Source organism: Duganella sp. Root336D2 (genome assembly GCF_001425005.1).
Lineage (GTDB): Bacteria > Pseudomonadota > Gammaproteobacteria > Burkholderiales > Burkholderiaceae_D > Rugamonas.
The window spans coordinates 1-57135 of sequence record NZ_LMDB01000039.1 but is presented as its reverse complement, the minus strand read 5'-3'; the positions used below and the strand labels follow the sequence as shown (position 1 = coordinate 57135).

General features: G+C 61.0%; 52 protein-coding genes and 1 pseudogene (1 of these 53 only partly in view). 37 read left to right on the top strand and 16 right to left on the bottom strand.

Features of this window, described 5'->3' with window-relative positions; translation table 11 throughout:
* From ASD07_RS28355 to ASD07_RS28325, 7 genes are all read left to right on the top strand, one after another.
* On the top strand, positions 1 to 511 hold the final stretch of the coding sequence (locus tag ASD07_RS28355; protein WP_055938754.1) for an SWIM zinc finger family protein. It extends 1523 nt beyond the left edge of the window; 511 of the gene's 2034 nt are visible here — the last part of the coding sequence; its start codon lies off the left edge, out of view; its stop codon occupies positions 509 to 511.
* 15 nt (positions 512 to 526) lie between these two features.
* Positions 527 to 3367 carry a DUF4132 domain-containing protein gene (locus ASD07_RS28350; protein WP_156398216.1) on the top strand — a complete coding sequence of 947 codons (2841 nt, stop codon included), beginning with the start codon at positions 527 to 529 and terminating at the stop codon, positions 3365 to 3367.
* Positions 3364 to 4407, top strand: a complete 1044-nt coding sequence (locus ASD07_RS28345; protein ID WP_055938750.1) for a hypothetical protein — start codon at positions 3364 to 3366, stop codon at positions 4405 to 4407. The genes ASD07_RS28350 and ASD07_RS28345 overlap by 4 nt, the downstream gene beginning before the upstream one ends.
* 74 nt (positions 4408 to 4481) lie before the next feature.
* Positions 4482 to 5243: a hypothetical protein gene (locus tag ASD07_RS28340; RefSeq protein ID WP_055938748.1), complete on the top strand. Its 762-nt coding sequence runs from the start codon at positions 4482 to 4484 to the stop codon at positions 5241 to 5243.
* A gap of 45 nt (positions 5244 to 5288) precedes the next feature.
* The gene (gene nudC, locus ASD07_RS28335; protein WP_055938745.1) at positions 5289 to 6101 is read left to right on the top strand and encodes an NAD(+) diphosphatase; all 813 of its coding nucleotides are present in this window, start codon (positions 5289 to 5291) and stop codon (positions 6099 to 6101) included.
* Positions 6102 to 6150: 49 nt separating this feature from the next.
* A complete protein-coding gene (gene folE / locus ASD07_RS28330; protein ID WP_028102807.1) occupies positions 6151 to 6717 on the top strand; it encodes a GTP cyclohydrolase I FolE in 567 nt (188 codons plus the stop codon).
* A 3-nt stretch (positions 6718 to 6720) separates the two neighbouring features.
* On the top strand, positions 6721 to 8082 hold the full coding sequence (locus ASD07_RS28325) for a thioredoxin family protein (RefSeq protein WP_055938742.1): 1362 nt from the start codon (positions 6721 to 6723) through the stop codon (positions 8080 to 8082).
* On the opposite strand, the gene ASD07_RS28320 is transcribed toward ASD07_RS28325, so the two are convergent.
* On the bottom strand, positions 8079 to 9014 hold the full coding sequence (locus ASD07_RS28320; protein ID WP_055938739.1) for a LysR family transcriptional regulator: 936 nt from the start codon (positions 9012 to 9014) through the stop codon (positions 8079 to 8081). The two genes, ASD07_RS28325 and ASD07_RS28320, sit on opposite strands and share 4 nt — an antisense overlap.
* Before the next feature lie 101 nt (positions 9015 to 9115).
* On the opposite strand from ASD07_RS28320, the gene ASD07_RS28315 reads away from it, so the two are divergent.
* Positions 9116 to 10117: an aldo/keto reductase gene (locus tag ASD07_RS28315; protein ID WP_055938737.1), complete on the top strand. Its 1002-nt coding sequence runs from the start codon at positions 9116 to 9118 to the stop codon at positions 10115 to 10117.
* Here the strand turns inward: ASD07_RS28315 and ASD07_RS28310 are convergent.
* Entirely contained in the window at positions 10114 to 10992 is an 879-nt protein-coding gene (locus ASD07_RS28310) for a LysR family transcriptional regulator (protein WP_055938735.1), read from the bottom strand. The genes ASD07_RS28315 and ASD07_RS28310 overlap by 4 nt on opposite strands.
* A gap of 108 nt (positions 10993 to 11100) precedes the next feature.
* Between ASD07_RS28310 and ASD07_RS28305 the strand changes: the two genes are divergently transcribed.
* Positions 11101 to 12036, top strand: a complete 936-nt coding sequence (locus ASD07_RS28305; RefSeq protein WP_055938732.1) for a zinc-dependent alcohol dehydrogenase family protein — start codon at positions 11101 to 11103, stop codon at positions 12034 to 12036.
* Between the two features lie 3 nt (positions 12037 to 12039).
* Here the strand turns inward: ASD07_RS28305 and ASD07_RS28300 are convergent, their stop codons facing one another.
* Positions 12040 to 12477, bottom strand: coding sequence for a hypothetical protein (locus tag ASD07_RS28300; RefSeq protein WP_055938730.1), 438 nt, complete (start codon positions 12475 to 12477; stop codon positions 12040 to 12042).
* A 115-nt stretch (positions 12478 to 12592) separates the two neighbouring features.
* On the opposite strand from ASD07_RS28300, the gene ASD07_RS28295 reads away from it, so the two are divergent.
* From ASD07_RS28295 to ASD07_RS28275, 5 genes are read left to right on the top strand one after another with little or no spacing between them, the layout of a single operon-like run.
* Positions 12593 to 16081 (top strand): response regulator, encoded by a 3489-nt coding sequence (locus tag ASD07_RS28295; protein WP_055938727.1) that lies wholly within the window; start codon positions 12593 to 12595, stop codon positions 16079 to 16081.
* Positions 16081 to 16911, top strand: a complete 831-nt coding sequence (locus tag ASD07_RS28290; protein WP_055938724.1) for a protein-glutamate O-methyltransferase CheR — start codon at positions 16081 to 16083, stop codon at positions 16909 to 16911. Before ASD07_RS28295 ends, ASD07_RS28290 begins: the two co-directional genes overlap by 1 nt.
* Entirely contained in the window at positions 16911 to 17516 is a 606-nt protein-coding gene (locus ASD07_RS28285; protein WP_055938721.1) for a chemotaxis protein CheB, read from the top strand. The genes ASD07_RS28290 and ASD07_RS28285 overlap by 1 nt, the downstream gene beginning before the upstream one ends.
* Entirely contained in the window at positions 17516 to 18739 is a 1224-nt protein-coding gene (locus ASD07_RS28280) for a hybrid sensor histidine kinase/response regulator (protein ID WP_055938718.1), read from the top strand. The genes ASD07_RS28285 and ASD07_RS28280 overlap by 1 nt, the downstream gene beginning before the upstream one ends.
* Positions 18740 to 18790: 51 nt before the next feature.
* Positions 18791 to 19261, top strand: a complete 471-nt coding sequence (locus tag ASD07_RS28275) for a DUF2244 domain-containing protein (RefSeq protein WP_082507617.1) — start codon at positions 18791 to 18793, stop codon at positions 19259 to 19261.
* Here the strand turns inward: ASD07_RS28275 and ASD07_RS28270 are convergent.
* Positions 19258 to 19860 (bottom strand): OmpW family protein, encoded by a 603-nt coding sequence (locus tag ASD07_RS28270; RefSeq protein ID WP_055938712.1) that lies wholly within the window; start codon positions 19858 to 19860, stop codon positions 19258 to 19260. The genes ASD07_RS28275 and ASD07_RS28270 overlap by 4 nt on opposite strands.
* 169 nt (positions 19861 to 20029) lie before the next feature.
* Between ASD07_RS28270 and ASD07_RS28265 the strand changes: the two genes are divergently transcribed.
* From ASD07_RS28265 to tssF, 11 genes are all read left to right on the top strand, one after another.
* Entirely contained in the window at positions 20030 to 20524 is a 495-nt protein-coding gene (locus ASD07_RS28265; RefSeq protein ID WP_055938709.1) for a (2Fe-2S)-binding protein, read from the top strand.
* A complete protein-coding gene (locus ASD07_RS28260; protein ID WP_055938704.1) occupies positions 20521 to 22707 on the top strand; it encodes a xanthine dehydrogenase family protein molybdopterin-binding subunit in 2187 nt (728 codons plus the stop codon). The genes ASD07_RS28265 and ASD07_RS28260 overlap by 4 nt, the downstream gene beginning before the upstream one ends.
* Positions 22708 to 22727: 20 nt before the next feature.
* Positions 22728 to 23171, top strand: coding sequence for a sulfur oxidation c-type cytochrome SoxX (gene soxX / locus ASD07_RS28255; RefSeq protein ID WP_055938701.1), 444 nt, complete (start codon positions 22728 to 22730; stop codon positions 23169 to 23171).
* Positions 23168 to 23611: a SoxY-related AACIE arm protein gene (locus ASD07_RS28250; RefSeq protein WP_055938698.1), complete on the top strand. Its 444-nt coding sequence runs from the start codon at positions 23168 to 23170 to the stop codon at positions 23609 to 23611. Before soxX ends, ASD07_RS28250 begins: the two co-directional genes overlap by 4 nt.
* Before the next feature lies 1 nt (position 23612).
* Positions 23613 to 23936, top strand: coding sequence for a thiosulfate oxidation carrier complex protein SoxZ (soxZ, locus tag ASD07_RS28245; RefSeq protein ID WP_055938695.1), 324 nt, complete (start codon positions 23613 to 23615; stop codon positions 23934 to 23936).
* 143 nt (positions 23937 to 24079) lie between these two features.
* Complete coding sequence (soxA, locus tag ASD07_RS28240) at positions 24080 to 24736, top strand: sulfur oxidation c-type cytochrome SoxA (protein ID WP_200953872.1); 657 nt, start codon at positions 24080 to 24082, stop codon at positions 24734 to 24736.
* A complete protein-coding gene (locus tag ASD07_RS28235) occupies positions 24733 to 25035 on the top strand; it encodes a c-type cytochrome (RefSeq protein ID WP_055938692.1) in 303 nt (100 codons plus the stop codon). Before soxA ends, ASD07_RS28235 begins: the two co-directional genes overlap by 4 nt.
* A 2-nt stretch (positions 25036 to 25037) precedes the next feature.
* Positions 25038 to 27938, top strand: coding sequence for a ligand-binding sensor domain-containing diguanylate cyclase (locus ASD07_RS28230; protein ID WP_082507615.1), 2901 nt, complete (start codon positions 25038 to 25040; stop codon positions 27936 to 27938).
* Positions 27939 to 27951: 13 nt separating this feature from the next.
* Entirely contained in the window at positions 27952 to 29217 is a 1266-nt protein-coding gene (locus ASD07_RS28225) for an NAD(P)/FAD-dependent oxidoreductase (protein WP_055938686.1), read from the top strand.
* A gap of 139 nt (positions 29218 to 29356) precedes the next feature.
* Entirely contained in the window at positions 29357 to 30112 is a 756-nt protein-coding gene (locus ASD07_RS28220; RefSeq protein ID WP_057246355.1) for a hypothetical protein, read from the top strand.
* 2 nt (positions 30113 to 30114) lie between these two features.
* Complete coding sequence (gene tssF / locus ASD07_RS28215) at positions 30115 to 31791, top strand: type VI secretion system baseplate subunit TssF (RefSeq protein WP_055938681.1); 1677 nt, start codon at positions 30115 to 30117, stop codon at positions 31789 to 31791.
* 1 nt (position 31792) lies between these two features.
* On the opposite strand, the gene ASD07_RS28210 is transcribed toward tssF, so the two are convergent.
* Entirely contained in the window at positions 31793 to 32791 is a 999-nt protein-coding gene (locus ASD07_RS28210) for a tetratricopeptide repeat protein (RefSeq protein ID WP_055938678.1), read from the bottom strand.
* A gap of 133 nt (positions 32792 to 32924) precedes the next feature.
* Here ASD07_RS28210 and ASD07_RS28205 point away from each other — a divergent pair, with 133 nt between their 5' ends.
* Entirely contained in the window at positions 32925 to 33263 is a 339-nt protein-coding gene (locus ASD07_RS28205; protein ID WP_162246607.1) for a hypothetical protein, read from the top strand.
* Here the strand turns inward: ASD07_RS28205 and ASD07_RS28200 are convergent.
* Positions 33250 to 35259 carry a neutral/alkaline ceramidase gene (locus ASD07_RS28200; RefSeq protein WP_055938672.1) on the bottom strand — a complete coding sequence of 670 codons (2010 nt, stop codon included), beginning with the start codon at positions 35257 to 35259 and terminating at the stop codon, positions 33250 to 33252. The two genes, ASD07_RS28205 and ASD07_RS28200, sit on opposite strands and share 14 nt — an antisense overlap.
* Positions 35260 to 35493: 234 nt before the next feature.
* On the opposite strand from ASD07_RS28200, the gene ASD07_RS28195 reads away from it, so the two are divergent.
* Both ASD07_RS28195 and ASD07_RS31945 read left to right on the top strand, forming a co-directional pair.
* The gene (locus ASD07_RS28195) at positions 35494 to 35766 is read left to right on the top strand and encodes a helix-turn-helix domain-containing protein (protein WP_373922109.1); all 273 of its coding nucleotides are present in this window, start codon (positions 35494 to 35496) and stop codon (positions 35764 to 35766) included.
* Between the two features lie 8 nt (positions 35767 to 35774).
* Positions 35775 to 35945 (top strand): annotated as a pseudogene (locus tag ASD07_RS31945) (type II toxin-antitoxin system HipA family toxin); the annotation flags it as partial.
* Positions 35946 to 35994: 49 nt separating this feature from the next.
* Here the strand turns inward: ASD07_RS31945 and ASD07_RS31940 are convergent.
* Positions 35995 to 36147, bottom strand: a complete 153-nt coding sequence (locus ASD07_RS31940; RefSeq protein ID WP_229207321.1) for a hypothetical protein — start codon at positions 36145 to 36147, stop codon at positions 35995 to 35997.
* Between ASD07_RS31940 and ASD07_RS31935 the strand changes: the two genes are divergently transcribed.
* A complete protein-coding gene (locus tag ASD07_RS31935; protein ID WP_057246353.1) occupies positions 36146 to 36580 on the top strand; it encodes a HipA domain-containing protein in 435 nt (144 codons plus the stop codon). The two genes, ASD07_RS31940 and ASD07_RS31935, sit on opposite strands and share 2 nt — an antisense overlap.
* On the opposite strand, the gene ASD07_RS28185 is transcribed toward ASD07_RS31935, so the two are convergent.
* The 6 genes from ASD07_RS28185 to ASD07_RS28160 are packed head-to-tail and all read right to left on the bottom strand — an operon-like array spanning position 36581 to position 43777.
* Positions 36581 to 37741: a DUF3322 domain-containing protein gene (locus ASD07_RS28185; protein ID WP_055938662.1), complete on the bottom strand. Its 1161-nt coding sequence runs from the start codon at positions 37739 to 37741 to the stop codon at positions 36581 to 36583.
* On the bottom strand, positions 37725 to 41072 hold the full coding sequence (locus ASD07_RS28180) for an ATP-binding protein (protein ID WP_055938658.1): 3348 nt from the start codon (positions 41070 to 41072) through the stop codon (positions 37725 to 37727). The genes ASD07_RS28185 and ASD07_RS28180 overlap by 17 nt, the downstream gene beginning before the upstream one ends.
* On the bottom strand, positions 41069 to 41752 hold the full coding sequence (locus ASD07_RS28175) for a DUF4194 domain-containing protein (RefSeq protein WP_055938656.1): 684 nt from the start codon (positions 41750 to 41752) through the stop codon (positions 41069 to 41071). Before ASD07_RS28175 ends, ASD07_RS28180 begins: the two co-directional genes overlap by 4 nt.
* On the bottom strand, positions 41718 to 43199 hold the full coding sequence (locus ASD07_RS28170; RefSeq protein ID WP_055938653.1) for a DUF3375 domain-containing protein: 1482 nt from the start codon (positions 43197 to 43199) through the stop codon (positions 41718 to 41720). Before ASD07_RS28170 ends, ASD07_RS28175 begins: the two co-directional genes overlap by 35 nt.
* 9 nt (positions 43200 to 43208) lie before the next feature.
* The gene (locus ASD07_RS28165; protein WP_200953871.1) at positions 43209 to 43541 is read right to left on the bottom strand and encodes a CcdB family protein; all 333 of its coding nucleotides are present in this window, start codon (positions 43539 to 43541) and stop codon (positions 43209 to 43211) included.
* The gene (locus tag ASD07_RS28160) at positions 43526 to 43777 is read right to left on the bottom strand and encodes a type II toxin-antitoxin system CcdA family antitoxin (RefSeq protein WP_055939555.1); all 252 of its coding nucleotides are present in this window, start codon (positions 43775 to 43777) and stop codon (positions 43526 to 43528) included. Before ASD07_RS28160 ends, ASD07_RS28165 begins: the two co-directional genes overlap by 16 nt.
* Before the next feature lie 200 nt (positions 43778 to 43977).
* Here ASD07_RS28160 and ASD07_RS28155 point away from each other — a divergent pair, with 200 nt between their 5' ends.
* The 8 genes from ASD07_RS28155 to ASD07_RS28120 all read left to right on the top strand — a co-directional run bounded on the left by ASD07_RS28155 (position 43978) and on the right by ASD07_RS28120 (position 53647).
* On the top strand, positions 43978 to 44307 hold the full coding sequence (locus ASD07_RS28155; RefSeq protein WP_055939552.1) for a type II toxin-antitoxin system PrlF family antitoxin: 330 nt from the start codon (positions 43978 to 43980) through the stop codon (positions 44305 to 44307).
* Positions 44304 to 44819 carry a type II toxin-antitoxin system YhaV family toxin gene (locus tag ASD07_RS28150; RefSeq protein ID WP_055938648.1) on the top strand — a complete coding sequence of 172 codons (516 nt, stop codon included), beginning with the start codon at positions 44304 to 44306 and terminating at the stop codon, positions 44817 to 44819. The genes ASD07_RS28155 and ASD07_RS28150 overlap by 4 nt, the downstream gene beginning before the upstream one ends.
* A 120-nt stretch (positions 44820 to 44939) precedes the next feature.
* The gene (locus ASD07_RS28145; RefSeq protein WP_055938645.1) at positions 44940 to 47534 is read left to right on the top strand and encodes a type VI secretion system Vgr family protein; all 2595 of its coding nucleotides are present in this window, start codon (positions 44940 to 44942) and stop codon (positions 47532 to 47534) included.
* A gap of 2 nt (positions 47535 to 47536) precedes the next feature.
* The gene (locus ASD07_RS28140; protein ID WP_055938642.1) at positions 47537 to 48388 is read left to right on the top strand and encodes a hypothetical protein; all 852 of its coding nucleotides are present in this window, start codon (positions 47537 to 47539) and stop codon (positions 48386 to 48388) included.
* A 32-nt stretch (positions 48389 to 48420) separates the two neighbouring features.
* On the top strand, positions 48421 to 50880 hold the full coding sequence (locus tag ASD07_RS28135; protein ID WP_156398215.1) for a T6SS effector BTH_I2691 family protein: 2460 nt from the start codon (positions 48421 to 48423) through the stop codon (positions 50878 to 50880).
* A gap of 1 nt (position 50881) precedes the next feature.
* Positions 50882 to 51991: a DUF6708 domain-containing protein gene (locus ASD07_RS28130; RefSeq protein ID WP_055939550.1), complete on the top strand. Its 1110-nt coding sequence runs from the start codon at positions 50882 to 50884 to the stop codon at positions 51989 to 51991.
* 292 nt (positions 51992 to 52283) lie between these two features.
* Entirely contained in the window at positions 52284 to 53393 is a 1110-nt protein-coding gene (locus ASD07_RS28125) for a DUF6708 domain-containing protein (RefSeq protein WP_082507614.1), read from the top strand.
* Positions 53390 to 53647, top strand: a complete 258-nt coding sequence (locus ASD07_RS28120; protein ID WP_055938633.1) for a PAAR domain-containing protein — start codon at positions 53390 to 53392, stop codon at positions 53645 to 53647. Before ASD07_RS28125 ends, ASD07_RS28120 begins: the two co-directional genes overlap by 4 nt.
* 145 nt (positions 53648 to 53792) lie before the next feature.
* On the opposite strand, the gene ASD07_RS28115 is transcribed toward ASD07_RS28120, so the two are convergent.
* The 3 genes from ASD07_RS28115 to ASD07_RS28105 are packed head-to-tail and all read right to left on the bottom strand — an operon-like array spanning position 53793 to position 56799.
* Positions 53793 to 55082: an alanine racemase gene (locus ASD07_RS28115; RefSeq protein ID WP_229207320.1), complete on the bottom strand. Its 1290-nt coding sequence runs from the start codon at positions 55080 to 55082 to the stop codon at positions 53793 to 53795.
* The gene (locus ASD07_RS28110; RefSeq protein ID WP_055938630.1) at positions 55079 to 56446 is read right to left on the bottom strand and encodes a D-arabinono-1,4-lactone oxidase; all 1368 of its coding nucleotides are present in this window, start codon (positions 56444 to 56446) and stop codon (positions 55079 to 55081) included. The genes ASD07_RS28115 and ASD07_RS28110 overlap by 4 nt, the downstream gene beginning before the upstream one ends.
* The gene (locus ASD07_RS28105; protein WP_200953870.1) at positions 56443 to 56799 is read right to left on the bottom strand and encodes a cytochrome c5 family protein; all 357 of its coding nucleotides are present in this window, start codon (positions 56797 to 56799) and stop codon (positions 56443 to 56445) included. The genes ASD07_RS28110 and ASD07_RS28105 overlap by 4 nt, the downstream gene beginning before the upstream one ends.
* Positions 56800 to 57135 lie beyond the last annotated feature (336 nt).

The following is a 57135-nucleotide window of genomic DNA, read 5'->3' as shown; positions in this document are numbered from 1 at the left end:
CGGCGGGGCAGGCGAGCGCCTGCTGCTGCGAAAGCACCACAATCCGGCTGCGCCGCATGCCATCGATGCGCTGGCCAGTGCATTGTCCGGAGAATCCGGCGCGCCGACTGCGGTATCGGGGACGGTCACGCTGGAAGCTGGACTGGTGGTCATCGAACCGTTTGCCGTCCTGACCGAACAGCGCGCCGTGGTACCGGACGTGGAAACGGCGGCGTCGCGCGGCCTGGCGCCTGTCATGTTGTTGCATGAGCCGCCAGCGCTGGTGGAGCTGGTCAACCAGGGCCACGCGCTGCTTGCCCGCTGGATGCGGCAGGGTTTGCGTCACCAGGCCGCTGGCGCCCTGCAGGAAGCTGCGGAACTTGCGGCCGCCCTCGAGCGCAACGGCCTTGCCGCGGCAGCCGGGCTGCTGCGCGAGACCGTCACCCTGATGCAGGCGCCGGAAAAGCAACCCTTGCCCGGCAAGCTGGCAACGTTATACCTATTACTAGCCGAAGTCGCACGTTCGGCTTGAGAACACGGAGATTTCATGGCAAGACAAGCAAAAGCGGACCCATTGCTGGCCGCACCGGACGGTAAAGTCCACTGGACCAAAGGCATGCAGGAATGGCTTGATCTTTTTGTAGAAGATCCAGGCTTGTTCCTGCCCGGCGCCGGCTTTGACGAACATCATGGGGCGCACAAGGCTTTGCTGGGGAAGGACAACTGGGTGCCCTCCGCCTTCCGCCTGCTGCAGGTGTACGGCGTTGATGCATTGCCGCTGTTCGTCGACTGGATAGCATCGAAGCGCTATAGCCCGCCAGCGGTGCAGACGGCGCTGCTGAATATTCATAGTGAGCAGGCTGTCGACGCGGTAGTCGAACGGCACCGCAGCGCCGAGTTCCGGCCGCTTGTCCTGAAGCTGGCAAAGAAATGGCCCGTCTTCGTCCTGCGCAAGCTGCTGGACGTGAATCCGGCAAAGAAGCAGCCCGCTGCCTTGCTGATCCAGGAAATCCTGAACCAGGATCCTGGCTGCTTGCCGCTGCTGCGGGAGCACGCCAGCGAGGCGCAATCGAATACGCTGGAGCGTCTGCTTGAAGTTGCCGACGCGGCGGAAGAAGCTGAGCCGGCGGAGTTTCCGCCGGTGCTGCGCGAACTGCCCTGGGCGAACCGCGAGCCTTCCCGTGTTCCATCGCTGTCCCTGCAAGCAATCCATGATGTTCCAGGTATCGATTGGTCGAGGTGGAAAGGCTACGAAACCCTGAAGGTGGACGGACCGGATCTATCGGATCTCGCATACTCGGAAGCGGTACTGAAACGTTCGGAAATCGCGTCCGAAATGCCTGCGCACGCCAGCTCGTGGGACCTGGCACGGAAGTCGTTATGGGCCATGGGACTGGATGCCGGGGCGATCGAACGCGCGATCGCCTCTGAATCGGTGCACGAAGATGATTTCGCAGTGCGTTCCGGCAGGTACTGGGATTGCGTCTCGTTCTTGCGTTTCCTGCCCCCGAATCTGGCTCTCTCGGTCTTCAATAATATTCCGGCTGAGGGCTTGCGCAGGGGGTATCGAATGCCGGACAAGTTTGCCTGGTTCGGCGCCGCAAGCCTGCCGCGCTTCATGCATCTCTATCCCACGGCATCCATTCAGTCGATGCTGCTGGCTGCTTGCTTCGACTGGGATGCACTTGCGATGTACGTCGCCAGGGGCTTCTACGCTAACCGTTGGGTCAAGCAGGAAGCCGGCGACTGGCTGCTCGCTTACCCGGCCGCTGCCGCACGCGGTTTGCTTCCAGCAGCATTCGGGGAAGATCCCGCCGAGCGGTTTATCGCGCAGAATGCCTTGCGCCACCTGGCTGCCAACGGCCAGGTGGCAGCCGTGGCGGAGCAGGCGGCACGCTACGGGAGCGCCGCGGAAGAGGCCTTGCGCATCATGCTGTCCGAACCGCAGCGCGAATTGTTGCCTGAAAAGCTCCCGGCGCCGCCAAAAAGCGTGCATGTGCCCGGCCTGCCGCGCCTGTACCTGAAATCGAACGGCAAGGCGCTGCCGATCGGCTCCGTGCCGGATGTCCTGACCATCATGGCGCTGTGCAAGCAGGACGCTCCGTTCAGCGGCCTGCTCGCGCTGCAGGAAGCGCTGACGCCGGAATCGCTCGCCAAATTCGGACAGGCCCTGTTCGAATGGTGGCGCGACAACGATACCCCGCCCAAGGAGCGCTGGATCTTCTGGATGCAGGGTGTCATCGGCAACGATGAAACCGCGCGCCAGTTGAATGTCGCGTTGAAGCAGTGGCGCGCGGCACTGGTCCGCGTGCGCGCCTACGATGCGATGGAAATGCTGGTGCAGATCGGCTCCGATGTCGCCTTGATGTACCTGCACCAGTTGAGCGAGCAAACGCGCTACAACGATTTGCGTGAGCGTGCGGTGGGAATGATGGAGGACCTCGCTGAGCAGCGTGGCCTCAGCATGGAGCAACTGGCCGACCGCACGGTGCCGGACCTGGGCCTGGACCAGAATGGCCGCCTGGCGCTGGATTTCGGCCCGCGTTCCTTCATCGTGCGCTTCGACGAGCACTTGCTGCCGTATGTATGCGACAGCGACGGCAAGCGGATCAAGGACCTGCCCAAGCCAAACAGCAAGGATGATGAAGCGATTGCCAAGGCTGCCTCGCAGCGCTACAAGGACCTCAAGAAGCAGGCCAAGAACGTCGCCAGGGCCCAGGTCAATCGGCTGGAAGACGCCATGTGCGGGCAGCGCCGCTGGTCGGCGGAGGAATTCGAAACCCTGCTGGTGCGGCATCCGCTGCTGCGCCACCTGGTCCTGCGCCTGGTGTGGGGCAGCTACGACGCGAGCGGCAAGCTGCTCACCCTGTTCCGTGTTGCGGAAGACCTGAGCTATGCCGACGCCAGCGACAATGCCTTGCAACTGCCGCTCGATGCGAAGCTCGGCATCCCGCACCGCCTGGAACTGGCGGATGCCGATGCGCAGGCGTTTGCGCAGCTGTTTGCCGACTACGAAGTCCTGCAACCGTTCGAACAGCTGGGCCGAGCCACCTACCGCCTCGACGAAGCGGCGCTCGATGGCAGCACCCTGCCTGAGTGGCAGGACCGCAGAGTGAGCACAGGCGCCCTGCTGGGTCTTGAGAACCGCGGCTGGCAGCGCGAGGTTGGGGACGGCGGCTGCATCGATTCGTTCGTCAAGGCGCTGGACGGCGGGAAGACGGTCTTCATCACCCTGGAAGGGGAGTGGTTTGTCGGTGACCGTGCCGACCCGACGGCGATTCATACGATTACGCGCTGCGGGCTGGGTGGAGCGCAGTGGCGTACCTTGCCTCCGGTACTGGTGAGCGAGATCCAGCGCGACCTGCATCAAATGTACTGGACCAAATGAGCTACGATTTCGAGCTGATCCAGCGGCAGGTAGCCCTGGTGAGCTACGGCAGCAGGTTCCTGCGCAAGAAGCTTGCGCTCGAGGACTGGTACCGGCACGGCATCTTCTTCGGCGCGCGTCTGCAGTTCAGGGACCGTGCGGGGAATGCCTTGCTGGCCGACGACTTCACCCGCTGGCTGGACGTCCTGGCGCAAGCCGGGGCCACTGGGCTGTCGCTGCATCCGGTAGAGCTTGTGGGCATCGAGGTGCCTCAGACCCTGGCCCGATGCACGCAGGTGGTAGCGGTCCACTACCCCGACCGCTACCAGCTTTGGGCGGTCGGCACGGAGCGGGGCGCGTGGGAGGCAGGAGGCTGCGCGGGCAACGTCGATTGCTACCTGTTTGTGGCCGAGCGGCCAGGCGGGCTCGATGTGCCGAATACGGACTGGAAAAAGCTGGCCAAGGCAATCGCCGCCGATCTTGATACCCCGGTTCCTTCGGACGGGGTGCCGGCAGCGCCTTTCTGCGTCGAGGCCAGGGAGAGCGCGCCATGGTCGAAGATGCCGCTGTTCGTTGCCACCGGCGCCGATTCGCTGGCACACCGGGTGCTGGCGACGCTGGACCGGCGGCAGGGGCAATTTGCGAACGACATGAACCCGAAGAATGACAACAGCCATTTCCAGCACCTGGCCGAGACGGGCGCCGCGGCCATGCAGCACTGGGGCGAGCGGCTCGATAGCTGGATAGGCGAAGTCCTGCTGCGCGCCGCCAATATCGATCATGGAAGCGTCGAGTCGCATAAGGAAGAACGTTTGCACGGCGCGCCGACGCCGCTGGATCAAGTGCCGGCTGCGGCCCCGCCCGCGCCATTAAGCCTGCCGCCCGTTGCCGAAATGCCGCCGCCGGCGGAGCGCAAGCGGACGCGCCACATCGGGCTGGCCATCGCGATTGCCATACTCAGCGTGCTGGTCATCGCCTTCGCCCACATCATCGCCCGCTTCCCCTGGCTGGCCGTCGTGCTTGTCCTGCCGTGGGTGCTGTATATGCAACAAAGGAAGTAGTTAAGCTGCGGTTGTAATTGACAGAAAATACACGACAATTCATGATTTGATATTTATTTCCACTGGGAAAAATCATGTTCATTGTTTGGGGGCGCAAGATTACGCGCCGTGCATTGGGGTATGTCGCGGATTTCTGCGGCGTTTGCAGGGTGCCGCGCGCTTTCCGCATGACCCGTCTCGGCTCGGTAGGCCATGTTTATTACATCAGCTTTGGCGAAGGAAAACTGGTCGGGCACCAGCGCACCTGCACCAGTTGCGGTGCATTCAGCGACGCCGACCTGAATGCCTATGCCGGCGTATCGAAGAGCTCCGGTTCACTGGAATCCCTGAAGCGGGAAACTTACCCTGGCCTGGATGCCGCCCTGGAGCAGCGCCTGGCACTTGAAGTGCGCATGCAGGCCGCGCCGCACCTGTTGTCGGCGGAAGAGCGCCTCGGGCTGATTTTCTCACCGATTAACCTGCTGTCGCCCAAAGTGGAAAAGCACTTCGCGACCACGCATATGGACGGCGGTGTGGCGCTGGCAATCGCCGGCGGCATCGGCCTGTGCTTCATCGTTCCTGCCATTGGCGCCGCCATTTCATCGGAATATGGCCCGCCGGGCTTCCTGCTTGGCATGGCGCTGGGCTTCGCCCTGCTCATCTGGCAGCTCATCGCAGCCGGGCCGCGCTTCATGCGCAAGGAAATCCTGCCGCTGCTGGCGAAATCGCTGGCGCCGGTGAAGCCGAGCGAGGCCGAGGTCGACCGCGCCTTGCGTGAATTCAAGCAGGCCGGCCACAAGATCGGCAAAAAGTTGACCGCGTCGCAGGTCATCGAAGCCATTCGCTCGCCGCGCTAGAAGTTCAAGTATCATCGGCCTGTTGCCAGGACTATATTAATTGCCATGCTACAGACCCCTGCCGGTTTCCAGCCCCTGATCCAATCCCTCAACGCCGCCGATATCCAGACGCTGGTCTTCCACAAAGACCGGCTGCTGCTGCGGGAGGAAAGCCTGGCCCTGCCGCCGCATGCGGAACTGGTGGCAGCCGGACTGGAACTGGCCGGAGCCATGCCGCTGGGTACCTGGGAAGGGCGCTACTGGCAGGTCGCGCAAGCGCCGCATGACACGCCGCCGTTGCCCGGCCACTCTTACGTCGGCCTGCGCACCCTGTTCGGCACAGTCGATGACGGATTGCTGGGCGTTGCAGGTCGCGCCTTCCAGATCGCCGAATGGGCGCGCACCCACCGTTTCTGCGGCGCCTGCGGTTCGCCGATGCTGCTGGCGCCCGGCGAGCGTGCCATGCGCTGCACCGCCTGCAGCCATCTCGCTTATCCGCGCATCTCGCCTGCGATGATGGTGTTGATCAAAAAGGGCAAGCAGCGCCTGCTGGCCGCGCATGCCAATTCGCCGTACAAGCGCTATACCGCGCTGGCTGGATTCCTCGAGGCCGGCGAATCGGTGGAGGAGGCGGTGCATCGCGAAGTATTCGAAGAAGTCGGGCTGCGCGTGCACAACCTGAAATACTTCGGCAGCCAGTCCTGGCCCTTCCCGCATTCGCTGATGATTGCCTTCACCGCCGAATACCTGGACGGCGAGATCGTCACCGACCCCAATGAAATCAGCGACGCGCGCTGGTTCGGCCCGGAAGATGAGTGGCCGGTGCTGACGCATACGGTTTCCATCGCCAGCGAGCTGCTGGCAGCGAACCGACCCTGAACGCTGTATACTGGTGGATTAGATTCCACATTTCACGGTCCTTGCAATCATGACTAAAGAAGTATTCACCGAAGACGATTGGCGCCGCCTGCTGGAGCACCTGGGCGAAGACCCGAATCGTCCAGGCCTGATCGAAACCCCGCACCGTGTCCACAAGGCGTGGAAACACTGGGTCTCCGGCTACGGCCAGGATCCGGCGGAAGTGCTGAAGGCTTTCGAAGATGGCGCCGAGCAGTACAACGAACTGATCGTCGTGAAGAACATCCCGGTGTACAGCCATTGCGAGCACCACCTGGCGCCGTTCTTCGGCAAGGCCACCGTGGGGTATGTACCAAATGGCAAGATTGTCGGCCTGTCCAAGCTGACCCGCCTGGTGGACGTGTTCTCCAAGCGCCTGCAGGTGCAGGAACGCATGACCATGCAGATCGCCGAAGCGCTGATGACCGTGCTGGAGCCGAAGGCGGTAGGCGTGGTGGTCAAGTGCCGCCACCTGTGCATGGAATCGCGCGGCATCCGCACCGCCGGTGAAGAAACCGTGACCTCCGCCATGCTGGGCGAACTGCAGCCTAACCTGGCAATGCGTACCGAATTCCTGGCACTGGCTCGCGAGTCCTGATCCATGGCTGACACCATCGAGTGGTTCGAAGGCGGTTTTGATGCCGCACTGGAGGGGGCCCAGGCTGCCGGCCGTCCGCTGTTCCTGTACTGGGGCGCCGCGTGGTGCCCCCCGTGCAACCGGGTCAAGTATGAAATCTTCGGCCGCGAAGAATTCCCGGCCAAGCTGCAAACCATGGTGGCGATGCAACTCGATGGCGACAGCCCGAACGCGCAGGCGATGGCCGCGCGCCTGAAGCTGCGCAGCTATCCGACCATGGTGATGTACCGTCCGGATGGCAGCGAGATCACCCGCCTGCCGTGCGAACTCGATGGCGAACTGTTTGGCGAAGCCCTGATGGCGGCGCGCTTTGCCGGCAATTCGGCGGGCGAGTCGATGGCCGCGGCGCTGGACGGCACGCGTGCCCTGTCGCCGTCTGAATGGACGTTGCTGTCGAACTATTCCTGGGATACCGATGAAGGCGTGCTGCTGCACGGCCGCGACCTGGGCGTGACCTTGACCACCCTGTCGCAACTGGCTGCTGCTGCGGTAACCGGCGAAGCGCCGGCCGCTGCGCGCCAGGTGGAGGATGCCGCCACGCGCCTGCGCCTGCATGCGATGGTGGCGCAGGCTGGCCGTGTGGTGGATGCCGCGTCGCCTGAATTCCTGTTGAAGGTGCTGGGCGATGCGCGTGTAGCGCGCGCCAATATGGACATCTTCGGCAATAGCGGCCACCAGCTGGTACGTGCCGCGCCGGCGCGTCATGCTGAACTGGCGACCGCCATGGCGAACGCCGCGCATGCGTGGGCTGAGGACATGTGGCTGTCGGCGCCGGATCGTCTGACTGCGGTGCGTTTGCAGGTGCGCATGTCGCGCATGGGTTATGCGGCGGAAGGCTTGCCGCAGCTTGTGCGTACGCGCGTGCAGCATGCGCTGGCACTGGTGGATGACAAGCATGGCCGGCATACGCTGGTCAACACGGCGGCCAGTGCGCTGAACGATGCGGGGCTGCATGCGGAAGCTGAAGCTTTGCTGCAGGCGACGCTGACGGAGTCGCATGCGCCGTACTATTTCAAGCTGAGCCTCGCGTCCGCGGCCAAGCGCCGGGCGGATCTTCCGGCAATGCTGGATTGGTATGAGAAGGCCTGGTGCTCGGCGGTGGGTCCTTCGACCCGCATCCAGTGGGGCGCGACTTACCTGTCGGCGCTGATCGATACCACGCCGGGTGATGGCGCGCGGATCGAGGCTGCGGCGGCAGGGCTGGCGCAGGATTTTGTGAATGCGCCGGATGGGTTCAAGCAGCGCAATCTGACGCAGGCGCAGAAGCTGGTGGCGAAGTTGCCGGCGGGCTTGGCGTTGGGTGACGTGCTGCGGGCGGGCATCTAAACCGGTAAACCAGGGTCAGACCCAGATTGACCGGGTTTTGGGCCCAGCCTCAACACCTCCCCCAGCCAATCCACGAACACACGCACGCGCGGCGACAAGTGCCGGTTATGCGAATAAATAATCGACACCGGCATCGGCGCCGGCCGCCACTGCGGCAGCACCTCCACCAACTCCCCTCGCTCGAGCAACGCCTCAATCCCCGGCAGCGGAATCTGCGCCAACCCGATCCCCGCCAGGCAGGCCCCCAGGTAAGCCTCCGAACTCCCCACCGACACCTTGCTGCGCACCGACAGCGTCTTCACCTCCCCATCCGCCACATATTCCCAGGGCAGGTCGCGCCCCGTCTGGCTGGAGAAGTAGTTGACCGCCCAATGCTCGCGCAAATCTTCCAGGGTGACAGGCGTGCCATGCGCCGCCAGGTAGGACGGCGAGGCCACATTCACCTGCACCATCGCCCCCAGCGGCTTGGCCACCAGCGTTGAATCCCGCAGCACCCCCGCCCGCACCGCACAATCAATCCCTTCCCCCACCAGGTCCGCCATGCGGTCGTTGGCCCCCACGCGAATCTTGATGTCCGGGTAGCGCGTGAAGAAATCCGGCAGCGCGGGAATAACGCTCAGGCGCGCAATGCGTTCCGGCAGGTCGACCCGGATCGTGCCGGACGGTTTGCGGCCGTCGGACAGGAACAGGGCATTGATGTCTTCCAGCTCATTGAGCAGGGCACGGCAGCGCTCGACGTAAAGCTGGCCTTCAACAGTCAGGCTGACCTTGCGCGTGGTGCGCTGGAGCAGCCGCACGCCGAGCTGCTGCTCGATGGACTGCACGGCATTGGTGACGGTAGGGCGGGGCAGGTCGAGCTGTTCAGCGGCCTGGGTGAAGCTTTTGCTGTCGGCCACCGCCAGGAAGACCTGCATGGCTTTCAACTGGTCCATTATTATGCATTCCCGAATAAAGATGTAGCAAACGCCGCATTTATTGTTGGAATCGATAATAGCACAATGGTCCCTATCGAAACCCCACCTGGAGATCACACATGGAAACCCGCAAACTTGGCAGCACCGGCCCGCAAACCTCCCAGCTCGGCCTGGGCCTGATGGGCATGTCCGACCTGTACGGCCCGGCCGACCGCGCCGAAAGCCTTGCCACCATCCGCGCCGCGCTGGACGCCGGCGTCACCCTGCTCGACACCGGCGATTTCTACGGCATGGGCCACAATGAAATGCTGCTGGGCGAAGCGCTGCAGGGCCGCAACCGCGAACAGGTGCAAATCAGCGTGAAGTTCGGCGCCCTGCGCGATCCGGATGGCGGTTTTATCGGCTACGACGCGCGCCCGCAGGCCGTGGCCAACTTCCTGGCCTATTCGCTGCGCCGCCTGGGTACCGGCTACATCGACATTTACCGCCCGTCGCGCCTGGATCCTGCCACGCCTATCGAGGAAACCGTCGGCGCCATCGCGGAGCAGGTGCGCAAGGGCCATGTGCGCCATATCGGCCTGTCTGAAGTGAATGCCGAAACCTTGCGCCGCGCCCATGCCGTGCACCCGATCACCGACGTACAGATCGAGTACTCGATGATTTCGCGCGGTATCGAAAACGGCTTGCTGCAGACCGCGCGCGAACTGGGCGTCGGCATCACCGCCTATGGCGTGCTGTCGCGCGGCCTGATCAGCGGCCACTGGACGACGCAGCGCGAAGGCGAGCAGGATTATCGCGGCCTGCACAGCCCGCGGTTCCAGGGCGAGAACCTGAAGCACAACCTGGAGCTGGTCGAGCGCATGCGGGCGGTGGCGCAAGCCAAAGGCATCAGCGTGGCGCAGCTGGCGATTGCATGGGTGATGGCGCAAGGCACGGATATCGTGCCGCTGGTCGGCGCCCGCACCCGCAGCCGCCTGCAGGAAGCGCTGGGCGCGCTCGATGCGGTGCTGTTGCAGTCCGACCTGGAAGCGCTGGAGCTGATCGTGCCGCAAGGCGCAGCAGCCGGTGGCCGCTACAACGATTACCAGCTGTCGCACCTCGACAGTGAGAAGGCAGCCTAGGCGAAGACCTCGCCCAGGAAGTCGATGAACGCCTGCACCTTGGCCGCGCGCTGGTGCCGCTGCTGGTACAGGGCGGTCAGCGTGGGTCCCGGTGCCTGGTACTCAGCAAGCAATGGCACCAGCGCGCCACTGCGCAATTCCTGCTCCACCGACAGCGACAGGAACTGGCCGATGCCGGCGCCGGACTTGCAGGCTTCGACCAGCGAATCCACATGGTCGAACGCGACGCGCGACGGCGGAGTGAACACCGCGCCATCCGCGAATTGCCATTCGCGCAGGCGGCCCGCACGGGGCAGGATGAAGTGCAGGCAATCGAAGCGCACCAGCTCTTCGGGTGCGCCAGGCCTGCCATGGCGCGCCACGAAGCCGGGCGACGCGCAGCAGGTGAAGCGCGTCCGCAGCAAGGGCCGCGCCACCAGGCGCGCATCGCCGATATCCCCCAGCCGCAGCACCACGTCGTAAGCCTCTTCCACCAGGTCCACCATGCGGTCGCTGGCGCTGGCCTGCAGGGTGATGGCCGGATAGCGCTCAACGAAGCGCGGCAGGGCCGGCGCAATATACAGGCGCGATACCAGGCCAGGCATATTGACGCGCAAGGTGCCGCGCGGCTCCCGCGTTGCCTGCTGCAGGTTGGCCTCCAGTTCCTGCATGCCGGCCAGCAGGCGCTGGGCCTGTTCATAGCATTCGCGCCCCTCGCCGGTCAGCGACATGCTGCGCGTGGTGCGGTTCATCAGCTTGACGTGGAAGTGCGATTCCAGCGCGTTCACCTGGGCCGTGACCGAGGACGTGGAGATGACCAGCTTTTCCGCCGCGCGCGAAAAACCTCCCGTTTCCACGACTGCGCAGAAGACGCGCAGGGCATCGAGTTTATCCATGCTGCCATTATCCACAATTCGTGGATCCCGTTTTCAGCCGGGCCCCATTTTTCCCGCGGCTTGCACTGCCTACACTGGCATGCATTGAAACCCACAGGAGTCCTTGAAATGAAAGCCATGATTCTCGAAGCCGCCGGCAAGCCATTGATCCTCGGCGAGATTGCCAAGCCCTCACCGGCGGCGGGGCAGGTGCTGGTGCGCATCCACGCCAGCGGCGTCAACCCGCTCGACCTGAAGATCGCCGCAGGCCAGGCCGGGCATGCGCGCATGCCGCTGCCGGCAGTGCTGGGCATTGATATGGCGGGCGCGGTGGAAGCAGTCGGGCCGGACGTGAGCGGCTTTGCGCCAGGCGACGCGGTCTTTGGCATGACGGGCGGCGTCGGCGGCGTGCAGGGTTCGTTGGCGGAATATGCTGCGGTCGATGCCAGCCTGCTGGCGCTGGCGCCGCGCAGCATCAGCCTGCGCGAGGCAGCGGCGCTGCCCCTGGTCTTCATCACCGCCTGGGAAGGTCTGGTGGACCGCGCTCGCGTGAAGGCCGGCGATTCAGTGCTGGTGCAGGGCGGCGCCGGCGGCGTTGGCCGCATGGCCGTGCAGCTGGCGCTGGCGCACGGGGCGGTCGTATCGGCCACCGGGCGGCCTGCCCAGCGTGAACTGATCGAAGCCATGGGCGCCCGCTTCATCGAGCAGGCGGAAGGGGAAGAATTCGATATCGTGTATGACACGGTAGGCGGCGAAGTGCTGGACGCATCGTTCCGCGCCGCGCGCCAGTATGGCGGGCACGTGGTGAGCAGCCTTGGCTGGGGGACGCATGCCCTGGCGCCCTTATCGTTCCGGGCGGCAACTTATTCGGGCGTCTTTACCTTGCTGCCGCTGTTGTCCGGCAAAGGCCGGGCTGCACACGGCGCCATCCTGCGCGAAGCGGCGCGGCTGGTCGATGCCGGCAAGCTGAAAGTGCAGCTGAATCCTGGACGCTTCGCGCTCGCAGAAGTGAACCAGGCGCATGCCGCGGCGGGAGGCGGCAAGGTGGTGGTGGATATCGGCTGATGCCTATTGCGGCGGAGGCGCCGCAGGGGCCGGGGTGGCCTCCGCATCGAAGCGCATCTTCGACTTCTTGCTCTCCGCTGTGTAGGTCCCGAGCCTGGTGCCGGTGGCGGCGGTATTGCCGCCTTCGGCGACCAGGGTGCAGCCCTGTGTCTCCACCTGCCACACATACTTCCCGGCGCGCAGGCTCCAGACGTTATCGCCACTGGCGAACAGTTCGAACTCCAACCCTTCCAGCGGCATCTCGCCCAAGGAAATCGCACGCTGGCATTCCGGCAGGCGCGCCGCCATCAGCGTGTACTGCGCATCTTCCTTCCAGAAAAACTCCTGCTGCCGCCGCACGGTCAGCGTGTGTTCGCGCGTGCCGTCCGCATAGAAGGTTGCGGAATCATTAACGCAGCCAGCCAGCAAAAACAGCGGCACTACAATCAGGATCTTGCGCATTGGGCGATAGGGAGTGATTGGTTTGAAAGCAATTATAGCCCCCGCGCACGATTGCCGCGCAAGCTCCGCCGTAGGGGTACACTGGGATATTCCCGATGCCTGTCCGACCAATTCAATGCAAAGAAGTTCGACCATCGACGACCAGGGTTTTCGCCGCATCCTTAACCGCAACGTGAAGATCCCGCTGCTTGGCGGGATTGTTGCTGCCGGCATTTTCGTCGTGCTGTTCGCCTACCTGATGAGTACCTGGAGCGCAGTGGAATCCACCGAACGCGCGATCGGCAATGCGCAGGAATTGCGCAAACTGGCGGTCGATATGGAAAGCGGCATGCGCGGCTACCTGCTGACCGGGGATGACGCATTCCTCACGCCCTACGTCGCGGCCCGGCCGCGCTTTGAAGCGGCGACCGATTTCCTGTCCAATATCGTGTCGGATGACTCGACGCAGGTGGAACGCCTGAAGCACATCCGCGCCCAGCACCAGGCATGGCTGCGCGCCGCGGAGCAGATGATCGCCGCCCGCCGCCAGCAGGGCGATTACCTCGGCATGGTGCGCGCCGGAATGGGAAAGATACCGTTCGACGGGTTGCGAGAACAATTCCGGGCCTTCATAGAGCACGAGGAGCGCCAGAGGGCCACGCGCGGTGAAGCGGTACGCGTGGTGGGCTTCTGGACGGTGGCGATCTTCCTGGCAGTGAGCCTGACGGTCAGCTGCCTGCTGGCCTGGCTCGGGCGGCGCGATCTGCTGCGGCTGTCGGCGGTGTACCGCGACGCATTGCAGGAGCAGCACACGCATGCCTACCAGCTGCAGCACCAGGCCTGGCTGCGCGAAGGCCAGAGCCAGTTGGCCGAGCAGGGCATCGGGCAGATGACGCTGCCGCTGCTGTCGTCAACGCTGCTGCAGTTCATGGCGCGCTACCTGGATGTGGCGGTCGCCTCGTTCTATGTGGTGAAGCCGGACGGCTCGCTGGAACGCACGGCGGCGTATGGCTTCAGCCAGGAAGACGAAGCGAGGGGGCGCCAACTGCTGCCCGGCGAAGGATTGGTGGGGCAGGCGGCGCGCAGCCGGCGCGCGGTGCACCTGGGACAACTGCCGGAAGGGTACATCAAGGTGACCTCCTCGCTGGGCGATGGCATGCCCCATCAACTGGTGCTGGTGCCGGTGCACAGCGATGGCCGCGTGAACGGCGTGGTGGAGCTGGGCTTCATGCGCGAAGCGGGGCGGCGTGAGCTGGACTTCCTCGAACTGGTAGCGGCGAATATCGGCATGGCGATCGAGGCCACGGTCGCGCGCCAGCGCCTGGGCGAGGTGCTGGTGGAAACCCAGTCGCTGAACGAGGAGATGCAGGTACAGCAGGAGGAGCTGCGCACCGCCAACGAGGAACTGGAAGAGCAATCGCGCGTACTGGAGCGATCGCGGACCAGCCTGGAAATGCAGAAGCTGGAGCTGGAGCAGAGCAACGAAAAACTGGCAACCCAGGCGGAGATGCTGGACCAGCGCAATGCCGCGCTGGCGGCAGCGCGGGTCGATGTGGAAGCACGCGCGCGCGACCTGGAACGGGCCAGCGAATACAAATCGCAATTCCTGGCGAATATGTCGCACGAGCTGCGCACGCCCTTGAACAGTTCCCTGATCCTGGCCAAGCTGCTGGCCGATAACGCGCAGGGCAACCTGGACGAGGAGCAGGTGCGGTTTGCGCAAACCATCTACAACGCCGGCAATGACCTGCTGGCGCTGATCAACGATATCCTCGACATCTCCAAGGTGGAGGCGGGCAAGCTGGAACTGGCGCCGGAAGATGTGGTGCTGCAGCTGATGATCGATAACCTGCAGGCAGTATTTGCACCGTTGGCGCAGGAAAAGCACCTTGAGTTCGTCATTGATCTTTTGCCAGGCTTGCCGGAGAAGATCTATACCGACCGGCAGCGGCTGGAGCAGATCCTCAAGAACCTGTTGTCCAATGCGGTCAAATTCACTGATCGCGGCAAGGTAATCCTGCGCGTGTCGCCGGGCGAAGCAGGCTTGCTGCGCTTTGCAGTGATTGATACCGGCGTTGGCGTTCGGGCGGAGCAGCAGGGTGCGATCTTCGACGCCTTCCAGCAGGGCGATGGCACGCCAAGCCGGCGCTTCGGCGGGACCGGCCTGGGACTGTCGATTTCGCGCGACCTGGCCCGGCTGCTGGGCGGTGAGGTCGAGCTGTCCAGCGTTGAAGGGCAGGGCAGCACGTTCACCCTGCTGCTGCCGACGCAATGGGCGGTCGCCGCGCCGCAGGACGAGCTGCCGTCCAGCACGGTATTTTCCGTCCCGTCCGCCATGCCGGCGGACCCGCCGCCCGCGAGCGATCCATTGCCGGCCGCCGATGGCGCCGGCAATGCACTGCGCCCTTTCGAAGACGACCGCAGCGCCGCCGCCCCGCCGGAACGCAAAGTCCTGATCATCGAGGACGACCCCGCCTTCGCCCGCATCCTGTACGACCTAGCGCATGAAGCCAGCTACCGCGCCCTGGCCGCATTCACCGCCGAAGAAGGCCTGCAACTCGCCCAGGAGCAGCAGCCGCAGGCCGTGATGCTCGACATCCGCCTGCCCGACCGCTCCGGCCTGTCGGTGCTGCAGATGTTGAAGGACAACCCGCAGACCCGCCACATCCCGGTGCACGTGATCAGCGGCACCGACAACGGCGAGGCAGCCCTGCACCTGGGCGCCGTCGGCTACGTCCGCAAACCCGCCGGGCGCGAGGAACTGCTGGCCGCCTTCGACCGCCTGGAACGCCGCTTCACGCAAAAGATCAAGCACATCCTGCTGGTGGAAGACGACGAACGCCAGCGCGAAAGCATGGTCAAGCTGATCGAAGACGAAGACATCGACATTACCGCAGTCGCCAGCGGCGCCGAAGCGCTGGAACAGCTGCGCGCTACCGTCTTCGACTGCATGGTGATGGACCTGAAATTGCCCGACATGCAGGGCAGCGAACTGCTGCAACAGATGTCCCAGCAGGAAATCGCCAGCTTCCCGCCAGTGATTGTCTATACTGGACGCAACATGACGCGCGCCGAAGAAACCGAGCTGTCGAAATACTCGCGCTCCATCATCATCAAGGGCGCCCGTTCGCCCGAGCGCCTGCTGGACGAAGTGACGCTGTTCCTGCACAAGGTCGAGTCCCAGCTCTCCAGCGAGCGGCAAACCATGCTGAAGGCGGTACGCAGCCGCGACCGCGTGTTCGAAGGCCGCCGCATCCTGCTGGTGGATGACGACGTGCGCAACATCTTCTCCCTGACCAGCGCCATCGAGCAAAAGGGAGCCCTGGTGGAAATCGCCCGCAATGGCCACGAAGCCCTCGACAAGCTCGACACCGTGCCCGACATCGACCTGGTGCTGATGGACATCATGATGCCCGGCATGGACGGCCTGGAAGCCACGCGCCGCCTGCGCGCCGACCCGCGCTTCGTCCGCATGCCGGTGATTGCCATCACCGCCAAGGCCATGAAGGACGACCAGGAGCAATGCCTGGCCGCCGGCGCCAACGATTACCTGGCCAAGCCGATCGACCTGTCCCGCCTGTACTCGTTGCTGCGGGTGTGGATGCCAGCCATGGACACGGTGTGATGAGCGACGGGGCGCCTATCAGCAGCGTCGAAATCGAGCTGCGCATGTTGATGGAAGCGATCTTCCTGCGCTACAGCTACGACTTCCGCGACTACACCAGCGCCTCGCAAAAACGCCGCGTGCTGCACGCCATGAGCGAAATGGGCTGCGCCACCGTTTCGCAATTGCAGTCGCGTGTATTGCATGAAGCCAGCGCCTTCAGCCAGCTGCTGCAATACCTGACGATACCCGTCACGGAAATGTTCCGCGACCCAACCTACTACATCGGCCTGCGCGAGCACGTGATGCCCGTACTGGGCACCTACCCCTCGCTGAAGATCTGGGTGGCCGGCTGCAGCACCGGCGAAGAAGTGTTCTCACTCGCCATCCTGCTGAAGGAAGAAGGCCTGCTGGAGCGCAGCATCATCTACGCCACCGACATCAACCCGCAATCGCTGGAGAAGGCCAAGAAGGGCGTTTTTCCGCTGGAGAACATGCGCACCTACACCGCCAACTACCAGGCGGCAGGCGGCAAGCGCGCCTTCTCCGACTATTACACGGCCGCTTACAACGCCGCCCTGTTCGACCGCTCGCTGTGCGAGAACGTCACGTTCGCCGACCATAGCCTGGCCACCGATTCGGTGTTCGCCGAAACCCAATTCATCAGCTGTCGCAACGTGATGATCTACTTCAACAAGAAGTTGCAGGAGAGGGCGCTCGGGCTGTTCCACGAGTCGCTATGCCACCGCGGCTTCCTGGGTTTGGGGAGCAAGGAGAGCATCGACTTCTCCGCCTATGGACCGAGGTTTGAAGTGCTCGCCAGGCGCGATCGCCTGTTCAGGAAAAAATAATGCAAACCGACCCTTCGCTGGAACTGGCTGTGCAAGGCCGCACCACGGAGGCGGTCGTGATCGGCGCGTCGGCCGGCGGTGTGAATGCGTTGTTGCAGATGCTGCCGGCGCTGCCGCGCGGTTATCGCTTACCGATAGTCGTCGTGCTTCACGTAAAGAGTGGTAGGCAAAACCAGCTGGTGGAGGTATTCCAGCAAAAGGTCGCGCTACCCGTACGCGAAGCGGGCGACAAGGAGGACGTAATTCCAGGTACTCTCTATTTTGCACCGGCTGGTTACCACCTGCTGCTCGAGAACGACCGCAGCTTCTCGCTGAGTTGCGACGCCCCCCTGCATTTCACCCGGCCCGCCATCGACATCACCATGGAGACGGCGGCCGACGCCTACGGCGCCGGCCTGGCAGGCGTATTGCTGACGGGCGCCAATGAAGACGGCGCAGCGGGCATGGCGGCCATTGGCAGGGCCGGCGGCCTGACGGTCGTACAGGACCCGAACGAAGCAGAAATTGCAACCATGCCGCAGGAGGCGATCAACGCCCGCGCTCCCGACCTGGTGCTGCCGCTTGAGCAGATCAAGCAATTGTTGTTGATGCTGGAGACGCACTGATGGAACCGACCAATGTACTGCTGGTGGACGACCTGCCGGAAAACCTGCGCGCCCTGAATGCCCTGGTGCGCGCCGATGACCGCGTCATCTACCAGGCCCGCAACGGCGAAGAAGCGCTGGCCCTGCTGCTGGAACACGAATTCGCCCTCGCCATCGTGGACGTGCAGATGCCCGGCATGGACGGCTTTGAACTGGCGGAGCTGATGCGCGGCACCGGCAAGACCCGCCACATCCCCATCGTCTTCGTCAGCGCCGCCGGCAGGGAGTTGAACTACGCCTTCAAAGGCTATGAAGCAGGCGCGGTCGACTTCCTCTACAAGCCGCTGGATTCGGATGCGGTGAAAAGCAAGGTGAATGTCTTCGTCGACCTGTACCGGCAAAAGCAGGAAGTTCGGCAGATCGTTGAACAGCGCGAAGCCACGGTGCGTGAACTGAACGCCGTACAGCAGGAGCTGCAGCGCGCGCTGGAAATGCGCGACCAGTTCATGTCGATGGTGGCGCACGAACTGCGCACGCCGCTGAACACCCTCTACCTGGAAGCGCAGATGCGCAAGCTGCAGCTCGAGCGCGGCAACATGGACCACTTCGCGCCGGAGCAGCTGGAACGCATGGTGGCGCGCGACATGCGCCAGATCCACGCCATGGTGCGCCTGATCGACGACATGCTCGATGTATCGCGCATCCGCGCCGGCAAGCTCTCGATCCGCCCCGCACGCGTCGACCTGGAAGCGCTCTTGCAGCGCATCGTCGGCGACCTGTCGCACCACGCCGCCGACATGCAGAGCGAACTACGACTGTCGATCGTGCAGCCGGTAGCCGGGTGCTGGGATGAATTCCGCGTGGAGCAGGTAATCGTCAACCTGATCAACAACGCCCTGCGCTACGGCGGCGGCAAGCCGGTCGACGTACGCCTGCATGCCGACAGCGAGAATGCCCGCATCGAAGTGATCGACCAGGGCGTCGGCATCCCCGAAGAGGTGCTGCCGAAAATCTTCGAACCCTTCGAGCGCGGCAAAATGGAAGGCATGCCCGCGGGCTTAGGCCTGGGCCTCTACATCTCGCGCCAGCTCGCCGAGGCCCACGGCGGCACCCTCGTGGTCCGCAGCAAGTCCAACGAAGGCGCCACCTTCATCTTCACCTTGCCCCGCGCCGACGAAATGTCCAACCGGGGGTCAGGAACGAATGTGGACATTCTTAGCGAAAATGTCCACATTCTTTCCTGACCCCGAAGTGGACATTTTGCTTTTGGCAGCGAGTTGTGCCTAGAATGTCTCATGAACCGGGACTTGCTCAGCGAACGCAGGGAATGGCTTCTGCGGCGCAATTGCTCATTGTCGCCCCAGCAGATGGGGATGGCTTATGCCTTGATGTGCCTGTTCTCGTTTGCGGTCGCAACGGGCTTTGTGTTGATCGGCATGTGGCAGGTGCTTTTCTTCACCGTGCTGGAGATGACGGCCGTGGCGGCCGCTTTCCTTTACTTCGCTCGCCATGCCACGGACTATGAACACATCGTGCTCGCCAACGGCAAGCTGCTGGTGGAACAGGTCTCCGCCGGCAAGATGAGCGTGACGCAGCTCGAACTTTACTTCCTGCGGCTGCAAATGCCGGCCCGCTATGGCGACCTGATTCACCTTGAATCGAAAGGCGTGGCGGTCGATATCGGCTACTTCGCCACCGACCCGCGCCGCCGCGCGCTGGCCCAGGAGCTGCGCGCGGAAGTGCAGGGCGGACTGTTCAGCAATTAGAAGCGGTAGCCTACGCCCACGCCCAGCATTACAGGATCAACCTTTACCTTGCTGACCTTCACGCCCGCCAGCAGCACGTCGCTGCGGATCTGCACTTTCTTGATGTCCAGGTTGAGCGACCAGTTCTTGTCCAGCTTGTAATCCACGCCAGCCTGCAGGGCCAGGCCGAAGCTGTCATGCTCCAGGCTGCCCAGGCCGCCCAGCATCTTGTTCTTGGAGAAGGTGGTCCAGTTCACACCCACGCCAACGTACGGGCTGAACTGGGCGGACGGCATGAAGTGGTACTGCGCCAGCAGGGTCGGCGGCAGGTGCTTGAAGGTACCGATGGACTCGCCATCAATGTACACGTCATGCTTCTGCGGATAGGTCAGCACCAGCTCGGCGGAAATATTTGGGGTGAAGAAGTATGAAATATCCACTTCCGGAATGGTCTTGTTGCTGACGCTGATGAGGTCGGATGGTCCCACGCCGAGGATCGGATCGGACTTGTCCGCAGGGTTGATGTGCACGGCACGTGCGCGCACCTGCCAAGGGGTTTCCTGTGCCATTGCACCAAGCGCCACGCTACCCAGGACAACTGCCAAAATCGCTTTCTTCATTTCACTGCCTCTTTCGTTTGGTCATTGAGATTTGCTGACTGAAAGTGTATTGATGCGACGCAGCAAAATCTTTGACCTAAGTCAAAATTGCCCGAACGAACACAAGTTAGCTAAAACGGGAGTAATATTTCGCGGATTCACATCCCACCTATTCCCCCGGAGGCAGGACATGAAATTGCACGTCAATGGCCAGGTACGCGAGTTCGAGGCCGAAGAAGATACCCCGCTGTTGTGGGTGATCCGCGAACAGCTGGGACTCACCGGCACCAAATACGGCTGCGGCGTAGCGCAGTGCGGCGCCTGCACCGTGCACATTGACGGCGAACCGACGCGCAGCTGCGTGCGCCCTGTCTCCACCGTGACGGCCGGGCAGAAGATCGTCACCATCGAAGGCCTGGGCCTGGACGGCAGCCACCCGGTGCAAAAAGCCTGGGCCGCGCTGGATGTGCCGCAATGCGGCTTCTGCCAGTCCGGCATGATCATGGCCGCCGCCGCGCTGCTGAAACAGAAGAAGAACCCGACCGACGCCGATATCGACGCCGCCATGACCAACATCTGCCGCTGCGGCACCTATAACCGCGTGCGCAAGGCGATCCACGTGATTGCCAAAGGCGGCGACGTGAAGACCGCAGGCCTGGACATCGTGGAAGGGAGCAAAGCATGAGCGGCATGACCCGTCGTGGTTTCATCGGCCGCTCGCTGGGCGCCACCGCAGGCCTGATGTTCGGCTTCCACATCCCGTTCGCAGAAGCGCAGCAGGCGCCAACCGCTGCCGCTCCCGACGCGCCTGAAATCAACGCCTGGGTCGTCGTCAAACCGGACGACACCATCGTGGTCCGCATCGCCCGCTCCGAAATGGGCCAGGGCACGCTGACCGGCCTGGCGCAGCTGGTGGTGGAAGAACTGGACGGCGACTGGAGCAAGGTCACCACCGAATACCCCTCGCCCGGCCGCCAGCTGGCGCGCAACCGGGTGTGGGGCAGCTTCTCCACCGGCGGCAGCCGCGGCGTGCGCGAATCGCACGAATACGTGCGCAAGGGCGGCGCCGCAGCCCGCACGATGCTGGTGCAGGCCGCAGCTACCCAATGGGGCGTGCCCGCGAATGAATGCGTGGCCGCGAAAAGCGTGATCACCCACACGCCAACCGGCCGCGCGCTCACCTACGGAAAAGTCGCCGACGCCGCCGGCAAGCTGCAGGCACCCGCCGCCGCCGACATCAAGCTGAAAGACCCGAAAGACTGGAAGCTGGCCGGCAAGCGCCTGGCGCGCCTGGACACGGTCGACAAGACCACCGGCAAGCAGATCTACGGCATGGACTTCAAGCTGCCGGGCATGCTGAACGCCGCTATCAAGGACTGCCCGGTCTTCGGCGGCAAGGTGAAGAGCTTTGACGCTGCAGCTATCGCCAGCAAGCCCGGCGTGAAAAAAGTACTGCAGGTAGGCGACAGCGCAGTGGCTGTGGTGGCCGACACCTGGTGGCGCGCCCGCAGCGCCCTCGATGCCTTGCCGATCGAATGGGACAAAGGCCCCAACGCCGGCATGAACAGCAAGGACACCGCCGCCTGGATCAAGGCAGGCCTGGACGCACCCGAAGCCGCAGTCGGCAACAGCAACGGCGACGCCAAAGCCGCCCTGGCCAGCGCCCACCGCAAAATCGAAGCCGTCTACAGCTACCCGCACCAGAACCACGCCACGATGGAGGTGATGAACGCCACCGCCGTGTGGACGCCCGAGCGCTGCGACGTCTGGACACCAACGCAGAACGGCGAAGCCGCCTTGGCCGCCACCAGCGAGGCCGCCGGCCTGCCGCTGGCCAAATGCGACGTGACGAAATTGCACCTCGGCGGCGGCTTTGGCCGCCGCGGCGCCACGCACGACTGGGTGACGCAGGTCGTGAAGATCGCCAAGGAAATGCCCGGCACACCGATCAAGTTGATCTGGACCCGCGAAGAAGACATGCAGCACGGCCGCTACCACCCGGTCAGCCAATGCAAACTGACCGCAGGCCTGGACGCAAAAGGCGAGGTGACCGCACTGCACATGCGCATTGCCGGCCAGTCGATCCTGGCCGCGCTGTTCCCGCAGAACGTCAAGGACGGCAAGGATCCCGCAGTCTTCCAGGGCCTTAACCCGCCCGGCCCGGAAGCTTCGTTCGGCTACACCATCCCGAACCTGCTGATCGACCACGCCATGCGCAACCCCGCCGTGCCGCCAGGCTTCTGGCGCGGCGTGAACCTGAACCAGAACGCGATCTACGTCGAATGCTTCATCGACGAAATCGCCCACGCCACGAAGCAGGACCCGCTTGCCCTGCGCCGCAAGCTGATGAAAGACAGCCCGAAACACCTGGCGGTCCTCAACGCAGCGGCCGAGAAAGCCGGCTGGAGCAAGCCACCGAAGAAAGGCATCTACCGCGGCATCGCCCAGACCATGGGCTTCGGCAGCTACGTCGCCGCCGTGGCCGAAGTCTCGGTCAGCAAAGACGGCAAGCTGAAGATCCACCGCATCGTCGCCGCCACCGATCCCGGCCACGCAGTGAACCCGCAACAGATCGAAGCGCAAGTGGAAGGCAGCTTCGTCTACGGCCTGAGCGCCGCCTTGTACGGCGAGATCACCATCAAGGACGGCCAGGCCGAGCAAACCAACTTCGACACCTACAACGTGCTGAAGATGGACGAAATGCCGAAAGTCGAAACGGTCGTCATGCCAAGCGGCGGCTTCTGGGGCGGAGTAGGCGAGCCAACAATCGCCGTAGCCGCCCCCGCAGTGCTGAACGCCATCTTCGCCGCCACCGGAAAACGCATCCGCGACCTCCCGCTAAAAAACCACAGCCTGAAAAAGGCATAGAAAGAGGCGAGGCGCCCCAAATGCCGCCAGTCCGCGCCCTTCGCTCAGACGGTGTCAGACCCTTGGGTCTGACACCGGTTTACCGGTTTCTGCTAGCGTCAGCCATAACAATAGCCCCCGCCCACGCCCAACCAGGCAACCCCGACACCGGCCGCGCCATAGTCGCCAACCGCCAGCTAGGCCTCTGCCTCCTCTGCCACCCCGCCCCCATCCCCGAGGAGCGCTTCCAAGGCAACCTGGCCCCCGACCTGGCAGGCGTAGGCGACCGCTACACCCCCGCCCAGCTCCGCCAGCGGATAGCCGACAGCAGCGCAATCAACCCCGGCACCATCATGCCCGCGTACCGCAAAACCACCGGCCTGACACGCGTAGCGCCATCGCACCGCGACAAACCCATCCTCACCGAGCAGCAAGTGGAAGACGTAGTCGCCTACCTCGCCACCCTGCGCGAAGAAAACAAATGACCACCCGCCGCCAACTCCTAGCCGCGCTCCCCCTGCTGGCCCTGGTTCGCCCAGCCCAGGCCACGCCCGCCGAGATGACAGCCGCCATCGGCGCCTACACCAACAACGCCAGGATCCAGCGCGCCCGCGTACAGATCGACATCGCAACCTTGATCGACAACGGCAACGCAGTCCCCGTCACCGTGCGCGTCGACAGCCCCATGACCGAGCAATCCCACGTCACCGACATCGCCATCTTCAACGAAAAGAACCCTTTGCCCGACGTGGTCCGCTTCAAGCTGACACCCTTGGCCGGCAAGCCAGAAATCAGCACCCGCATCCGCCTCGCCACCAGCCAGACGCTCACCGCAATCGCCCGCACCAGCGACGGCCAATGGTGGCAGCAGACAGTCGACGTGATCGTGGCGTTGGCCGCCTGCGTCGAAGGCGAGGCAATCTGACATGGCCAGCGCCCTGATCCACATGCCCGCCACCGCCAAGCCCGGCGAAGTGATCGAAGTGCGTGCCCTGATCGCCCACACAATGGAAACAGGCTTCCGCCCCGGCCCCGACGGCAAGCTCCTCCCGCGCGACATCATCCGCAAATTCGAATGTCGCTACAACGGCAAAACGGTCATCAGCACCGAGCTGCACCCCGCGATGAGCGCCAACCCCTACATCGCCTTCTTCATCAAGGCCACGGCCAGCGGCCCCCTGGAATTCACCTGGACCGGCGACAACGCCTTCACCCAGACCGAAAAAAAGCAGCTGACAGTGCAACAATGAGAACCGCCGTCCTCCTGCTAGCGCTAATAAGCACCACCACCCTCGCCGCAGACAGGGTCAGACCCTATGGGTCTGACCCAGGTTTACCGGTTTTAAACGAGCGCAAATCCGGCGCCGAATACATGTCCCCCGCCACGCAAGTAATGCAACGCGACGACACCCAAAACCCCGCCATGCTCTGGGTCGCCAACGGAGAGGTACTCTGGCGCACCGCGCCAACCGATGGCAACGGCAAATCCTGCGCCACCTGCCACACCAACGCCCAAACCACCATGCGCGGCAAAGCCACAGGTTTCCCCCGCTTCAGCAAGTCGGCCGGCAAAGTCATCACCCTCTCCGGCCAGATCAACCAATGCCGCACCGGCGCCCAGCAAGCAAGCCCACTGAAGCCCGAATCCCAAGACCTGCTAGCCCTCGAAACCTACATCGCCCTGCAAAGCCGCGGCATGCCCCTAAGCCCCGCAACCGACAAGGAAACAAAACAGTCCGCAGCAAGAGGCCAGCAACTCTTCACCACCCGCATCGGCCAGCTGAACCTCAGCTGCGCCCAATGCCACGACAACAACGCAGGCAAGCGCCTGGCCGGCGCCCTGATCCCCCAAGGCCACGCCAACGCCTACCCCATCTACCGCCTTGAATGGCAAGGCGTAGGAAGCCTGCAACGCCGCCTGCGCAACTGCATGAGCGGCGTACGAGCCGAAGTCCCACCCTACGGTGCCCCCGACCTGGTAGACCTGGAAGCCTACCTCGCCCACCGCGCCCAAGGCATGCCCCTAGAAACCCCAGGAGTACGACCATGAAGACAATCGCCGCCCTGGCGCTCGCGCTGTCCACCACGCTCCCCGCCGCATCCGCAGACGCCATCCAGCCCGGCGCACGCCTTGCCGCAAGCTGCACCGGCTGCCACGGTACCAACGGCGCCACCCAAGGCAAAGCGCTACCTCCCTTGGCCGGACAGCCCAAAGACCAACTCCTGGCCGCGCTAAAAGACTTCAAGACCGGCAAACGCCCCGCCACCATCATGACCCAGCTAACCAAAGGTTACACTGACGACCAATTGGAAATAGTGGCAGCGTACTTCGCCGCCCAGAAAAAATAGAAATGCGATTGAAACTGCTCCAAAGCTTGCTTGCGGCCGTATTGGGTATGGCGACGCTTGACGCCAGCCCCCAGCACATCCCTTTACAACACTTTGGACAGAGCGAAGGCCTCGGCAACCTCTCCGTCACGGCACTGAGCCAGGACGCCAGCGGCTACCTCTGGGCAGGCAGCGAAAATGGCCTGTTCCGCTACAACGGCGCCCACTTCCGCCGCTACGGCATCACGCAAGGAATGACGGACCCCTTCGTCACCGCCCTGCACAGCAGCAGTACCGGCGCGCTATGGATCGGCAACCACGAAAACCTGTACCGCCTGAACCAGGGCCGCCTGACGCCCGTGTTGTGGAACGGCGAGAAGATCCCCGTCTGGCCCTACCAGCCCATGGCTGAAGGCACCGGCGGCGACCTGCTGCTGGCAAGCGAAGGCCGCCTGCTCGTCATCACCGCAAAAGGCGACAGCACCAGCGTCCGCCATTACTTCGACCAGGCCACGCTCAGGGCCCACCCGGAACTGCAAGCCGTGCGCAGTGTTTACGCCGACAGCAAAGGCACCCTGTGGCTGGCCTGCGAAGCATCCCTGTGCCAGGCCAGCGAAGGCCGCATCCGCGTGCTGGGCGAAGCAGAAGGGCTGCCGCACGACGAATGGAGCAGTATCGCCATCGACAAGGACGGTAACCTGTGGACCCGCAGCGCCCAGCGCATCTTCACGCTGCCCAAAGGCGCCAACCGCTTCGAAGACCGCACACCCCCGCAAGACATGATGCGCAAGCACATGCTGCGCAGCGAGCTGCATATCGACGACAACGGCAACGTGCTCACCAACGCCGACCCCGGCCTGCTGCGCTGGCGCCAGGGCCGCTGGGAAGCTTACGGCAAAGAGAACGGCCTGGCCGCCGGCGGCGGCATCACCGCCGTCCTGCACGACCAGGGCCACGGCACCTGGCTGGCAACGCGCGGCCGCGGCCTGCAGCACTGGCTAGGCTACGGCAACTGGGAAAACTGGACCGCCCAGCACGGCCTGCCCGACGACGTGATCATCTCGGCCCTGCGCGACCGCCGGGGCGCCATGCACATCGGCACCCGCAACGGCCACGCCATGATGGCGCCCGGCGCCAACAAGTTCACCACCCCAAGCACGCCGCCGGCATTGGCCAGCCAGCAATGGGCCAGCATGGACATGGACCGCAGCGGCAGGCTATGGGCCGGCAGCTACTCCGGCATGCTGATGCGTTACCTGCCGGACAGCGGCAAGACGGAACTGGTCGCCAAGCTGCCCTTCATCACGCAAGTACTGGCCGACCGCAACGACCAGATGTGGCTGACAACCTGGAAAGGCGTCTACGTCCTCCCCGCCAGCGCGCCCACCGGCACGCAGCCGCAACTGGTGAAGATGCCCGAAACAGCAGGCCGCCACCCAGAAAACCCGGTCGGCGCAGGCTGCATGGACCAGCAAGGCCACCTGTGGCTGCCCAGCGTAACCGACGTGCTGCACTACGACGGCAAGGCATGGCAAGTACTGCCCCTGGGGGACACGGTAGGCAAAGCCACCTTCGACGGCATCGCCTGTTCGCGCGACGGCAAGCTATGGGCCGCCGCCGGTGGAGCCCTGTGGCAGATGACTACGCAAGGCAAGCCACGCGCCACCCGCATCGAAGCGCCAGTACTGCGCGAGCGCAGCGTCTACGCCATGGTTGAAGACAGCCGCGGCTGGCTCTGGGTCGCCACCGGCGCCGGCATGGCGGTCTGGAACCGCGAGCGCTGGCGCATGCTGAACCAGACCCACGGCCTGGCATGGAACGACTTGAACGGCATTGGCTTCTACGAAGACCAGGACGGCTCGATGTGGGTCACCACCAGCAACGGCCTATCGCACCTGCTGCACCCCGAAACCCTGTTCGACACCGGCGCGCCGCCCGTCGTGATTGAAGAAGCCAGGCGTGGCAGCACCGAGCTCGCGCCAGGCGCAGCGCGCCTGCCATGGTCACGCGAACCGCTGGTCTTCCGCCTGGCCAGCCTGCAATTCGAAGGCCGCCAGGGCCTGCACTACCGCTACCGCCTGGCCGGCCTGGAAGACCAATGGAACGACTCCGCCCAGCCGGAAATGCGCTACGCAGCCCTGCCGGGCGGCGATTACCGCTTCCAGGCCGTGGCAGTGGATGCCGACAGCGGCATCCAGTCCAAGCCCGCCGAACTCGCATTCTCCATCGCACCGCCATGGTGGCGCAGCTATCCCTTCTACGTGCTGTGCGCCGCCGGTATTACGCTTGGCTTCCTGCTATTCCACCGCATGCGCCTGCTGGTCCACAAACGCCGCGAAGCGGAACTGGAAGTGATGGTGCAGGAACGCACCCGCGCCCTTGAAGAAGCGCAGGAAGCCCTGAAAGTACGCGCCTTGAAGGACGCCCTCACACGCACCTGGAACCGCGGCGCAATGATGGAAATCCTCGAGCGCGAAATCGGCAAGAGCCAGCGCACCGGCGAAAGCTTCGTGCTGGTCCTGCTCGACCTGGACAAATTCAAGAACATCAACGACACGCACGGCCACCTGGCCGGCGACGCCGTGCTGGTGGAAACCTCCCGCCGCCTGATCGCCACCGTGCGCACCTACGACTCCGTTGGCCGCTACGGCGGCGAAGAATTCCTCGTACTGCTGCCAGGCCTGTCGCTGCCGGCCGGCGCCAACCGCATCGAAGCCCTGCGCCATGCCATCCGCAGCGAGCCGGTAGACATTGGCGCCGACGCCGGCCTGCCGGTCACCGCCAGTTTCGGCGCAGTCGTCTTCAAGCCGCATAGCCAAGCCACCGCCACCGACCTGCTGCACCAGGCAGACCTGGCCCTGTATCGATCGAAGAACGAAGGCCGCGATCGCATCAGCTACGCGGACGAGACAATGCAAACCTGACCAAGGAGGCACCATGGAGCGTCGAACATTCGTGCAAGCAGCCGCAATCCTCGCAGCTACCACCGGCTGCGCCAGCATCGGCGGCCGCGCCCAGGCCCATGTGGTCGTGGTCGGCGGCGGCTACGGCGGCGCCACCGCCGCCAAGTACGTACGCCTGTGGAGCCAGGGCAGCATCGACGTCACCCTGATCGAACCGAGTGCCAACTTCGTCAGCTGCCCGCTCTCCAACCTCGTGCTGGGCGGCTCACGCCAGCTGCAAGACCTGACCCGCAGCTATGACGACCTGCAACGCAAGCACGGCGTAAAGATCCTGCACGACAGCGCCTCCAGCATCGACCCCGAAAAGCGCACGATCAAGCTGTTAAGCGGCGAAGTACTCAGCTACGACCGCCTGATCCTCAGTCCCGGCATTGAATTCCTGTGGAGCGAACTGCCCGGCATGAGCGTAGAAGGTGCACAAGACAAGATCCTGCACGCCTGGAAAGCCGGCCCGCAGACCACAGCCCTGCGCGCCCAGCTCGAAGCCATGCACGACGGCGGCGTATTCGCCATGACTGTACCGCCCGCGCCATACCGCTGCCCACCGGGCCCGTACGAACGCGTATGCCAGGTAGCCCACTACTTCAGCCAGCACAAGCCGAAATCCAAAGTCCTCCTGCTCGACGCCAACGAAGACGTGGTCAGCAAAGGCCCGCTGTTCAAGAAAGTCTGGAAAGAGCGCTACGCCAGCATCATCGAATACCGTCCCAGCTTCAAGACTGTCGACGTAGACGTAGCCGCCCGCACCGCCGTCTCCGAACTGGGCGACAAAGTAAAAGCCGACGTGCTGAACGTAGTACCACCCCAGCGCGCCGGCGCCATCGCCGCACAGACCGGCCTGGCCAACATGAACAAACGCTGGTGCGAAGTCGACTTCATCACCTTCGAATCCACGCAAGCGAAAAACATCCACGTGATCGGCGACGCCATCCAGGGCTCCCCCCTGATGCCCAAGTCCGGCCACATGGCCAACCAACACGCCAAGGTCTGCGCCGCCGCCGTAGTCGACCTGCTAAGCGGCCGCGCGCCCGAACAATCACCGCTGCTCACCAACACCTGCTACAGCTACGTAAGCGACAAAGACGTCATCCACGTCGCCAGCGTGCACGCCTACAACGCCGAAAAGAAAACGCTGCTCGTCGTCCCGGGCAGCGGCGGCGTCAGTCCCGGCCCCACCGAGCTCGAAGGCCACTACGCCAACAGCTGGGCCCAAAACATCTGGAACGACATCCTTTCCTGAAAAAATGTCCACCTCGGGGTCAAGAACCGAAGTGGACATTTTCCGCAACGCAGCTCGCTGGACCTTTGTCTCATCTCAAAGAGTGCCGAACTCTTGAGTGCCACCATGAGCAGGCTTATCCCTGCCTAATGGTGACCCCATGCCACAATCCGCTGCGTCGCAAAGCCCGAACCTCTGGCACATGTCAGCCCTGGTCTGGGGCACCTCCCTCTTGCTTATATCGCTGTTCGCGATGCCGATCAGCCTTAACCCGCTGGGCATACGCCTGCAACTCTGCCTGACAGCTGCCCATATCGGCGGCGTGTTCTACCTGTGGCGGCTTGCCGCAAAGCGTGGCAACCCCGAACGCCTGATCGACATCGCCATCATCACGCTGGTGTTTATCTACTTCGTACCATTGTGCATGTTCATCGCGCCCGTGATCGTGTTAGCGGCATACGCCATGCCGGAGAATAACTGGGTACCCGTCGTCGCCATGATGATGCTTTGTTCAGCCATCCTCACCATCGTGCGTCTCTGGACCACTGCAACCGACAAGCACACCGGCCACCGCTTCGAAATATGGCTGGCAGAGGAACTGAAGGGCGACACGATCAGGACCAATTCAATCAGTGTGTTGTTAAGCCATGTGGGGCGCCACACCACGGAGCCAAGCCGCATCGATGGATGGTCAATGGTCGCCGCCATAGCGACCGGCCTGCCGATCCTCACCGCCGATATCGCCTACGATAGCTGCAGCGGCAGCCTTGCCATTTGTGCGTTGGCCGCCACACCATTGGCCATGCATGCTTTCTCCCGACTGGTGGTGCGCGCCTATTTGTGGATATTCCGCCTGCACCGGTTCGAGCGTGAAACAGGCCTCAAGATTGTCGTCAACCTGCGCAATGAAAAATAGCCATGGACAAGCTCCTGCATTTCTACGAACAAGAGCTGGGCCGCCTGCGCCAGGCAACGCGAAAGTACGCTGAAGCCCACGCCAGCACCGCCGCTGCGCTGGAGCTTGGGCCGGACGCCAGCACTGATCCGGAAGTCGAGCGCCTGCTGCAATCAGTAGCGCTGCTCAACGCAGCCACCCAGCAACTGATCGAAGACGGACGCAGCGACTTCCACAAAGCGCTGCTGCAAACTCTCCAGCCGCACTGCCTGCGCAAGATGCCCGCATGCGGCATCGTCCAGGTCGACACATCGGCCGCGCGTCCCAATGAAATCAGCGCGGTAAGCAGCCTGCCGCGCGGCACGATCCTGCGCTCGGGCTCAAGCAGGTTCGTCACCACCGGAGATATCTGCATCGCTCCACTCGTCATTTCCGAAGCTAAATTCCAGCCAACACTCGACGTGCCAGCGACATTGCGCCTTCCACGCGAATCCACTTCGTCGCTTTGCATCAGCCTTGAGTCGACCGCCAGCAACACCTCGTTCGACAAGCCCCCCACATCAAGGTTCAGAATATGGGTGGATGGCGAATCTGGGCTGCGCGCAGCACTGCTCGACGCCATCCTGCTGCAAAGCCAATGCGTTTGCATCGAAGCGGGTGCCAGCTGGAACGTATTGGAGAATTCGCCCTTCACCCCAGCGGGGGCCAGCATCGAAGATTGGCTTCTGCCGTACCACGCCGGCCAGCAAAGCCCGCGGCTGCTGACGGAATTTTTCCACATGCCGCAAAAATTCGACTTCCTCCACCTCGACCTGCAAGCGCTATCCGCACACTGCCCGCCCGGGTGCAAACGCATCACGCTGCACATCATCCTGCCGGCCTTCGATCAGCGGCTTCGCCACGCCGACGCGACAAACTTCCGGCTGTCCTGCGCACCGGTCATCAACCTTTTCCCGCAAGCCGCCGCACCAATCCGTATGGATGGCCGAAGCGAAGCCTACCCGGTCACGCCAAGCCAGCCCGGCCTGGTCATCCACCGCATAGACAAGGTCTCGCTCATGAACCGCAGTGGTGACCGCCTTCTGCCCCCGTTTCACGGCACAGAACACACGGGCTTCGGCCCCTACTGGCAACTGGACGAAAGCGAGGGATTCGCCCTGAACTTCGTAGACCGTGAGCAGCGACCCGCCAGGCTCGAAACAGGAACGATCTCCGTGCAGCTCACTTGTACAAATGCGGAACCGCCGCAAGCCGGCTCCAGGCTGACGACAGAAGCAATTACCGGCGGCTTCCCCATCCGCTTCATGCACGGCCCAGCCGCTGGACGCAGTCTCTCCAACCCGCGCGCCCAATGCGAAAGTCTCTACGCGGACGGTACTACACTGCCAGCTTTGCGCGAGCTTTTGCAGCTCCACGGTTGCCCATATGCCGAAAGCATGAAAGCCCTGGCCACCAAACCCACCACCGCCTGGCTGAATCACCCCATGGGACGGATCCATATGCACGGCACAGAATTCACTTTGCTGGTCGACCAAGGCGCCTTGAGCGGGCATAGCATCCGCATGTTCGCCGAAATACTGCTTGCCACACTGGCGGACAAGCTGCGCGAAAACCGCTTCGCCAAGCTCCGTATCGCCACCGAGACTGGCCACGTGCTTTGCCAGGCAGGCCCGCAAGCGGGAACGCGCCCGCTCGCATGAATCAGCTATAGACCTGCCACGGCCACTCCATGCCGCCGTCTCCATTGGCCCTGCGCCGCATAATCTCGCTCGATAGCTTGTCATCAATGGCTGTAAGCAGTTCCCGATACTGCGCAACCTGCCAATCCGGCTGCGGCACGCGGAGATCAATGGAGCGCTGCTCCCTGCACGCCATCATCTTTGCCCGCTCCGCCAGGACAGCTGACTGGTTAAAGAGCCAGTAAAGGAAGCGCTGCGCCTCCACACCGTCCTCCCAGATCGCGCCATAAGAACCGAGGTACAGCTTGGCCAGCGGAGGCTTTTCATTTGGCCAGAAATGTGTGACCGGATAAGGATTCGGCTGATACCCGTAGAAGATCATCTCTGCGATATACGGATTGATCGCAATGCCGCGCCGGAAAGCAGTCGCCGCCTCAACCAGCCTTTCCTGCTGAAACAGGCTTATCCCAAGCTCGTAGAAGTAGGGCGCGTATTCTTCTCCATGCTCGTTAAAGCAGGCATGCGCCTTATCATGCTCGCCGGCCCGCAGCAAAGCATGCCCGATCACGAAACGCACGCCGCAACTATCGTCGGGATCCGCGCGCTGAACCAACTTGCACCAGTCCGTAGCCTTGTCATACTTTTTGTCGGCAACGTAGCAAAGCAGGACAGTCTTCAACAATGCCAGGTAAGGCCGGTTCCCATCGTGATGCCACGGGAACGGCCCCGCGAAGTCGTCCGGAATCATGCCGTGCACGGCCGCCATCCCTCGCACCGCAGTATCAAGAGCCTTTGCGTGCTTGCCTTTTGAAAAATGGATCGTGGCGAGGATATGGTAGGGCCGCAGCAGCGGACGAAAGTCGCGGATCATGGATTCGCAGAGGGCGGCCATGCGTTTCTGCTGGATCCGCCCATCTTCGAAGGCCTCTACCAGCCGGTCGAATTCATCGGATGTTTCTTGCGAGCCTGGCGCGGTAAAGACAAACGCCCCGGACTTGTCTGCAAATACCTTGAATTCCATGGCTGGCTCCCCTGATCGGATGTGAACCCGATTGTAGGCAGCGGCCGCAGTCGCAGGCTTTGAGAACGATCAACGGTGTGGCAGGAAAGCACAAGCCCTGCTACCGTTTGCGGTTTTGACAACTTTACTTTCAGTGACCGAATTCACCTGGGCATACCTCCAGATCCTGGAGATCGTAAGAGCACCGCTAACCGTGATGGCAGCGGGCATCTTCGCTGTGATGCTGCAGAAGCAGCTGGTTCAGCGTCAGCCACCCAAGCGGTGGCTGGTGATGCTGAACCACGCAATACTCCTGCAGTTTGCAGCCGTGCTGCTGGCATGGCTCCTGATAGCTTCGCAATCCGACCGGGCTTACTACTACTTGGTCCTCAACTTCTTCCTCATCACCTGGACGTCGCTGCCATTCTTCGTGCTGGCAGCCCTGCTGCCACCGGCCATGCGGCTACGCCAACGCAAACTCAGTTTACAGTGAAAGTCCTGCTGGTCCCCGACAAACCATAGATGGCGCCATTCCAGCCGTTCTTGTAATCGCCGTAATGCCGAATGCGATACTGTCCGGTCGCCGCATCGGCAGGAATGCTCCATCCAATAACCGCCTGCGAAGTACCCCACACCGGATCGATCCGCACCCAGCGATAAGTCGTATTCCAGTCCCCATCCACGGCCACTGCGCGCCATGCCGCACCATCCCAGCGCTGCACTTCCAGGAAGGTGCCGTTAAGCCGCAGGTTATTCTTGGGATGCCCGGTCCAGAACGAAACCTCAACACGCTGGCCCCGTGAATAGCTTGCATTCGCCTGCTGCACCACATCGCCGAAGCTCTTGAAGATCGGCGTGTTATCCAGCACCACACCGGTCTGGAACGACATCTGGTTGCCGCTCAAATCCCGCACCGGCGCGCTGCCGCCAACCGCCGTTCCCTGCCTGAGCGCAGTCGCCAGCTCATGGAAGCTTTGCTGGTACGCCCCCAGCGTCCACTTGCCGAAGTGTGTGGAAGCGCCTTCGTAATGCTGCGCATCGTATTCCTCCGGCGTGGTGACATAGCCCGAGTAGGCATTCGAATATCCGGCAAACACCAGGTGCCGCACATCGCTCCCCAACGCCGCCCGGACGGTGTCCCGCACGCGGCGCCCCGACATGATGGTGAATTCCGCCGGCGCCGCAATGATCGCCAGCTGCCCGATGCGCACGATGGAAACCGGCAGCACCTCCGGCGACCAGGGGAAGGGCGTCTGCGTACCCGTCGACAGCAACACCGGCTTGACGCCCTGGCAGTCGCGCACCCACTGCGGCGCCGGCGCGATAATGCCGCCCAGCGCCTGGAAGAATGGATTGCCAGTCAGGTCGCCCTCATTGAAGCCATCGAGCCCGCGCCCATCTTCCGTTCCCGCCGCGAACGCACTGCCGATGGCGGCCGGGCAAGTGCTGCGCGCCACACCGTCCGCAAAAGGCGCCGCCACCGTCACGCGCGAAAAATCGACGTAGCGCTGCCGGTAATCCACCGGCCCTGCCAGCGGCTCCAGCGCGCCGTTGTAGATGGAAAGCGCCTTCTGCAACTGCCGCTCGCCGATGATGCGCGTGTTATCCAGTTCATTGGCGGTGGGCCCGGTGCCATCCAGGTTCAGGTTCGGCGTCATGTCGCCCGCGTTCGACTGAGCAAAGGCCGCCACGAAATCGCCATCCGAGTTGTAGCGCACGCCCTTCAAGTCGTGCTCCCAGCGCCACTCCGCATAGCCCTTGTTATCCGGTGTGATCAGCCGGTTCAGCGGCGTCATCGACACGCCATGCGTTGAGAACCAGCTGATCACGCCCACATCATTGCTGCCTTGGCGGAAGCGCAGCACCGTCATCTCCGGATCGATATTGCGCCCCCAGCGATCGCGTTCCGCCTGCGGATTACGCAGGTAGGCAGGATTCGAACGGTTATTGCTGGCATCCGTCAGCTCGCCCTTGCCGATAGCGATGCTGCCCGGCTTCAGGTCGCGATGCGCCTTGTCTATCGCCGCTACAATGCCGCTGACAATCGCATCGAAGGTGCGCGAGTTGAAGCCGTAGGTAGTGAAGTTGTACAGCGCGTAGTGGGAAAAGCCACCCGGCCCGCCATGCGTATGGGTCGCAGAGAGGATCACATTCTCCGCCGAGTACAGGTTGCCGTAGCGCGCCTGCAACTGCCGCAGCACCGCTTGCTGCACACCCTGGAACACCATGCCCAAGTCATTGTTGACGAAGACCACGCGCTTGCCGCTGGCCTGGTCCACCACAATGAAAGCCCGCGCCCGCTGCCGCATGTGGATGCCCGCCGACACCTGCGAGGTCGAGCAGTATCCCATCATGCCTACTTCCGCCGCCTCGCCTGTGATGTCGGACATGCCGCGCCCGACGAGGAAAGGATCTGCATATGCCGCACTACAAACCACGCTTGCGCCCAACAGAGAAACCAGGCGCGCGAACCGAATGAGCTTCGTCATGACCGTCTCCTATGCCGCTGCTGTTTGAAAAACGACGAACTGGGAGAATAACAGTGTTTTTATTTTGGCCGATGATTTTGATCAAAACGCTACAGTAGCAAGCGAGAAGCCGCTAGTTTCGGAATATCAGAAATTTGTGGAATATACTGAGCGCTCACATTGGATTTTCTGAAATTCCGAAATATGAGCCGAAAATACCCCACAGCGTTACCAACAGTGCAGGTCGTAAGCGAGATGGCCGACATTGGCGGACAAGTGCGAGCGCACCGCAAGCTACAAGGATTACGCATTGATGATGCTGCGGCGCTGATCGGTGTCTCGGTGGACCTGCTATCACGGCTCGAAAACGGTGCAGGCGGCATTCGCACCGACAAGCTCCTGGCAGTTCTGGACGGTCTTGGCCTGGCCCTTGTCATCACACCAAAAGACCACGAGCTTCTTCAACACCTACCTCAAGGCCGGCTTGGCGGCGAAGAGGCTACAGGAACCAGCCCAATCACCAGCTAAGCTTATGGCTGCATAAGCGCCATGTTGCCGATATTGGCTACCAGCCGCTCAACGAATCATGGTCCTTGCGTTATGCGGATGAATGGTCGGCGGACCGGCAGGCGTTTGCACTTTCGCCGGCACTGCCGCTGGATGCGGAATGCGGTTCGGCTTCGATCCGCCGGTTCATCGAAAACCTCCTGCCGGAGGGGCGGGCGCTGGACATCGTGGCATCAGCCCAAGGGGTCGCTAAGAGCCAGCGACCTGCCAGCCGCGTACAAATACAAACGCAATATCGGCAACGTTGGCGAGGCCGCGCTGTATCGTGATGGCGTCAGCCTGCCCAAGCTCTTCGGCTTGCTTGAACATGCCACCCCGCAAAGCGGTTGACAGGCTTGCCATGCTGCGCTGGACGCTCTTCCAGCTTGTGATTGGGAATAGCGACGCCCATGGGAAGAATTTTTCCTTCCTCGTGCACCGGTCAGGCCTGCAAGCAGCGCCTTGGTATGACCTGGTGGGCGTCGTGCAATACCCGCAGTTCTCGCACGACCTGGCCATGGCGTTCGGCGACGAGTTCAACCTCGATCAGATCAAAGCGTTCTCATTGGCCGACTTTGCCCAGCGCTGCGCAATTGACCGGCAACTGCTGGTGCGTGAGTGCCGCCGTATGCGGGAAGGCGTGCGGAAGCATGCTATGGCCGCGACGAGCAGCCAGTCTTATCTGCCGGGGGAGCAGGTGCTGGTGGATAAGATTGCGGAGTTTGCCCTGTCCCAGTCAGATCGGTTAGCAACATTGGCTGAGGAGGCAAGCCGTATTTCGCCGGACATGCTGTGATCAGCGCGGAATACCCAGTGCCAGAAGGACCAGCTGCCACGAGATGCGTTCCTGCTCCAGCCTTAGGCAGTGCCCCCAGCGATGATCCCGCAATCCCTGGTAGACAATGCGTTCCGCAGGCTGCAAGAGCGGCAAGTCTTCCGCGGCGCATTGATCTGCCTCCTTGGTCCACAGCGAAGAAAACTGCAGCAAGGTCGCTTCGTCCATCAACAGCGATTGCAGTTGCGGCAGGTGACAGCGTGCGCGATGAAGGATCGCGTAGCCGTGCGTGTCGATGTCGCCCCAGTAGATGCCCCTGCAGCCGCTGATCCATGGAATGCGCGATAGTACGTCAACGTTATATCCCAGCGCGATCAAGGCGATGGTGCCTGGCATGTCGGGCAAAGCCAATCCCGACTGCAGGTTTTCCACAACCAGCACGGTTGTTGGTTCCAGTGACATGCCGGCCAACTGTTCAACGGGCGCGCTGAAATCACGCAAGCCGCCGCACCTGGCACGCAAAACAGGGTCGAGAAGCCGCACCTGCACGACGGCAGGCAGAGACTCCAATCCGCTCAGGCTATGGAAATCCTCCCCGTTGCCGTCCAGCTTACGTATGCCAGCCAATAACTTTGCAAGCAGGCCTTTGCGCGGCTCGATCCATTTGGTATCCAGGCCCGCTATCGGCAGCTGCCGAGGATAGAGGCCGGAGCGAGGATTCGCCTCCAGCCAATCCAGCGCAAGCAGCAGGCGCTGAAAGTCGGCATCTTCAAAATCGGCCAGCACATTGAACAGGCGGGAGGCAGTCAGCGCCAGTTGCGGCCAGCGCTGGCACAAGTCCTGGAAACGGCGTTCGGCAATGCGCCAGCGATCAAGCTCGCCAATCCACGCGCAAACCGCACGTGGGCCGTCCAGATGCAAGGCCTCTGGCAGGCGTTGAGTGCCGAGCAGGCGCCAGCGGCGCTCCACCCACTTAACATCGCCTTCGCCGCTCCAATTGCGCCAGACGGAGGCCCAGTCGCGCACAGCGTCGACCTGCTTCAAAGCCTCAGCCTCGCTTGGAGGCCCAAGTGGAATCACCAGCGGCCACTGCTGCGAAGGATCACCGGCAACCAGCCATTCGCGGTGTTTGCCTGCGAAGCGTTTTTTCAGCAGCGTGCGAACATCATCCGGCTGCTTCAAGGGAGGCCTCTGCGCGTACGTCGGAGGCCAGTTTCAGCCTCCGTTGTTCTTCATCGTATTCAATCAGCAGTATTCCGGACTCACGCCGGTCGCGAATCGCGACAAAACAGGCGCCGCCAATGAAGGGTTCCAGGGTCATTACAGACTTTAACGGCGTGGCAACGATCATCTGGAATCCAAAATTGGCAAAGATATTCATGGCCAGCGCGGTGAACTCGTTGTCTGCCTTGTCAAAGGCTTCATCCAGCACCACCGGCGCGTAGACTGGCACGCCGCTTTCACTGCCGCCAAGCTGGTAGCGCAGCGCAGCTGCGAGAACAGTAGTCGCCAGCTTCTGGCGCTGGCCGCCGGATTTGCCAGCGCCGCTCTCGAGCACATCCTGTTCGACGCCATGTTCGTCGTACTCCCTGCCGATGAATTCGACGTGCAGGCGAACATCCAGGACGGATTCGCGCCAGCGCCGCTGTTCGGCATCCTGGCTGGAGAGGCGGTCCACCAGGCGGCGCAGTTCGATGAACCTTGCTTCCGCCGCTTCCGGATCGTCATGCCACGCGTGGCTGAGCGCATCGAGAATGTCCTGCTTGAACTGGCGCACGTCCGGCAGTTGCCGGTCTTTCGGCTGTATCTGCAGGTAGGTTGTACGTTCCTCGTTGCGGTTGAACGGCACCTGCCGCAAGCTCTCGTTCACCACCTCCATGCGTGCCAGAATCGCCTTGCGCGCATCACTCAGGTAGGTGTTCAAGGCTGCCAGGTTCTGGTGACTCTGGTTGCGCAACAAGTCGAAGAAGCGCTGTTCGTGGGCCGGCAAGCCATCGGTCTCAAGCCGCGTCAGTTTGGTGAAGAAGTCCGGTGCAGCTGCCAGCGCGGCATCCAGGCCATCGGAATCGGCACGCCAGTTGCTGATGAACGCTGAGAACTGGGCTTCGATAAACTTGCCGCAATCGCCGATATGCTCGCTAAGCTTCAGGATGTCGTCTGAAATGCCCTTGCGAACTACCCGGTCCGCATGGTCGACGTCCTTCAATACCAGCGGTTGCGGCAGGCGAAGATAGCGCTCGTCCAGGCCCTGTTGCTGGTAGGGCGTCGGGCGGACGATGGAAGGATCCTGCTGTGCCGCGGCAAGCTGCTTTTCATGCAGATCGATCTCGCGCTGCCGCGCCAGCAGCGACACCTTCTCTTCCTCCAGTGCCGCCGCCGCCTGCTTCACCAGCTCGCGCTGCTGGCGCAGGCGATCGTCGATCGCCTGCAGGTTGGCGTTGCCGTCGCGGATGGCCGCAAGCTGGCGTTCGATTGCGCCGATGCGCAGGACTAGGGGCTCGACTTCGATCTCATGCCATTGGAGGTTGGCGAGGGTATGGCATTGCAGCACGCGTGCGCCGGCCTCGCGCCGCTGCTTGCCAAGGGCTGACAGCTGGATTTCCAGCGACTCATGTTGCTGGCGGAGTTCCTGGTCCTGCTGTTCGTACAGGCTTAGCTTCTCGCGGTTATCGAAACCAAGGACCCAATACCGCCTGTCGTTGACGCTATTCCTGTCGTCCTTCTCATGGCGTGCACGATTGTGCTTGACCTGTCCTTCGCGCGTCAGCGCCCGTTCCGGCGCGGCGCGGAAAGCGCGCATCGACTCCACGCACTCGTAGTCAAATCGTTGCCGCAAATCGGCCTGCAGCCAGTCTGCAAAGCGGCCGCTTTTTACATTCAGTTTGGTGACCAGCGAACTTGCCCGCAGCGCCCGCGCCTGTGACTGTTCGGCGCGGCCGGTACGGAAATACACCAGCTTCTGGCCCAGGCTGGCCTCGTTGACGTGGTTGGCCAAGGCTGCGTAATGTTCCTCGTCGACGAGGATGGACAGCGCGAAGCCGTGCAACACGCGTTCGATGGCGCCACGCCACTGTGCCTCCTCCGGCTTGACCTCCATCAGCTCACCGGCAAAGGGCAGGGCGTCGTGACCCAAGCCCAGCGCGGCTGCCAGCTGCCGGCGCATTTCAAGCATATGTGCCGGGATGCTGCTTGGCTGGCGCCGCAATGACTGGAGTTCCTGAAGTACTTCCTCACGCTTGCGCTTCACGTCATCGCGGGCGCGTCCCAGCTCCAGCAACTGGTCTTCACCGGTGGCGCTCTGCTGCCATTCCTCGAGTTCCCGCCGGGCCTGGCCGGCCAGCAGCGCGAAGCCATCCGGCGAGCCCGCAAAAGTCCATTCGAGTGCAGTGCAGGCATCGACGGCCTGCTTTCTCTTGGCCATCCGCCCGATGCGTTGCTCTTCCACCAGGCGGCGTTCGATTTCCAGCTGCTCGATGCGGTCGCCGCCGGCGGCACTGCGTTGCAGCTCCAGGTCGCGCAAGGCGAGTTCGCGGTTGTCCTGGGAATTGCGCAACTGCTGGACACGGCCGGACATGCCTTCAACGTCGATGCGCAATGCCTCGATATGCCCGGCCAGCAGCTTCATTCGCATCTGTTCGCGGTAGCCATTCAGTCCAGCTTCCAGCTCCTTCAGACCGTTGCGCTCCAGTTGCAGTGACTCCATCTCCTGGTGCCGCGCGCGGGCTGGCGCCAGGGTTTGTACCTGCCGGCGTGCCGTAACGACAGACTGGTGCGCGGCGTTCAGCTCGCCGAACTCGTTGACCAGGCGGTCCGCCACCTCGAAGGTTTCCGGCTTGTCCAGCATGAAATCGCGCAGGAAGGTATTCAAGTCACCCACGTTCTTGGCCGACTGCGTCTTGTGCAGCAGGCGCAGCGTCATTTCACTCTCGATGCCAAGCAAGCGGCAGAAGCGCTCGCAGTAGGGCCGGAATTCATCCTTGATGTGGGCGTCCGGGAGGGTTTGCTTCAGCTTGCGGATATCGAAATTGGTGCTGCCAAAGTCCTGCAGTTCCCGCAGGTCGAACGGGCGCTCCAGGACGAGGAAGATGCGCTTGACATCGGTGTTGGCATTGCTGTTCCCACGCAGCCAGAACAGCTGGAGCAACACTACATCCTGCCCGTTGCTGTTGTGGTAGTGCAGGGCAATCGCGGACCAGGTGGTGGTGCCGCCGCGCAGGTAGCGCGTGGACGTAACGCCGGAGGCGCTATCGCTCTGCGCAGACCAGGCGCCGCGGATGTAGCTGACCAGGTTGCGATCGCGCCCAGTGCGGTCGGCCTCGCGCGCCGCGGCGTTGAAATCGATCCAGCGCGGCGGCACCAGCAGTGCGGAAAACGCATCCAGCAAGGTCGATTTGCCTGCGCCGGACGGGCCGACGATCAGGAAACCGCGCTCGCTGATCGGAATATCGTGCAAACCACTGAAGGTGCCCCAGTTGAATACCTGCAGGCGCGCCATGCGGAACTGGTCGTTCATTCCTCGTCCTCGCCATCATCCAGCGGCTGGCGCTCCAGTTCAGGTGATTCGCCAGCGGCCATCGCATCATACAGGGCCGTCAGCGCTACAATCTCCTCAGCGGTGAACAGGAGCTTCAACGTAGGTGAGATCTCAAAGCGGTCCTCGCTGGCGCGGATCTTCTGCAGGATATTGTGCTTCTTCATCTTCTCGATGGAGGCGGAGATACGTTTGGTGAAGCCGGCACGGTCGGTGCTGGCTGCGCGTTCGTAAAGCACCAGGTTCTCCACCATCTCATCACGCGCTACTACGGCGCGGTCGCCGTGCGCTTCGGCCTGGGTCAGTCGCTGGCGCAGGAACAACACCAGCACGGAGTCGATGAACGTCAATTGGGCGCGGCGCAACAGGATTGGTATATCCAGGTCGCCGGCATCCACTTGGCGTGTAAAGGCCACCTGCAGGTCGCGGTCGATCACCAGGTCCAGGAACAGGTCGTGCAAGCGGCGTTGCACCACTGTCTCGTCGCGCAGCAGCACAGGCCACAGCTTGGGATGGCGGCGCCCTTCAAGCGAAGGTCCTGATAGCAGCTGCACCAGCACCCGGCGCGTATCCAGCGGCAGCTCACCGGTATCGTTCATGAAGAGAACGGTCGGCGCCGGCGCAACGTCAGCCTGCGCTGCCGCCTGTTCGGGCAAGTCCATCCTGTTGATCCTTGAAGAAGTAGATAGCCGGTATTGTAGCTTTGCGTTGCACGTTGTCGTTGCCAAGCCAGGTAACGGTCTCGCTGGACTGGGCCACCATGCCATAGCGGCTGCCCAGCGACATCAGGCCGATCACGCTGCCCAGCCCCTGGGCGGCGGGGAACGCGTACAGCACGTCGGCGACGGAACACTGGGAATGCGTTGCCAGCACCGCCTGGACATTGACTGCCAGCGAGCGGAAGTCGATTTCCGACTGGGCGACCAGTTCGCCGATAGCGGCAAGGTCGATCGGGACTGCGGCAGCCTCGCCCATCCGGTCCGGCAGTGCCTGCAGTGCGGGATCGTGCAGCAGCCACTGCGACAATGAGGACAGCTTGCTGCTGGTCAGCTCCAGCGTGTAGTTGAGGGTATCCGTCGCCTTGACCTCTTCCTTCAATGCCAGGGCCGAACGCTGGGCGGAGCGAAGTAACTGGGTCAGGCGGCGCTGCTCCATGAATTCCCGGCTTTGTACGAAGTGCTTCAGGCTGCGGGCGAAGGATTGCAGCACTTCGTGGACGATGCCGCCTTGCTCCAGTAGCGTACGCGTGAGGCGCAGCAAGAATTGACGCTCGGCTGGATTCAGCGCAGCGACAAATTCGCGCGACATTAACTGGTCCAATGCATCCTCCAGGGTGGAGGACTGCACGGGATCGGTCAACAGGCGCCAGAAGGCCGAGAAGGTGCGGCCCGCTTCGCTCTCGCTGATCAGGTCAATGCCGGCAAACAGCGAATCCAGTACTTCGCCCCGGCTGCCTTCATTGTCCATGATGCGTTCGCGCAGGTCGCGGTTCAATTGCTCGAACTGGTCTCGCACCCGGCGGAAGTCGCCCGCCAGGTTATCTGCCAGCGCAATGATCTCGCGCGTGCGTTCCAGCGCCGCCGCTTCCGGAAGGATGATTGCCTTGCCTTGTTCGATATCGGCAATTTCGCGCTCGATGCGTGCCTGCTCAGCGCGCAGGCGTGCAATTCGACGGCCCTTGTCGGTGTCGGTATCGTCGGACAGCTTGGAGAGCGCGTCTATCACCAGCCCTAGCCGGCTCTCCGTGGCGGCGCTATGTGGTTTTGCCAGGCTTGAAATGAAGCGGATTGCTTCGACGGTAGACGTCGCAAGCTCGTACTCTTCTTCTTTCGAGCCGGGCGGGAAACGACGTTCGAGGTAGCCATCCCCCAACCAGGAAGCGGCATATTGCTGCGCGGTTTGCGGCCACTCCTCACCAAGATTGCGCAGGCGTTCAAGTTCGCGCTCAATGCGCTCGTGGAAGATGGATGCAGGCAGGCTGCGTTCACTTTCGTATAAATGTGCTTGCAGCAGGGCGATGACAGTCGGCCCGTTGGCGGCCGCCAAAAGCCGCCATAAAGGCTGCTGGCGCATTTGCCGATAGGCGGCTAATGGTTTGTCCGGTTTCATTTTGTCTCTTCAGTACGCGCCGAAGACCCTGTCCAGCGCGGCCTGGATAACAAACTGACTGTCACGTGCTGACGCCACCCTGCTCTTAAGCTCTGCCAAGGGAATGGCGCCCAATTGCGGAGTGTCCAGCACGTAGTCTCCGCCATCGATCTGGATGATAGGGAACAGGTCTGGCGGCAGCGCAGATGAAGAAAATCCAGCCAATGGACGCAATGGCACCACGATCCTTGTCGCCAATCCGCTAATGACATTGCTCTGCACATCGACCAGGTATGGGATATTGCGATGGTTCCGCCCCGGATTGACGTAGATGTCAAAGCGCGCCATCAGAATGCTCGCCATTCCTGCAGGGCGACCCCTTCCTCGATTACCCGGTTGTTATAGGCGTCGAGAAAGCTGGCATGCTCCTCATTCCATTGCTGTTCCCTGCGGGCCTGGATCTCTTCCCGCAAGCGCTGTTCACAGACTTGCGAAATGTTGATACCCAGACTCTTGGCTGCCTGATAGACGTCCATGGACAGGGTGATGTTAGTCGCCTTTTTGCTTGGCAGCTTGGGAAGGGATTGTGCTGGCTTCATACGGCTCCAATGCGTATCAGGCATGAGGATGTTAATGCGCATTATACGCCCACGGTCTGTTGACGCATTTGCCGGTTTCTTTTTAACAATTGCCAAGATGTTGACATTTGTGCATACGTTTCATCTGACGAATGCCTCGTAAATTGACTTGGTAATGCAATCGCATTACCATGGATGTTCATCATCAGGCGCCACGAATCATGCCTACCTTCCTTAAAGCCGAATCTACACTGACTGACCGGTATCAGACCACCGTTCCGGAAACGGTACGCCGCGCGTTGCGACTGGGGAAAAAAGACAAGATCCGGTACACGATTACTGCCAATGGCGAAGTGCTGCTCACCCGCGTGGAAGGCCCAGAGGCCGAAGACCCTGTTTTGAGCCATTTCCTGCGCTTTCTGGCTCAGGACATTGCGAACTCTCCGGAGCAACTAAAGGCGATCGATGCGCAGCTTGTCGAGCGCCTGAAGGAACTTACCGAAGGTGTTGAATTTGACATGGACACGCCGCTGCCGGAAGAAGATGAATGAGCGGAACAACGCCCATTCCACTGCGGCGTCATGGTTGGACAATCTATGCCCATCCGCTATTTCTTGCCCAACTCGAGGCACTGGTCCAGCAGGTTGAAGCGCTTAAGCAGAAGGATCCAAAAGGGTACGTAACAAAGAACCCAAGCAAACGGCTTGCGGCAATCACCAAGCTTGCGTTTGACGTTATCCCTCAAGATCCGACTCGCCCTGAATATCGGCAGGGAAGTACGCTCGGCGAAGAACACAAGCACTGGTTCCGCGTCAAATTCTTCCAGCAGTATCGCCTCTTCTTCCGGTTCCATGCTTCCAGCAAAGTGATCGTTTTTGCGTGGGTGAATGACGAGCACTCAAAGCGCGCCTATGAAGGCGGTGACGATGCGTATCGGGTCTTCCGGAAGATGCTTCAGGGCGGTCATCCTCCGGGCGATTGGGCCGAGCTACTGGCTGAAGCGACTCGCGAAGCGCAGCGATTGCAAAAGTTCGCTATCTCGAAAAGAACTTGGCAAGATTGAGCCATATCAAAGCCAGCGATATTTAGCTTCGCCCGCATTCGATTTGCTGAAGATCAACGTCGACAAATTTTACGCGTGTAACCATAGGCACCTGCGTCAACCAGACGATGGGAGCCTAAAGTGGACAATGCACTACTCAGCTTCTTCCAGCAAGACAAGGACCTGGTCACAGAAAACCGACCCTTGCGCCTGCGTCTGGCTCACCCGACGCAAATGCTGGAAGACGTGCTGCTGCCACAACGCGTCCAGGGCAACGAGTCAATCTGCGGCAGCATTGAGTACCGCATCCTGTGTGTCTCCCTCGACGCCTTCATCCCGCTGAAAGAACTGATCGCCCTTCCTGTTGCAGTCGACATCGTGACTGACCGCGGCGACCTGCGCAGCGTATGCGGCATTGTCACCGAGGCCAGCGCCGGCGACAGCGATGGCGGCCTGGCCAGCTACCAGTTGGTGCTGCGCGATGCGCTATCCATCATGGAAAAGCGCAACAACACCCGCGTCTTCCGCAACAAGAACGAAGTGGAGATCGTGCGGGTGATCCTGGACGAATGGCTGCAGACTAATCCCATCATCGGAACCTGCTTCCGCTATGAGATGGATGAATCGTTCCGCATTGACGCCTATCCGCAGCGCGAGTTCACCATGCAGTACAACGAATCCGATGCCGCCTTCATTCGCCGCCTGCTCAAACGACGTGGCATCGCATGGTACTTCCGCGCCGACCAATCGGATTGCCCATCGCACACGATGGTCTTGTTCGACAACGCTGATACGCTGCCGCCAAACGCCGCAGGCATTGTGCGCTACCACCGCGACGCCGCAACCGAAGAGCGCGACACGATTACATCGTGGTGCGCTGTTCGCACCCTGCAGCCGGGAAGCGTGTCGCGCTTCAGCTGGAACTACAAGAATCCGCAAGATTCGGAATTCATGACCACGAGGCTCGACGGCCGGGTGGACCAAGGACCAAACGGCAACGAGATGTCCGCAACGCTGGATGACTACCTCGTTCTTTCGCCGCATGCGGGCGATGACCATGATGACCTTTGCCAGCTTGGCCAGCTGGCCATGAACCGCCATGACCTTGAATCAAAATGCTTTCACGGTGAAGGCAGCGTGCGTGACTTCTGTGTTGGCGAACACTTTGAACTCGAGGGACATCCAGAAATTGACGTACACGCTATCGGAGAACGCGAGTTCGTCATCAGCGCGCTGCAAGTGGACGTATCAAACAACCTTTCCAAAGACCTTGCTGCGCGGGTCGAACATTTGTTTTTTCGTAGCCGATGGATGCCAGGCGCAAACATCGAGTTATCGCCAATGCGCGTGAAAGTGGGCTTCACTGCTGTTCGCCGCGGTATTCCTATTGTCCCCGCCTACGACGCGCAAGTGGACATGCCCAACGTCCCTATGCAAAGCGGTATTGTCGTTGGACCAGATGGCGAGGAAGTGCATTGCGACGAGTTGGGCCGCGTGAAAGTCCACTTTCGTACTACGCGAACGAAAGACCACGAGCACGCACAAGGTGCTGGTGCAGCCGAAAGAGACTACGACTCTGCCTGGGTGCGGGTTGCCAGTAGCTGGGCAGGTAATGGGCCGGGAAGCACAAATCAATGCGGCAGCTTGCAGCTTCCACGTGTAGGCAGCGAAGTGCTGGTTGCATTCCTTGGGGGCGACCCAGATAAGCCTGTTCTCGTCGCCCAAACTTACAACCAGGTAGGGCAACCTCCTGCACTAAGCCGAGGAGGCGGACTGCCGGGGAGCCGCTATCTGTCCGGTATTCGAAGCCGGGAAATCGGGGCCGGTCGATCGAACCAGCTTCGATTCGACGATACGACGGGCGAAATAGGTGTGCAACTGGCGAGCGACCATGGACAAGCGCAACTCAACCTGGGGTACCTGACCACGGATCGTGAAAGCGGCGCAGGCAGGCCGCGTGGCGAGGGAGCCGAGCTTCGGAGTGAACTAAGTACTGTAATCCGAGGAATGGAAGGTGTGCTGATCACAAGCGAAGTCAATGGAGGTGACGAGAGCAAGATGCTGCAACGTTCTGGATTCATGGAACTCGTAACCGGGACCAGGCGCATAGCGGAGCAGCTATCTAAGCTGGCCAAGCAGTACGCGAATGAAGAAGATGCATGCAGCGAATTGCAGCAGTTGGAAGACTCGCTTGCCCAGTGGGATAGACAAGGATCACAACTCACAGCCATCCATGGCCCGTCTGGCGTGGCGACGACCAGCGGCGGACCAATGGTGATCGGTGCAGCGACAGATGTGGACATATGCAGCAACACCACAACGCGACTTTCATCGGCAGGAACCACCTATCTTCGGTCTGCCCAAGGTATTCGGCTTTTTTCCAATCGGGGCGGAGCCAAGGTGGTCGCCGCGATGGGAAAGGTTGAATTGAGATCCAATCTCGACGAGGTCGAAATTGTCGCAAGAAAGGTCGTCGAGATAATCAGCACTGCTGACTGGATCAATTTGAAGGCAAAGCAAGGAATCAGATTGCACGGGGGCGGAAGTGAGCTTGTATTGAATTCGGATGGGATCAAAGGTTACACGTCGGGGAAAAGCGAAATGCATGCCGCCGACCATCAAACGATGAACGGAGAGTCTATGACGGCTGACTTTCCTGGCGCGAGTGCTTGCGAGCAGCAGGCGGGAAGCGCCGCACAATCCGGGCATGCATCCTATTCTTTGAGTGGGGGCTAACGATGAAACTTTATGAAGGGGAATGGCCGAAGCTTCCGACGCAGGGATTTGTACTGCTCGAGCCATCCAACCGGCCACACTTCATTGATGATGGGTGCCTCATTGGAAAGCCCTGTGTCCCCTTCGGCATGGAAAAGATCGAACACTTGATGCCCCGGCTGATTGACCTTCAGACGATCTCAGAGGCCGATGGAGAATTGCTACTGGATCTCTGCGCTACCGAACTTGCGCAAACCAGGCCCCCTTACGTTAACGCTTGGATATCGAGCGAACGGAGCGGGGAGGATCTTGCTGCGCTGGTGGCCGCACCTCTTGTCGGGTCTTCTGGAGGTCTTCGGATGATCTGGCGATACTACGATCCGCGGGTGCTGTCTTTAGCATTCAACGTTTTGGCATCCACACAGTACGAAGCACTTTTTCATGGCATTCAACGTTGGGTAATGCCGTGGTCTGGGCACTGGTGGAAAACCGATGGAACTCAAGATCGTTCACGCAGTTTTGACAGAGCAGATCAGGCGTGGCCAACACCTGACCAGTGGGCGACGTTCTCAAGCAGCGAGCTCATACGTCGCGTCCATCGGGAGATTTGCGCGAGGAGAGTTCTTGAGCCAAAAGACCTTCCAGCCATGCAGCAAGCCATTGTCATCGGCATGAGAGAAGCAGCAACAAGGTTCAGGTTGGGCGAGCCAGTACAGCAAGCTGAATATGCTCGATTGCTGGTTCTGTTCGGGGAAGCGTTCAAGCATCACCGCTTGCTCGATGGTCCGCGCGAGAAGCTGGCCAATGGACAGATGAACTGGCCGGAGTTTCGAGCGCTGGTTGATGAGGATGAGCTGAAGCGCCTGACGCACTAGGTCCACTACTCACTGCCTATACGAGGTAACCCATGGCCAAAAAGACTTGTAGCTATTGTGACCGCAAGGGCATATTGATTTACCCCGTGCGCTACGCCGTCGCCTGTCCGGCTGGCGCATCGGGCGTACCAGGGTTATCAGGAACGTTTCGGGTCGAAGGCGGCCCTCAAGACATCAGTCCAGCCAAATACACACTGCGAAGCCTCCGATCAGGATATTTCTACGTCTATGATGAGAAGAGGGGGCGGTTAAAAATGTATGTGGTCCTGCCGAATGGCTCGCTGTCGCCGGTCGACGAAGACTTTGACCCCGTGCTGCAACCTACGGATGGTTCTCAAGCATGCCTCCCCTCGATACGAACGGTAGTTTCTGCGTGCTGCTCGATTGATCATTCCGAGTCCGAACCCGCAGGCCGCATCTGGTTGGGCTGGTCCAATATCTTCTGGCCGGGGCGGCTAAAAGCCATCGCCGGGGACGCTTCCTGGCGCAAGGGACACATGAAATGTGTCGACGTTCCTTCAATGTTAAAGGGGGATGTTGCACACGCGGGCAAGTTCCCTGCAGCGGCAAACAGCATTCCGCACTTTGCCGTAAATGCCAAGAGATTGAAGGGCGCTTTCGGATTCAGCGGCGCGCCGACCAATGCAGAGGAGACCCGGCATGTTATGCGCAAGCACTTCGAAAAAATTCTTGGCGAGAGCAGCTTCGCCGGGGACGCATTCGTAGTTGCGCTGGACGACCCAGTAGGCATGGCGAACGATTTTAGTGAGCTGACTTTACCAATCGCGTCGGCCGGCTTCGATGAAACTGCCCACCGTGGTGCTATCTGCTTGAATTTGCTCGACTCGCTGGAGTCGGGTGTGCGTAGTGACGCGCGGAGCAAGGCCGAGGAAAAGCATGTCACAGGTGTGCAGCCGAAGGTGGAAATGATGGTTGTTCGTGGCGGTGCCCTGCCTAAGCCTGAGCGGCGTGTTTTCCACCCCAATGATGCTGAGCGCGAGAAAGCCATCCAAGTGGAAGAAGATGGCGCGTGGGAGGGGCTGATCGTAGATGGAAAGCCTTTACTGGATTCGGCTCGAATGAAGGAGTTCTCTTCAAAATACGCCACTGCACTGAAGAACTTCGAATCAAGGGCCGCGCGGATGGCCGAGTTGCATTGCGCATGGCTGGTGTCTGACCAGTTGCTTAACTGGATGCAGGCTGTGCACGACGACGAAGATATTCGAAGCGGCTTTGCGTATCGCGAATCCCTTGCCCAATGCATCGGGCACGGCGCCAATACCACGCAGTGCAAGAAACTCTTGCACGCATGGCTCAGTGCAGAAAGCGTCAAGGACAGCAAGAACTTGCTAGGGAAAGCATTGCTGTTTAATCAGGCCGAGCTGATAAATGCCGCCACGCCTCATCTTAAGAGCAGCGACTTCCCGACAGAGGGAATTCTTAATCTCTATAAGAGGGCAATTGAAAAGGTATCGAAGACCGAAGAGGGAAAACTGGTCGAGAGCCTTATTCTGACAGTTGCCAATGTGTTGATAGAGGCGGTGCAAACCTCAACCTCCTATGTGGCTCGAAATCTGGTGATGGCAGGACTTAGTCTTACCGGTCGCGTAGTTATTGTGGCGACGAAAAAAACCAAGCGAGAATTATGGGACTGGATCACTCTGTCTGTGCGCAATGCCTCAAAGCCCTTGTGGCAAACCAGGCAGCAAGCAAGAGCGGCAGCGTTCGATGCAGCAAAGACCGGAGTCAAGCTTCGAAATGAAGCATCAACGCTTTGCATACTTGAACTTGATATGAAGTCTATTGCCCAAGACGGAGCGATTTACGCCGATAGCGTTCGCCAGGTGAAAATCCCCGGACTAGAGCAAGGAAAGAAGTGGCTTGGATCTTCCGCACCACGTGAGTTCAGGCTTGGAATAGTGACGTCTATAGTCCAACTGATTGCGCTCGGCTTCGCTTTCAAAGATCTGAATGACAACAACCGCTACAACGAGTTCGAAACAAGAGTCAAGGCCGGGAGCGCCACTGTCAGCATAATTGCGACGGTAACTGAATCTGTCGCAATGACTGCGCAGAAATCTGCGACACACCCACTCTCGCTGTACCTGCTTGAGCATTGGAAGATCACTCAGGCTACGTGGGGAAAAATCGGTGGCGTTGCTCGAGTAATAGGGGGAATCGCAGGGTTAGTTGGAGCCCTTTTCGATTTTCAAAAAGCGTGGATTGCTTGGCAAAGCAAGCGCACTGGAACAACCGCCACTTATGTTTCGTCCGGTGTCGCTGGTTTGGCCCTTACCTGGGCGGCTTGCGGTGCAGTTCCGGCGCTGTGGTTTCCACTGTTGGCAGCGGTGGTATTTGCTCTCTTCTTGCCATATCTAAATCGTGCAGAGCTACAAACGTGGGTAAGTCGATGCTTCTTTGGTACGGAGAGTGATAGGTATCTTTCGGGTGAGGAAGAAGTGAAATCGTTCAATGAAGCGGTCGGAGGCTAGGATGGATGAGCGGATTTTCTCCAACAAGTGCGAGCAGCCAGTTCCTGAATGGGATAGCAAACATCGACTGCCTATTGATGGGAAGGTTGGGCCGATGATTGCTGACGATGGGACGATTTTCCGTATCAATTCGACTTATATGGATGTAAGCGACCAGCCATTTTGTTCGAGGCAGTGGATAGGTGCAGCTACGCTCGTGGCCTTGTTTGGCTGTATAGTTGGGTTATTCTTCTCGATGCTTCCGTACTTGGATGACCGGCTTGGGCCGCAGCATATAGGCGGTTCGCTTACTCTTCTTTCCGTGTCTGTGCCAATGATGCTCGGGTTCGGTTATCTCACATTTTATACCGGACGTGACGAGTTCTTTTCGCTTACACGTCGCACGATTCGCTTCCATAGAAGAGAGAAAAAGATTTTTCTCATTCGCCGCCGCCGCTTCTTTGAAAAGCCCGGCGAGGGTGATATTTGTTGGGAAGTTCCTTGGTCTGACAGAACCGTCTTTTGTGTTAACAAAGGAAAGAAGATGGGGTTAAATAATTACCAGATCGTAGGCTATGTACTCGATGAAACAGGTTTAATTAAACGTAATTTCGCCATAGGCAAAGAATGGCTTGAATCCACCGGTCTGGAGTACTTACTGGCGCAGTGGAACTACTACTGCGCATACATGAATGATGGTCCGGGCTCCTTGCCTTCCCCAATGCTCTATTTGTCCGAGAAAGAGGACATTCGCGAGTCCTTTTTGCATTGCGTTTACGAGATCGATCATTCAGCCGGGATTGTCTTTCGAGTCCTCTTCATGCCCGCATTCTTGGGGCTAACGTTCTTCCGCCTACTTTCATTGTCAACGTGCCGTCCGCCAATCTGGCCGGATGAAGTGGAACGTCTTTGTTCTTTGGACGCTAAAGACATTTACGCGCAACCAACGGGATCCACTCCGATAGGATGGGCAGCGACTGTGCATGCCAAGCATAGAAATGAGTACCCGCACTTTCCCCGGCTGGAGATCGCCGATTGGTGCGGACAAGGCGAATCAAGAAATGCAGAACTTTGGGCGGGAAATGAATCGCCATTGAACATTGAGGCACCCTATCCGGCGAGGGCAGTATGAAAGACAGTAAAGGCTGCGGCATCATTCGCTTGGACGATCAGACGCCACAGGCATAGGGTGTCCCAGGATTATCGGGAACGTTTCGGGTGGAAGGCGGCCCTCAAGACCTCAGTCCAACCGAATACACACTGCGAAGTTTTGGCTGCAGTTGCGTTTGCCGTGCTATTGCCCTATTTGAGCCAAGCAGAAATTCATACATGGCTGAGCTGTTGTCACTTTGGAGCTGACCAGGACAGGTACATATCAAATGAAGAAGAGTTGAAAGCATTTAACGACTCAGTCGGGGGCTGAAATGGATGAACGAGTTTTTCCGCAAAAGCGTGGTTACCCGATTCCCGAGTGGAATATGAATCATCGGCTTCCGCTTGATATTAAAGTCGGCCCGTTATGTGCGGATGACGGAACAGTGTTTCGAATTAACTCGAAATATATGGATGTCTGTGATCAGCCATTCTGTTCCAGGCAATGGGCTGTTGGCGGCTTCTTCATCGCACTGATGGGTACGGGAGCTGCTTTCTTCTTCTCGATGACTCCCGTCCTACAGAACTGGCTCGCATCCGGTGACATCTCCGGTTCGATCCAGATATTTGCAATTTTTCTACCAGCGGCACTTGGATTCGGATATCTGACATTTCATGTTGGGCGAGATGAGTTCTTTTCACTCACACGTCGCACGATTCGCTTCCATCGACAGGAGAAAAAGTTGTTCCTGATTCGCCGTCGCCGCTTCTTAGCAAAGCCTGGTGCAGGTGACATCTGTTGGGAAGTTCCTTGGTCTGACAGGACGATTTTTTGCGTTCACAAGGGGAAGATGAACGGCTTCAACAATTATCAGATCATGGGTTACGTACTCGACGAAGCAGGTTTGGTAGAACGCGCGTTTGCCATTGGTAAGGACTGGCTTGGCGATTTGGGACTGGAGTACCTATTAGCACAGTGGAACTACTACTGCACCTATATGAACGATGGTCCTGAAAACCTGCCTTCGCCAATGCTCTACTTGTCAGAGAAGGAAGACATCCGCGAGTCTTTTCTGCATTGCGTATATGAGATCGATCACTCCGCTGGCATTGTTTTCCGAACCATTTTTATGCCAGCCTTCCTGGGGCTAACATTTTTTCGCATACTTTCACTGTCAACGTGCCGTGCGCCAATCTGGCCGGCCAATGTGGAGCGCCTCTGTTCCCTGGACGCTGGCGAAATTCATGCGCAGCCAACAGGAACAACGCCAATCGGATGGGCTGCAACGGTGCATGCCAAACGTCGAAACGAATACCCCCATTTCCCGAGAATGGAAATCATTGGTTGGTCTGGAAAAAGCGAATCAAGAAATGCAGAACTCTGGGCCGAGGATACTTCTCCGCTGAACTATGAAGCATCCTATCGTTGTGGGGCGATATGAAAGACAGCAAAGGCCGCGGCATCATTCGCTTGGGCGATCAGACTTCACACGGTGGAAAAGTCATTAGTGCCACAAGCGATTTCAAGGTGCTGGGGAAACCAGTAGCCGTTGACGGCGACATGACGTTCTGCCCTCAGTGTAAGGGTACCTTCCCCATCAAGGTAAGCCACAGCGAGCGAACCCATAATGGCAAGGAAGTTGCCTATGATGGGCACCGGACAGGCTGTGGCGCAAAGCTTGTCTCGTCAATTTGAATGGGGCTCTGATGCCGACCATGTTCATTGCGCGAGTGAGCCCTTTTAGAGTTTGATATACAAACCGCAGTTCTTTGGCTGTGCTTTGTGCTGAGCGAAGGTCTGGGAAGAAAGCTAACTTCAAAGGGTAAGTCGAAACATGGAATCAGGGCATAGCAGGCATTACGGGCCAGCGCACCGTAACGTTTCCACCCTCCATCACAACGATATCGCCAAATTGCTGTAGCACCGACTCGCTTTGCCGCGGCCGCAAGAACACAAAATCATCGACCTGCAATTGCTGTGTGCCAGACCCCAGCAAAGCCTGCTGGTTCGACGAATTCCCGTACAGGCCACTAGGTGCCAGGCCTTCCGGTGACACTGGATCAGCCATCCAGTTGCCGCCGTAGACGAAGTAGACCCGTTCCTGGTTCACATCCCAAGTCCGCGCCGCATCGCCCAGCGCCTCCACACCGCGCGGCATCTGGAAATGCCGCCCAGCCTTCAGCACCGGCGTAGCGATGAATGCCGCAGGTGCCAAGTCCTTCAACAAATCCGCATCGAAGTCACTCGGCTTGACCAGCGCCGACCCCAGCGCAACTTCGTTCGCCGCGCCGCTGCTGTCGTGCATGCGATAAGTAGGTGAGCCACCAGCATTGAACACCAGCCCTTCCAGGCTGCCATTGGGCCGCATTGCTTGCGTCGCCATCCCTGCGTAGTCACGATAGATTTCCTTGGCGTGCGTGAGTGCCTTCTCGCGCAGGCTCGCCAATGGCAGCTTGGACACGTGCGCGTCGTAGCCCATCATCCCACTCCACTGCAAGCGCGGTTCCTCCTTGAGGATTGCCAGCATCTGTTGCAGCACCTGTACGCTATCGACACCACCGCGATGCAGCCCTACATCAATCTCCAGGCTTACGCGCATATCGAGTTGCTGTGCCTTCGCCAGATCGCGATACTGTGCCAGGCGCTCCGGCGTATCCGCCAACCACTGCAACTGTTTCCGAGGATTGAACTGCCCACCTTGGAAGCTGCGATAGAACTCCGCCGCCGCGGCTGCTGGTAAAGGCTTGCCTAACAACAGATCCACATCGCCACGCTGCGCAGCAAGCTGCTGCAGGTAGGGCAGGTTGAACACCATTAGCCGGCGCGTTTGCATGGTTTGCATCAGCAAGTCCAGCAAGGGCAGGCAGGGTAGGGACTTTGCCACCAGCCGCAAAGGCAAGCGCCCATCCACATTGCGCATGACCTGGCGCGCGTTGGCCAGCAGGCGATCGCGGTCGATCACCATGGTGGGTGTGGCGATACCCGCCGCACGCAAAGCCTTCGACGTTCGCGAAAAGTACTCTGCATGCGGTGCCCCTTTGTCGCGCGGACGAACGGCCAGCGCCGCAGCACCAACCAGCCCGGCACCAATGGCAGTGAGTACGGCACGACGTTTCAGCGCCACCATCATGCCACCCCGAACATGGAACGCAGATGCGGATTCAGCATGCGCCCTTGCGGGTCCATCTGCTGACGCAGCGCCAGGAAGTCCTTCCAGCGCGGATATAGCGTTGCCAACTCCTTCGCCGTGAGGTTATGCAGCTTGCCCCAATGCGGCCGGCCGCCATGCTTGCGGAAGATCGGCCCCAGTTCGGTCACCAGGTAATCATGCGCCTCGCCATGCGCTGCGTGCACGGCGATGGAGCAGCTATCGCGCATGTGGAAAGGACTGAGCCAGGCATCATCTGCCTTCACGAAGCGGAACTCCATGGGGAAGTAGACTTCGTTGCGCTTCTCCAGCGCCGCGATGATCTCCTTAACGCAGGCAATGCCCGCCTCGCGCGGCACGTGGTATTCCGTTTCGTTGAAGCGCGTTGGCCGCACTGTGGAAAGCAGTTTCCACGAGCGGTTCTTCGCTTCCTCCGTGAGGTCTTCATCGATCAACTTGCCCGCCGCCCAGCGCCGCATGTCCGGGAACTTGCCCAGCCAGTCGCGCAGCTTGCGCAAGTCGCTTAGCATTTCCTCGTCTTGCGAATGCGGCACCAGCACATCGCTGCCCTGATAGTCATCATGCGCAATGCCTGCCGCATAACCGGTGAAGGGCAGGTAGTAGAACTCAAAGTGCCTATGCTTGCGCGCCAGCTCGGCGGCCTGTTCCATCATTTGACCCACAGGGCGTAGCCAAACCTTGCGGTGCAGGCTGAAGGAGGGCACCACCCGCACGGTCGCCTGCGTAATCACACCCAGGCTGCCGAGGGAGACGCGAGCTGCGGCCATTTGCTCCGGATGACGCTCCTGGTCCCACTCTACCACCTCGCCCTGCGGCGTAACCAGGCGCAGCGACATTACATCCGCATGCATGGCCTGCAGGTTCGCGCCCGTGCCGTGCGTGCCTGTACTGATTGCGCCCGCCAGCGACTGCATGTCGATATCCGGCAGGTTGCGCAAGGCCAAACCAACGCCATCCAGCTGGCGCGAAATTGCAGCCAGGCGCGTGCCGGCGCGTAGCGTGGCCGTCATGGCGGCCTTGTCATGCGACAGCACACCGGACAAGCGTTCCAGCGAAACGATCGTGCCGTTGGTGGGCACCAGGGGAGTGAAGGAATGGCCGGCACCAACGCAGCGCACCGTACCGCCGGCATTGCGCAGCAAGTCGGCCAGCGCCTGTTCGTCGGCAGGAGTGGCCAGCGCCTGCGCCTGGCATTGCTGCACTTCCGACCAGTTCTTCCAGCGGAAGGGGCTAGGTAGTGCCAGCTCAGCTTGGGCGCGACCGGCGAGCAAGCCAGCCGCCGCAGCCATGGCGCCGGCTTTCAGGAAAAGGCGTCGCTGTTTCATGTTCCGCTCCTTGCCATAAAGAGCGTCAACGCGCGTAAGTCGCCTGCGCTGCAGTCATTGCATTGGCCCATGGCAGGCATGGCGTTAAAGCCATCGCTCGCATGCTGGACTAGTTGATTGATGCCTTTGTCAAGGCGCGGCTTCCAGTGCGGCGCAAAGCCCGCCAGCGGCGCTCCGCTGCCGTTCCGCGCATGGCACACGGCGCAAGAGCGCTCGTAGCGCTCCGCCAGTCGCGCATCGACTGGCCGGGAAGTCTCGGCCCATTGCAGGTCGGCCGTAGCCGGTTCCTGTTTGGCGGCAGAGCAGGCACTGAGGCCCGCCAGCACCATCACCACGCCCAACAACGCTCGCATCGACTCCCCTTCTTCAAGTGGAACAACGTCGAATGAGGATAACGACGAACTTTAGAAAAAACAACGTTTTTCTGTTTCAAAGTGAACAGAATGCCAAAATTTAACGCCCGTTAACCAAGGGCTGTGCTGGCCAGCGCCTTAATCCATGAAGACAATTTCCCGCGTGTAGGCCTGATAAAGTTTTGGCTCATTGATTTTGTTTTTTAGTCCGGTCTGAATAAATCGTTATTCAGCAATGCCTGGGCTGGAGTCGGCGCCAAGTCCACGCCACCGGAATCGGCGGCGGCATTGCCTGGGCTGCGATCAAGGCCAAAAGAAGCCGCAGCTTCCGCAGGA

Coding starts and splice junctions, on each gene's coding strand:
- ASD07_RS28295 (WP_055938727.1), top strand. CDS start 12,593: ATGCAAAGAAGTTCGACCATCGACGACCAGGGTTTTCGCCGCATCCTT.
- ASD07_RS28110 (WP_055938630.1), bottom strand. CDS start 56,446: ATGAAACAGCGACGCCTTTTCCTGAAAGCCGGCGCCATGGCTGCGGCG.
- ASD07_RS28165 (WP_200953871.1), bottom strand. CDS start 43,541: ATGGCGAGCATTCTGATGGCGCGCTTTGACATCTACGTCAATCCGGGG.
- ASD07_RS28290 (WP_055938724.1), top strand. CDS start 16,081: ATGAGCGACGGGGCGCCTATCAGCAGCGTCGAAATCGAGCTGCGCATG.
- ASD07_RS28130 (WP_055939550.1), top strand. CDS start 50,882: ATGGATGAGCGGATTTTCTCCAACAAGTGCGAGCAGCCAGTTCCTGAA.
- ASD07_RS28225 (WP_055938686.1), top strand. CDS start 27,952: ATGGAGCGTCGAACATTCGTGCAAGCAGCCGCAATCCTCGCAGCTACC.
- ASD07_RS28315 (WP_055938737.1), top strand. CDS start 9,116: ATGGAAACCCGCAAACTTGGCAGCACCGGCCCGCAAACCTCCCAGCTC.
- ASD07_RS28260 (WP_055938704.1), top strand. CDS start 20,521: ATGAGCGGCATGACCCGTCGTGGTTTCATCGGCCGCTCGCTGGGCGCC.
- ASD07_RS28200 (WP_055938672.1), bottom strand. CDS start 35,259: ATGACGAAGCTCATTCGGTTCGCGCGCCTGGTTTCTCTGTTGGGCGCA.
- ASD07_RS28150 (WP_055938648.1), top strand. CDS start 44,304: ATGAGCGGAACAACGCCCATTCCACTGCGGCGTCATGGTTGGACAATC.
- ASD07_RS28105 (WP_200953870.1), bottom strand. CDS start 56,799: ATGCGAGCGTTGTTGGGCGTGGTGATGGTGCTGGCGGGCCTCAGTGCC.
- ASD07_RS28115 (WP_229207320.1), bottom strand. CDS start 55,082: ATGATGGTGGCGCTGAAACGTCGTGCCGTACTCACTGCCATTGGTGCC.
- ASD07_RS28280 (WP_055938718.1), top strand. CDS start 17,516: ATGGAACCGACCAATGTACTGCTGGTGGACGACCTGCCGGAAAACCTG.
- ASD07_RS28120 (WP_055938633.1), top strand. CDS start 53,390: ATGAAAGACAGCAAAGGCCGCGGCATCATTCGCTTGGGCGATCAGACT.
- soxZ (WP_055938695.1), top strand. CDS start 23,613: ATGGCCAGCGCCCTGATCCACATGCCCGCCACCGCCAAGCCCGGCGAA.
- ASD07_RS28305 (WP_055938732.1), top strand. CDS start 11,101: ATGAAAGCCATGATTCTCGAAGCCGCCGGCAAGCCATTGATCCTCGGC.
- ASD07_RS28230 (WP_082507615.1), top strand. CDS start 25,038: ATGCGATTGAAACTGCTCCAAAGCTTGCTTGCGGCCGTATTGGGTATG.
- ASD07_RS28155 (WP_055939552.1), top strand. CDS start 43,978: ATGCCTACCTTCCTTAAAGCCGAATCTACACTGACTGACCGGTATCAG.
- ASD07_RS28195 (WP_373922109.1), top strand. CDS start 35,494: ATGGCCGACATTGGCGGACAAGTGCGAGCGCACCGCAAGCTACAAGGA.
- ASD07_RS28310 (WP_055938735.1), bottom strand. CDS start 10,992: ATGGATAAACTCGATGCCCTGCGCGTCTTCTGCGCAGTCGTGGAAACG.
- ASD07_RS28140 (WP_055938642.1), top strand. CDS start 47,537: ATGAAACTTTATGAAGGGGAATGGCCGAAGCTTCCGACGCAGGGATTT.
- ASD07_RS28160 (WP_055939555.1), bottom strand. CDS start 43,777: ATGAAGCCAGCACAATCCCTTCCCAAGCTGCCAAGCAAAAAGGCGACT.
- ASD07_RS31935 (WP_057246353.1), top strand. CDS start 36,146: ATGCTGCGCTGGACGCTCTTCCAGCTTGTGATTGGGAATAGCGACGCC.
- ASD07_RS28275 (WP_082507617.1), top strand. CDS start 18,791: ATGAACCGGGACTTGCTCAGCGAACGCAGGGAATGGCTTCTGCGGCGC.
- soxA (WP_200953872.1), top strand. CDS start 24,080: ATGCAACGCGACGACACCCAAAACCCCGCCATGCTCTGGGTCGCCAAC.
- ASD07_RS28265 (WP_055938709.1), top strand. CDS start 20,030: ATGAAATTGCACGTCAATGGCCAGGTACGCGAGTTCGAGGCCGAAGAA.
- ASD07_RS31940 (WP_229207321.1), bottom strand. CDS start 36,147: ATGGCAAGCCTGTCAACCGCTTTGCGGGGTGGCATGTTCAAGCAAGCC.
- ASD07_RS28285 (WP_055938721.1), top strand. CDS start 16,911: ATGCAAACCGACCCTTCGCTGGAACTGGCTGTGCAAGGCCGCACCACG.
- ASD07_RS28135 (WP_156398215.1), top strand. CDS start 48,421: ATGGCCAAAAAGACTTGTAGCTATTGTGACCGCAAGGGCATATTGATT.
- ASD07_RS28235 (WP_055938692.1), top strand. CDS start 24,733: ATGAAGACAATCGCCGCCCTGGCGCTCGCGCTGTCCACCACGCTCCCC.
- ASD07_RS28250 (WP_055938698.1), top strand. CDS start 23,168: ATGACCACCCGCCGCCAACTCCTAGCCGCGCTCCCCCTGCTGGCCCTG.
- nudC (WP_055938745.1), top strand. CDS start 5,289: ATGCTACAGACCCCTGCCGGTTTCCAGCCCCTGATCCAATCCCTCAAC.
- ASD07_RS28350 (WP_156398216.1), top strand. CDS start 527: ATGGCAAGACAAGCAAAAGCGGACCCATTGCTGGCCGCACCGGACGGT.
- ASD07_RS28300 (WP_055938730.1), bottom strand. CDS start 12,477: ATGCGCAAGATCCTGATTGTAGTGCCGCTGTTTTTGCTGGCTGGCTGC.
- tssF (WP_055938681.1), top strand. CDS start 30,115: ATGGACAAGCTCCTGCATTTCTACGAACAAGAGCTGGGCCGCCTGCGC.
- ASD07_RS28320 (WP_055938739.1), bottom strand. CDS start 9,014: ATGGACCAGTTGAAAGCCATGCAGGTCTTCCTGGCGGTGGCCGACAGC.
- soxX (WP_055938701.1), top strand. CDS start 22,728: ATGCCGCCAGTCCGCGCCCTTCGCTCAGACGGTGTCAGACCCTTGGGT.
- ASD07_RS28210 (WP_055938678.1), bottom strand. CDS start 32,791: ATGGAATTCAAGGTATTTGCAGACAAGTCCGGGGCGTTTGTCTTTACC.
- ASD07_RS28180 (WP_055938658.1), bottom strand. CDS start 41,072: ATGAACGACCAGTTCCGCATGGCGCGCCTGCAGGTATTCAACTGGGGC.
- ASD07_RS28175 (WP_055938656.1), bottom strand. CDS start 41,752: ATGGACTTGCCCGAACAGGCGGCAGCGCAGGCTGACGTTGCGCCGGCG.
- ASD07_RS28340 (WP_055938748.1), top strand. CDS start 4,482: ATGTTCATTGTTTGGGGGCGCAAGATTACGCGCCGTGCATTGGGGTAT.
- ASD07_RS28125 (WP_082507614.1), top strand. CDS start 52,284: ATGGATGAACGAGTTTTTCCGCAAAAGCGTGGTTACCCGATTCCCGAG.
- ASD07_RS28170 (WP_055938653.1), bottom strand. CDS start 43,199: ATGAAACCGGACAAACCATTAGCCGCCTATCGGCAAATGCGCCAGCAG.
- ASD07_RS28345 (WP_055938750.1), top strand. CDS start 3,364: ATGAGCTACGATTTCGAGCTGATCCAGCGGCAGGTAGCCCTGGTGAGC.
- ASD07_RS28220 (WP_057246355.1), top strand. CDS start 29,357: ATGCCACAATCCGCTGCGTCGCAAAGCCCGAACCTCTGGCACATGTCA.
- ASD07_RS28270 (WP_055938712.1), bottom strand. CDS start 19,860: ATGAAGAAAGCGATTTTGGCAGTTGTCCTGGGTAGCGTGGCGCTTGGT.
- folE (WP_028102807.1), top strand. CDS start 6,151: ATGACTAAAGAAGTATTCACCGAAGACGATTGGCGCCGCCTGCTGGAG.
- ASD07_RS28325 (WP_055938742.1), top strand. CDS start 6,721: ATGGCTGACACCATCGAGTGGTTCGAAGGCGGTTTTGATGCCGCACTG.